Source organism: Mycobacterium sp. SMC-11, assembly GCF_046250095.1.
GTDB lineage: Bacteria > Actinomycetota > Actinomycetes > Mycobacteriales > Mycobacteriaceae > Mycobacterium > Mycobacterium heraklionense_A.
This window is the reverse complement of the sequence record NZ_CP176430.1, coordinates 3,145,280-3,201,475: the sequence shown is the minus strand read 5'-3', so window position 1 is coordinate 3,201,475 and position 56,196 is coordinate 3,145,280. Positions and strand designations below refer to the sequence as shown.

55 protein-coding genes (2 of these 55 only partly in view) are annotated in these 56,196 nt (G+C 68.1%); 37 read left to right on the top strand and 18 right to left on the bottom strand.

All coding sequences use genetic code 11. The annotated features are described in order from the left end of the window. Nucleotides 1-741 carry the 3' portion of an MFS transporter gene (locus ACKY0X_RS15170; protein ID WP_409426709.1) on the top strand. Its footprint begins 492 nt before the window's first position, so the window shows 741 of its 1,233 coding nt (coding positions 493-1,233); the start codon falls outside the window, past its left edge; its stop codon occupies nt 739-741. Next, nucleotides 741-1,154 carry a DoxX family protein gene (locus ACKY0X_RS15165; protein ID WP_409429649.1) on the top strand — a complete coding sequence of 138 codons (414 nt, stop codon included), beginning with the start codon at nt 741-743 and terminating at the stop codon, nt 1,152-1,154. The genes ACKY0X_RS15170 and ACKY0X_RS15165 overlap by 1 nt, the downstream gene beginning before the upstream one ends. Before the next feature lie 5 nt (nt 1,155-1,159). Here the strand turns inward: ACKY0X_RS15165 and ACKY0X_RS15160 are convergent, their stop codons facing one another. Further along, entirely contained in the window at nt 1,160-1,834 is a 675-nt protein-coding gene (locus ACKY0X_RS15160; RefSeq protein WP_409426708.1) for a FadR/GntR family transcriptional regulator, read from the bottom strand. Nucleotides 1,835-1,882: 48 nt separating this feature from the next. Between ACKY0X_RS15160 and ACKY0X_RS15155 the strand changes: the two genes are divergently transcribed. Continuing rightward, nucleotides 1,883-3,136, top strand: a complete 1,254-nt coding sequence (locus ACKY0X_RS15155; protein WP_409426707.1) for a CynX/NimT family MFS transporter — start codon at nt 1,883-1,885, stop codon at nt 3,134-3,136. An 81-nt stretch (nt 3,137-3,217) separates the two neighbouring features. On the opposite strand, the gene ACKY0X_RS15150 is transcribed toward ACKY0X_RS15155, so the two are convergent. Next, entirely contained in the window at nt 3,218-4,270 is a 1,053-nt protein-coding gene (locus ACKY0X_RS15150) for an NAD(P)-dependent alcohol dehydrogenase (RefSeq protein WP_409426706.1), read from the bottom strand. 126 nt (nt 4,271-4,396) lie between these two features. Next, a complete protein-coding gene (locus tag ACKY0X_RS15145; protein WP_409426705.1) occupies nt 4,397-5,482 on the bottom strand; it encodes an iron-siderophore ABC transporter substrate-binding protein in 1,086 nt (361 codons plus the stop codon). Between the two features lie 138 nt (nt 5,483-5,620). On the opposite strand from ACKY0X_RS15145, the gene ctaD reads away from it, so the two are divergent. Further along, nucleotides 5,621-7,345, top strand: a complete 1,725-nt coding sequence (gene ctaD, locus ACKY0X_RS15140; protein WP_409426704.1) for a cytochrome c oxidase subunit I — start codon at nt 5,621-5,623, stop codon at nt 7,343-7,345. 52 nt (nt 7,346-7,397) lie between these two features. After that, nucleotides 7,398-8,630 carry a phosphoserine phosphatase SerB gene (gene serB / locus ACKY0X_RS15135; protein ID WP_409426703.1) on the top strand — a complete coding sequence of 411 codons (1,233 nt, stop codon included), beginning with the start codon at nt 7,398-7,400 and terminating at the stop codon, nt 8,628-8,630. Nucleotides 8,631-8,744: 114 nt separating this feature from the next. Here serB and ACKY0X_RS15130 read toward each other — a convergent pair whose 3' ends face one another. Further along, nucleotides 8,745-10,139: a PE-PPE domain-containing protein gene (locus ACKY0X_RS15130; protein WP_409426702.1), complete on the bottom strand. Its 1,395-nt coding sequence runs from the start codon at nt 10,137-10,139 to the stop codon at nt 8,745-8,747. A 145-nt stretch (nt 10,140-10,284) separates the two neighbouring features. Here ACKY0X_RS15130 and ACKY0X_RS15125 point away from each other — a divergent pair, with 145 nt between their 5' ends. The 8 genes from ACKY0X_RS15125 (at nt 10,285) to ACKY0X_RS15090 (ending at nt 18,560) form a co-directional block, all read left to right on the top strand. Beyond that, nucleotides 10,285-11,157 carry an ABC transporter ATP-binding protein gene (locus ACKY0X_RS15125; protein ID WP_406757625.1) on the top strand — a complete coding sequence of 291 codons (873 nt, stop codon included), beginning with the start codon at nt 10,285-10,287 and terminating at the stop codon, nt 11,155-11,157. After that, nucleotides 11,154-11,969: an NUDIX hydrolase gene (locus ACKY0X_RS15120; RefSeq protein ID WP_409426701.1), complete on the top strand. Its 816-nt coding sequence runs from the start codon at nt 11,154-11,156 to the stop codon at nt 11,967-11,969. The genes ACKY0X_RS15125 and ACKY0X_RS15120 overlap by 4 nt, the downstream gene beginning before the upstream one ends. Further along, nucleotides 11,957-12,712, top strand: a complete 756-nt coding sequence (locus ACKY0X_RS15115; RefSeq protein WP_409426700.1) for an enoyl-CoA hydratase — start codon at nt 11,957-11,959, stop codon at nt 12,710-12,712. The genes ACKY0X_RS15120 and ACKY0X_RS15115 overlap by 13 nt, the downstream gene beginning before the upstream one ends. A 109-nt stretch (nt 12,713-12,821) precedes the next feature. Beyond that, nucleotides 12,822-13,850, top strand: coding sequence for a histidine phosphatase family protein (locus ACKY0X_RS15110; RefSeq protein ID WP_409426699.1), 1,029 nt, complete (start codon nt 12,822-12,824; stop codon nt 13,848-13,850). A gap of 125 nt (nt 13,851-13,975) precedes the next feature. Next, nucleotides 13,976-15,091 (top strand): histidine phosphatase family protein, encoded by a 1,116-nt coding sequence (locus ACKY0X_RS15105; protein ID WP_409426698.1) that lies wholly within the window; start codon nt 13,976-13,978, stop codon nt 15,089-15,091. Between the two features lie 186 nt (nt 15,092-15,277). Then, nucleotides 15,278-16,312 (top strand): histidine phosphatase family protein, encoded by a 1,035-nt coding sequence (locus ACKY0X_RS15100; protein WP_409426697.1) that lies wholly within the window; start codon nt 15,278-15,280, stop codon nt 16,310-16,312. A 65-nt stretch (nt 16,313-16,377) separates the two neighbouring features. Next, the gene (locus tag ACKY0X_RS15095) at nt 16,378-17,352 is read left to right on the top strand and encodes a class I SAM-dependent methyltransferase (RefSeq protein WP_409426696.1); all 975 of its coding nucleotides are present in this window, start codon (nt 16,378-16,380) and stop codon (nt 17,350-17,352) included. Then, entirely contained in the window at nt 17,310-18,560 is a 1,251-nt protein-coding gene (locus ACKY0X_RS15090; RefSeq protein WP_409429648.1) for a THUMP-like domain-containing protein, read from the top strand. Before ACKY0X_RS15095 ends, ACKY0X_RS15090 begins: the two co-directional genes overlap by 43 nt. 7 nt (nt 18,561-18,567) lie before the next feature. Here ACKY0X_RS15090 and ACKY0X_RS15085 read toward each other — a convergent pair whose 3' ends face one another. Genes ACKY0X_RS15085 through ACKY0X_RS15075 form a run of 3 tightly spaced genes read right to left on the bottom strand, consistent with a single transcriptional unit; the run spans nt 18,568 to nt 22,003 of the window. Further along, a complete protein-coding gene (locus ACKY0X_RS15085) occupies nt 18,568-18,765 on the bottom strand; it encodes a ferredoxin (protein WP_409426695.1) in 198 nt (65 codons plus the stop codon). 4 nt (nt 18,766-18,769) lie between these two features. After that, nucleotides 18,770-19,987: a cytochrome P450 gene (locus tag ACKY0X_RS15080; RefSeq protein ID WP_409426694.1), complete on the bottom strand. Its 1,218-nt coding sequence runs from the start codon at nt 19,985-19,987 to the stop codon at nt 18,770-18,772. Nucleotides 19,988-20,026: 39 nt separating this feature from the next. After that, on the bottom strand, nt 20,027-22,003 hold the full coding sequence (locus ACKY0X_RS15075; RefSeq protein WP_409426693.1) for a hypothetical protein: 1,977 nt from the start codon (nt 22,001-22,003) through the stop codon (nt 20,027-20,029). Nucleotides 22,004-22,310: 307 nt separating this feature from the next. Here ACKY0X_RS15075 and ACKY0X_RS15070 point away from each other — a divergent pair, with 307 nt between their 5' ends. After that, the gene (locus ACKY0X_RS15070) at nt 22,311-23,204 is read left to right on the top strand and encodes a helix-turn-helix domain-containing protein (RefSeq protein WP_409426692.1); all 894 of its coding nucleotides are present in this window, start codon (nt 22,311-22,313) and stop codon (nt 23,202-23,204) included. 104 nt (nt 23,205-23,308) lie between these two features. After that, nucleotides 23,309-24,007, top strand: coding sequence for an esterase (locus ACKY0X_RS15065; RefSeq protein ID WP_409426691.1), 699 nt, complete (start codon nt 23,309-23,311; stop codon nt 24,005-24,007). Nucleotides 24,008-24,040: 33 nt separating this feature from the next. Here the strand turns inward: ACKY0X_RS15065 and ACKY0X_RS15060 are convergent, their stop codons facing one another. Beyond that, the gene (locus ACKY0X_RS15060) at nt 24,041-25,303 is read right to left on the bottom strand and encodes a PQQ-binding-like beta-propeller repeat protein (protein WP_409429647.1); all 1,263 of its coding nucleotides are present in this window, start codon (nt 25,301-25,303) and stop codon (nt 24,041-24,043) included. Nucleotides 25,304-25,429: 126 nt separating this feature from the next. On the opposite strand from ACKY0X_RS15060, the gene ACKY0X_RS15055 reads away from it, so the two are divergent. From ACKY0X_RS15055 to ACKY0X_RS15045, 3 genes are read left to right on the top strand one after another with little or no spacing between them, the layout of a single operon-like run. Continuing rightward, nucleotides 25,430-26,170, top strand: a complete 741-nt coding sequence (locus tag ACKY0X_RS15055) for an acyltransferase (RefSeq protein WP_046285259.1) — start codon at nt 25,430-25,432, stop codon at nt 26,168-26,170. A gap of 8 nt (nt 26,171-26,178) precedes the next feature. Next, nucleotides 26,179-27,318: an FAD-dependent oxidoreductase gene (locus ACKY0X_RS15050; protein WP_409426690.1), complete on the top strand. Its 1,140-nt coding sequence runs from the start codon at nt 26,179-26,181 to the stop codon at nt 27,316-27,318. After that, the gene (locus tag ACKY0X_RS15045; RefSeq protein ID WP_409426689.1) at nt 27,318-27,743 is read left to right on the top strand and encodes a PPOX class F420-dependent oxidoreductase; all 426 of its coding nucleotides are present in this window, start codon (nt 27,318-27,320) and stop codon (nt 27,741-27,743) included. Before ACKY0X_RS15050 ends, ACKY0X_RS15045 begins: the two co-directional genes overlap by 1 nt. On the opposite strand, the gene ACKY0X_RS15040 is transcribed toward ACKY0X_RS15045, so the two are convergent. Both ACKY0X_RS15040 and ACKY0X_RS15035 read right to left on the bottom strand, forming a co-directional pair. After that, on the bottom strand, nt 27,719-28,555 hold the full coding sequence (locus ACKY0X_RS15040) for a class I SAM-dependent methyltransferase (RefSeq protein WP_409426688.1): 837 nt from the start codon (nt 28,553-28,555) through the stop codon (nt 27,719-27,721). The genes ACKY0X_RS15045 and ACKY0X_RS15040 overlap by 25 nt on opposite strands. A 45-nt stretch (nt 28,556-28,600) precedes the next feature. Beyond that, nucleotides 28,601-29,578, bottom strand: a complete 978-nt coding sequence (locus tag ACKY0X_RS15035; RefSeq protein ID WP_409426687.1) for an LLM class flavin-dependent oxidoreductase — start codon at nt 29,576-29,578, stop codon at nt 28,601-28,603. Nucleotides 29,579-29,671: 93 nt separating this feature from the next. Here ACKY0X_RS15035 and ACKY0X_RS15030 point away from each other — a divergent pair, with 93 nt between their 5' ends. Continuing rightward, on the top strand, nt 29,672-31,141 hold the full coding sequence (locus ACKY0X_RS15030; RefSeq protein WP_409426686.1) for an aldehyde dehydrogenase: 1,470 nt from the start codon (nt 29,672-29,674) through the stop codon (nt 31,139-31,141). Further along, entirely contained in the window at nt 31,141-32,088 is a 948-nt protein-coding gene (locus tag ACKY0X_RS15025; protein WP_409426685.1) for an alpha/beta hydrolase, read from the top strand. The genes ACKY0X_RS15030 and ACKY0X_RS15025 overlap by 1 nt, the downstream gene beginning before the upstream one ends. Here ACKY0X_RS15025 and ACKY0X_RS15020 read toward each other — a convergent pair. Beyond that, entirely contained in the window at nt 32,051-32,710 is a 660-nt protein-coding gene (locus ACKY0X_RS15020) for a winged helix-turn-helix transcriptional regulator (protein WP_409426684.1), read from the bottom strand. The two genes, ACKY0X_RS15025 and ACKY0X_RS15020, sit on opposite strands and share 38 nt — an antisense overlap. A gap of 60 nt (nt 32,711-32,770) precedes the next feature. Between ACKY0X_RS15020 and ACKY0X_RS15015 the strand changes: the two genes are divergently transcribed. Together ACKY0X_RS15015 and ACKY0X_RS15010 are read left to right on the top strand one after the other, a co-directional pair. Further along, a complete protein-coding gene (locus ACKY0X_RS15015; protein WP_409426683.1) occupies nt 32,771-33,643 on the top strand; it encodes an alpha/beta fold hydrolase in 873 nt (290 codons plus the stop codon). After that, nucleotides 33,643-33,966 carry a TfoX/Sxy family protein gene (locus ACKY0X_RS15010; RefSeq protein ID WP_409426682.1) on the top strand — a complete coding sequence of 108 codons (324 nt, stop codon included), beginning with the start codon at nt 33,643-33,645 and terminating at the stop codon, nt 33,964-33,966. The genes ACKY0X_RS15015 and ACKY0X_RS15010 overlap by 1 nt, the downstream gene beginning before the upstream one ends. Nucleotides 33,967-33,975: 9 nt before the next feature. Here the strand turns inward: ACKY0X_RS15010 and ACKY0X_RS15005 are convergent, their stop codons facing one another. Further along, on the bottom strand, nt 33,976-34,548 hold the full coding sequence (locus ACKY0X_RS15005) for a TetR/AcrR family transcriptional regulator (RefSeq protein ID WP_409426681.1): 573 nt from the start codon (nt 34,546-34,548) through the stop codon (nt 33,976-33,978). 51 nt (nt 34,549-34,599) lie between these two features. Here ACKY0X_RS15005 and ACKY0X_RS15000 point away from each other — a divergent pair, with 51 nt between their 5' ends. After that, nucleotides 34,600-35,208, top strand: coding sequence for a TetR/AcrR family transcriptional regulator (locus ACKY0X_RS15000; protein WP_409426680.1), 609 nt, complete (start codon nt 34,600-34,602; stop codon nt 35,206-35,208). Between the two features lie 73 nt (nt 35,209-35,281). Continuing rightward, nucleotides 35,282-37,048: a flavin-containing monooxygenase gene (locus ACKY0X_RS14995; RefSeq protein WP_409426679.1), complete on the top strand. Its 1,767-nt coding sequence runs from the start codon at nt 35,282-35,284 to the stop codon at nt 37,046-37,048. Between the two features lie 6 nt (nt 37,049-37,054). Here ACKY0X_RS14995 and ACKY0X_RS14990 read toward each other — a convergent pair whose 3' ends face one another. Genes ACKY0X_RS14990 through ACKY0X_RS14975 form a run of 4 tightly spaced genes read right to left on the bottom strand, consistent with a single transcriptional unit; the run spans nt 37,055 to nt 41,828 of the window. Further along, entirely contained in the window at nt 37,055-38,188 is a 1,134-nt protein-coding gene (locus ACKY0X_RS14990; RefSeq protein ID WP_409426678.1) for an NDMA-dependent alcohol dehydrogenase, read from the bottom strand. A gap of 10 nt (nt 38,189-38,198) precedes the next feature. Beyond that, complete coding sequence (locus tag ACKY0X_RS14985; RefSeq protein ID WP_409426677.1) at nt 38,199-39,443, bottom strand: glycosyltransferase family 4 protein; 1,245 nt, start codon at nt 39,441-39,443, stop codon at nt 38,199-38,201. Nucleotides 39,444-39,498: 55 nt separating this feature from the next. Next, complete coding sequence (locus ACKY0X_RS14980) at nt 39,499-41,034, bottom strand: 1,4-alpha-glucan branching protein domain-containing protein (RefSeq protein WP_409426676.1); 1,536 nt, start codon at nt 41,032-41,034, stop codon at nt 39,499-39,501. After that, nucleotides 41,031-41,828, bottom strand: a complete 798-nt coding sequence (locus ACKY0X_RS14975) for a class I SAM-dependent methyltransferase (RefSeq protein ID WP_409426675.1) — start codon at nt 41,826-41,828, stop codon at nt 41,031-41,033. Before ACKY0X_RS14975 ends, ACKY0X_RS14980 begins: the two co-directional genes overlap by 4 nt. 196 nt (nt 41,829-42,024) lie before the next feature. Here ACKY0X_RS14975 and ACKY0X_RS14970 point away from each other — a divergent pair, with 196 nt between their 5' ends. The 9 genes from ACKY0X_RS14970 (at nt 42,025) to mnmA (ending at nt 52,294) form a co-directional block, all read left to right on the top strand. Then, nucleotides 42,025-42,816 carry an electron transfer flavoprotein subunit beta/FixA family protein gene (locus ACKY0X_RS14970; RefSeq protein WP_409426674.1) on the top strand — a complete coding sequence of 264 codons (792 nt, stop codon included), beginning with the start codon at nt 42,025-42,027 and terminating at the stop codon, nt 42,814-42,816. 38 nt (nt 42,817-42,854) lie between these two features. After that, on the top strand, nt 42,855-43,811 hold the full coding sequence (locus ACKY0X_RS14965; protein WP_065038762.1) for an electron transfer flavoprotein subunit alpha/FixB family protein: 957 nt from the start codon (nt 42,855-42,857) through the stop codon (nt 43,809-43,811). A 46-nt stretch (nt 43,812-43,857) separates the two neighbouring features. Further along, nucleotides 43,858-46,605 carry an AAA family ATPase gene (locus ACKY0X_RS14960; RefSeq protein ID WP_409429646.1) on the top strand — a complete coding sequence of 916 codons (2,748 nt, stop codon included), beginning with the start codon at nt 43,858-43,860 and terminating at the stop codon, nt 46,603-46,605. A gap of 122 nt (nt 46,606-46,727) precedes the next feature. Continuing rightward, nucleotides 46,728-47,471 carry an SDR family oxidoreductase gene (locus tag ACKY0X_RS14955; protein WP_409426673.1) on the top strand — a complete coding sequence of 248 codons (744 nt, stop codon included), beginning with the start codon at nt 46,728-46,730 and terminating at the stop codon, nt 47,469-47,471. Then, nucleotides 47,468-48,199: an SDR family NAD(P)-dependent oxidoreductase gene (locus ACKY0X_RS14950; RefSeq protein WP_409426672.1), complete on the top strand. Its 732-nt coding sequence runs from the start codon at nt 47,468-47,470 to the stop codon at nt 48,197-48,199. Before ACKY0X_RS14955 ends, ACKY0X_RS14950 begins: the two co-directional genes overlap by 4 nt. A gap of 101 nt (nt 48,200-48,300) precedes the next feature. Next, nucleotides 48,301-49,158, top strand: coding sequence for a GNAT family N-acetyltransferase (locus tag ACKY0X_RS14945; protein ID WP_409426671.1), 858 nt, complete (start codon nt 48,301-48,303; stop codon nt 49,156-49,158). Beyond that, the gene (locus tag ACKY0X_RS14940) at nt 49,155-49,973 is read left to right on the top strand and encodes a lysophospholipid acyltransferase family protein (RefSeq protein WP_409426670.1); all 819 of its coding nucleotides are present in this window, start codon (nt 49,155-49,157) and stop codon (nt 49,971-49,973) included. The genes ACKY0X_RS14945 and ACKY0X_RS14940 overlap by 4 nt, the downstream gene beginning before the upstream one ends. A gap of 63 nt (nt 49,974-50,036) precedes the next feature. Continuing rightward, a complete protein-coding gene (locus tag ACKY0X_RS14935) occupies nt 50,037-51,221 on the top strand; it encodes a cysteine desulfurase family protein (RefSeq protein WP_409426669.1) in 1,185 nt (394 codons plus the stop codon). Continuing rightward, the gene (gene mnmA, locus ACKY0X_RS14930) at nt 51,218-52,294 is read left to right on the top strand and encodes a tRNA 2-thiouridine(34) synthase MnmA (RefSeq protein ID WP_409426668.1); all 1,077 of its coding nucleotides are present in this window, start codon (nt 51,218-51,220) and stop codon (nt 52,292-52,294) included. Before ACKY0X_RS14935 ends, mnmA begins: the two co-directional genes overlap by 4 nt. A gap of 88 nt (nt 52,295-52,382) precedes the next feature. Here the strand turns inward: mnmA and ACKY0X_RS14925 are convergent, their stop codons facing one another. Further along, nucleotides 52,383-53,015 carry a sensor domain-containing protein gene (locus ACKY0X_RS14925; RefSeq protein WP_409426667.1) on the bottom strand — a complete coding sequence of 211 codons (633 nt, stop codon included), beginning with the start codon at nt 53,013-53,015 and terminating at the stop codon, nt 52,383-52,385. A 52-nt stretch (nt 53,016-53,067) separates the two neighbouring features. On the opposite strand from ACKY0X_RS14925, the gene ACKY0X_RS14920 reads away from it, so the two are divergent. The 3 genes from ACKY0X_RS14920 to ACKY0X_RS14910 all read left to right on the top strand — a co-directional run bounded on the left by ACKY0X_RS14920 (nt 53,068) and on the right by ACKY0X_RS14910 (nt 54,953). Then, entirely contained in the window at nt 53,068-54,081 is a 1,014-nt protein-coding gene (locus ACKY0X_RS14920) for a methionine synthase (RefSeq protein WP_409426666.1), read from the top strand. Nucleotides 54,082-54,147: 66 nt separating this feature from the next. Next, nucleotides 54,148-54,633, top strand: coding sequence for an SRPBCC family protein (locus tag ACKY0X_RS14915; protein WP_409426665.1), 486 nt, complete (start codon nt 54,148-54,150; stop codon nt 54,631-54,633). After that, nucleotides 54,630-54,953, top strand: coding sequence for an ArsR/SmtB family transcription factor (locus tag ACKY0X_RS14910; protein ID WP_409426664.1), 324 nt, complete (start codon nt 54,630-54,632; stop codon nt 54,951-54,953). The genes ACKY0X_RS14915 and ACKY0X_RS14910 overlap by 4 nt, the downstream gene beginning before the upstream one ends. On the opposite strand, the gene ACKY0X_RS14905 is transcribed toward ACKY0X_RS14910, so the two are convergent. After that, nucleotides 54,950-55,345: an MmcQ/YjbR family DNA-binding protein gene (locus tag ACKY0X_RS14905; RefSeq protein ID WP_409426663.1), complete on the bottom strand. Its 396-nt coding sequence runs from the start codon at nt 55,343-55,345 to the stop codon at nt 54,950-54,952. The two genes, ACKY0X_RS14910 and ACKY0X_RS14905, sit on opposite strands and share 4 nt — an antisense overlap. 35 nt (nt 55,346-55,380) lie before the next feature. Here ACKY0X_RS14905 and ligA point away from each other — a divergent pair, with 35 nt between their 5' ends. Then, nucleotides 55,381-56,196 carry the start of an NAD-dependent DNA ligase LigA gene (ligA, locus tag ACKY0X_RS14900; RefSeq protein WP_409426662.1) on the top strand. 1,293 nt of this gene lie beyond the right edge of the window, so 816 of the gene's 2,109 nt are visible here — the first part of the coding sequence; it begins with the start codon at nt 55,381-55,383; the stop codon falls past the right edge of the window.

Below are 56,196 nucleotides of genomic sequence, written 5' to 3'. Positions count from 1 at the left end.
TGGTTTGGGCTGTTCTCCACCCATCTCATAGTCGCGGTGGCCCTGGGGATTTCGGCGCTGCTGTGTGTGGTGTTGATGCACAACGGCCCCCGCTTCGTGCCCAACACCACCCCGGTGCTGCCCAAGCTCAAGGCGGCGGCACGGTTGCGGGTGACGTGGGAGATGTCGCTGCTGTATGGACTGGTCTTCGGCGGCTTCGTGGCCTTCTGCAGTTACCTGCCGATCTATATCAAGACGGTCTACGACTTTTCCGCGGTCGGAGCGGGGGAGCGCACCGCGGCGTTCGCCCTGGCGGCCGTGCTGGCCCGGCTACTCGGCGGAACGCTGGCCGACCACATCGCGCCCAAGTACGTGGTCTTGGCTTCGCTGGCCGGCATCGCGGTGCAGACGTTGATCTCGGTGTTCAAACCGCCGGCTGACATCTGGTCGGGCCTGACCTTTCTGCCCCTTGCCGTCGCGCTCGGCATCGGCACCGGCGGGGTGTTCGCCTGGGTATCGCATCGTGCCCCGGCCGGTTCGGTCGGCTCGGTCACCGGGATCGTGGCGGCGGTCGGCGGGCTGGGCGGCTACTTCCCACCGCTGGTGATGGGCGCTACCTACGATCCAGTGCGCAACAGCTACGCGGTGGGATTGCTGCTGCTGGTGGCCACCGCGGTGATCCTGTTCGGCTACACCACGATATTTCTGCGCGCGCACGAGCCTCTCGTTTCGCAATCACCGTCGAGTTCAGGGAGTAGATGATGACGACAGATGCCGACCACACCGCCCCGCGCCGTTCCCGGGCGTGGATCACCGGAGCCGTGATCACCGCCGTGCTGGGGGTGTTCTTCGCGTTCGATGCCATCCCGAAGATCCTCGGTATGCCGTTTGCCCGCGAAGCCACCGAAGGGCTCGGCTTTTCTCCCGACAAGACCGCGGTGATCGGCTGGGTGCTGCTGGTATGCCTCGTCGTCTTCCTGATTCCGCGCACCGCCGTGCTGGGTGCGCTGGGTCTGACCGCTTACCTGGGTGGGGCGGTGACGATCAACATGCACGCGGACAAGCCACTGGCGGGCTTTGTGCTCTCCGGTGTCTACGTCGGCCTGCTGGTGTGGATCGGCCTCATCTTGCGGCGACCGGAGCTGCTGCGGGTGTTGGGGCTTCGGCGCGACTGAGCGCCTCAGCGGGGCGGTAGCTGCTCGAGCAGCTCGTCGAGGAATCCGCCCGCCTCACGCCCGGCCGCTTCGACGTCGGCCGCGGCGATCGCCTCCACCAGGCCCCGGTGCCGGATCTGGTCTGCCTGCACCGGTTTTGCGCTTGTCGTGGCGACACTGGCCATGAGCACCTCGGTGAGCCCGCAGTACAACTCGGTCAACACCGGATTGTGCGAGCAGCGGACCACCGCGAGATGAAAATCGGTGTCGGCCCGGACGAACTCGTCGTGCCTGCCCTCCTGCTGGTGGCCGTCGCGGCGATCCAACAGCGTGCGCAGCTCGGCCAGATCCTCCTCCGTGCGGGCGGCGGCGGCCAGCCGTGCCCCTTCCACCTCCAGGCAACGTCGCACCTGTAGTACGTCGCGCAGCTGCGGGCCACACAGCCGGCGCACCGCGCCGGACACTTCGCTGGTGGCGCGCACGTAGGTGCCGTCGCCCTGGCGGACCTCCAGGATGCCGCTGTGGGCAAGCGCCCGGACCGCCTCACGGACGGTATTGCGGCCCACCCCAAGCGCGTCGGCGAGCTCTGGCTCGGTGGGGATTCGCGAATCGACCGGCCATTCCCCGCCAGTCACGGAGGCGCGAAGCTGTTCAATCACCTGATCTACCAAGCCGGTGCGGCGAGTGGTGACCAACGGCACAGCTTCCTCCCTTCATCCAATCATAGGATGTATGCCATCCTACTTTAGGTGACCCGCACCGCCCGCAACGAACGACTCGGCCAGTACGAGCACGATCTTGAACTGGAACTCGAGGGTGCCGCCGAATTCCGGCCGGCGACGATGGCGGCCGGCGGTGCACTCCTGACCGTCGCGGTGGTGTTGACCGCACTGAACCTGCGCCCGGCGATCACCAGCGTGGGGCCACTGCTCCCGGAGATGCGGGGAGCGTTGGGCGCCTCGGACACCTGGGCCGGCATCCTGACCACGTTGCCCGGTCTGTGCTTCGCTGCCGCCGGGCTGGCCGCACCGTGGTTGTCGCGGCGGATCGGGCTGGGGCGCACGGTGTCGGCGGCGCTGCTGATACTCGTTGCGGGACTGCTGATCCGGGTCTGCGACGGGTCCTTCGTGGTGCTCGGCGGAACACTGGTGGCGACCGCGGGAATCGCCTTGATCAACGTGCTGATCCCAGTGATCATCCGAGGATCCTTCCCGGCGCAGGTCGGGCTGATGACCGGCGTCTACACCGCGGCCCTGCAAGGGGGAGGGGCCTTGGGCTCCGCGGTCACCCCGGTGCTCGATGACGCGCTGGGCGGCTGGCGATCGGCACTGGGCGCGTGGAGTGCGCTCGCGCTGCTGGCGTTGGCGGCCTGGGTGGTTGGGGCCCGCGGATTCGACCGGCCCGGCACCGCCGCGCCCGCGGCCACGGTGAAGGGCCGGTCGCTGTTGCGCAGCAAGCTCGCCTGGACCGTCACGCTGTTCTTCGGCACCCAGTCGTTCCTCGCCTACGTGGTGATGGGCTGGCTGCCCGAGGTGCTGATCGAGAACGGCACCAGCGAAACGCGCGCCGGCCTACTGCTCGGCCTGATCTCGCTGATCGCCGTGCCGATCAGTCTGATCGTGTCGCCGTTGGCCGCCCGCCGGGACAGCCAAAGCGGTTGGATCGTCGGACTGGGAGTGCTCGGGATGGCCGGAATGCTCGGTCTGCTGATCGCGCCCGGGGCTGCACCACTGCTGTGGAGCGTGCTGGTGGGCCTGGGGATGAGCGTGTTCTCGTTGGCGCTCACCGTGATTGCGCTGCGAGCCCGCGACGCACAAGACACGGCGAGCCTGTCGGGGATGGCGCAGGGCTTCGGCTACCTGCTCGCCGGCGTCGGCCCGTTCATGTTCGGCCTGCTGCACCACGTGAGTGGCGGATGGACCGTGCCGTGGCTGATGATGCTCGCCGTCTACCTGGTGCAGACAGCGGCGGGTGCATTGGCCGGGCGCAACCGCTACGTCTAAGTGGCCCTCGCCGAACGTGCACTGAGACCGGGGATTTCGCGAATCTTTCGGTCTGAGTACACGCTCGGCGATCGCTGGATGCTAGGCGGTCCGCAGCGACTCGGTGTCGATGACGAAGCGGTAGCGCACGTCTGAGGCCAGCACGCGCTCGTAGGCGGTGTTGATGTAATCCGGTTCGATGACCTCGATCTCGGGACGCACGCCGTGCTCGGCGCAGAAGTTCAGCATCTCCTGGGTCTCGGCGATCCCACCGATCAACGAGCCCGTCACACTGCGCCGCATCCGGACCAGCGGGCTCGGCGGCACCGACAGGGCGTGTTCGGGCATGCCCAACTCGACCAGCGTGCCGTCCAGGGTGAGCAGGTTCAGATACGCGCCCAGGTCCAGGCTCGCCGAGACGGTGTTCAAGATGACGTCGAACTTGTTGCGCAGATCCTTGAATGTCTGGCGGTCGCTGGTGGCGTGGTAGTGCTCGGCCCCCAACCGCAGGCCGTCCTCCATCTTCTTCAGCGACTGCGACAGCACTGTCACCTCGGCGCCCATCGCCACCCCCAGCTTGACGGCCATGTGTCCCAGGCCGCCGAGGCCAATGACCGCGATCCGCTTGCCGGGGCCGACATTCCAGTGCCGCAGCGGCGAATAGGTGGTTACGCCGGCGCAGAGCAGAGGAGCGGCGGCGTCCAGGGGAATCTCGTCGGGGATGCTCAAGACGTAGTTCTCGTCGACGACGATCGCGCCGCTGTAGCCGCCCTGGGTGGGCTGACCGTCGCGGCCGACGCCGGCGTAGGTACCGACCATGCCGCCGCCGGTGCAGTACTGCTCAAGGCCGGCCTGGCAGTTGGGGCATTCGCGGCAGGAGTCGACGAAGCAACCCACGCCGACACGGTCGCCCACCTTGAACTTCGTCACCGCGGACCCGACGGCGGTGACCACACCGGCGATCTCGTGGCCGGGAACCAGCGGGTACTGCGGAGCGCCCCACTCGGCTTTTACGGTGTGGATGTCGGAATGGCAGATGCCGGCGAAATGAATGTCGAACGCCACGTCGTGCGCGCCGGGGTCCCGGCGGGTGATCGTGGTCTTGCTCAGCGGGTCGGTTGCCGACGTGGCGGCATAGGCGGAAACGGTGCTCATAGTGGAGATTCCTCTTCAGACATGCATCGACACGTAAAAACATAGCTTAGCAAAGTTATTTGCTGCGAAGCTTGGCCCGAGGGCGTGAGATCGGTCACCGCCGGTGTGGGGAGCGGGGGCGCTCGATCAGTTGATGGGGGCGTTCACCCAGTGCAGGTCTTCGGCCACGCCGCGCGCGGCGACCGGTCCCTGCCCGGTCTGCCACACCTCGTTGTTGACGACGAAAACCCGGCTGTCACGGTTGGCCGCAAGCCGTCGCCAGGCGACGCTGTCGAACACCGTGGCGGCCCGCGCCTTCACTGCCGGCGAGGCGAAGGACACGTAGACGATGTCGCCGTCGGCCGCCGAGAAATCCGCCCGGCCGGCCAGATCGGCATCGTTAGCTGGGATCTCGATGTAGGGCCGATCAGTGAACCGCTGCAACGGTGGGCGGTCCACTCCGACGGCCTTGAGCACGCTGGCGGCGAAGCCGGAGGCCCCGTACACCCGCACGCTGTTGTCGGTGAACTCCACCACCGACACCTGGAAGTGGGTGGCGTCGCTGACCTCGCGGGTCTCAGCGGCGTACGCGCTGAACCTCTCGAGCACCTCGTCGGCGGCGCCGGTGCGTGCCGTCGCGGCGCCCACACCTCGCACGTTGTCCTCCCACGCCGAACCCGGCGCCCCGGTGAACACCGTGGGGGCGATCGCGGCCAGCTCCGCATATCCGGGCGTCAGGCCCTGTGCGCCCAGGATCAGGTCGGGATGCAGCTCGGCGATGGCGCCGGTATCGGGGTTGCTGCGCGAGCCCACTGCCGCGACACCGTGCACGACCGAGCCCAGGTACGACGGTTGCTTGTCCACCCCATCCGGAAGTGCGGCGCCGACCACGCGGGACTGCAGGCCCAGGGCGCACAGCGTGTCGAGCTGATCGCCGGAGAGCACCACGATGCGCTCGGCCTGCTCGGGGACCTCGACGCTGGCCGGCTCCACCTCGGCCGCGTTGTGGGCCCAGCGCATGGCCGGCCCGGGGTCGGGGTGCGCAGGCTCGGCCGCACACGACTCGTCGGGGCGACGATCATTGCCGAGCACACCGGCCCCGGCGACCATCGTCGTCGTGGTGGAGATCGAGGTCGGAGCCGTTTCGGCGGCATCGCCCGCGCATCCGGCCGTCGTGAGCAAGGTCACGGCAAGCAAAACTGCGGACGCCGCCCGCCTGTCCACCCTGGTCACGCCGTGACGTTAACACCCACGGTGGGGCAGCCCTTGACGAGACGAATACGACAGTTTGTAGGAGGCCTATACCGACCGGGCGACGCTCGGGGTTAGGATTCGACCAAGTTTCCCGGGATGCCCATGTTTGGAGGAATCTTGACCGCCGAAGCACCCCCACGCGCAGAGCTCGAGGCCAGTCGGCCCTTCCCTGCGGTGACGGGCCCCAAGGGCAGCCTGCTGTACAAGATGATCACCACCACCGATCACAAGTTGATCGGCATCATGTACTGCGTCGCCTGCATGGCCTTCTTCTTCATCGGCGGCCTGCTCGCGCTGCTCATGCGTACCGAGCTGGCGGTGCCGGGCCTGCAGTTCCTGTCCAACGAGCAGTTCAACCAGCTGTTCACCATGCACGGCACGGTGATGCTGCTCTTCTACGCCACCCCGATCGTGTTCGGGTTCTCCAACCTGGTGCTGCCGCTGCAGATCGGCGCCCCGGACGTGGCGTTCCCGCGCCTGAACGCGTTCTCGTTCTGGCTGTTCCTGTTCGGCGCGACCATCGCCCTGGCCGGCTTCATCACCCCCGGTGGTGCCGCCGACTTCGGCTGGACCGCCTACACCCCGCTGAGCGACGCGGTGCACTCCCCGGGGGCCGGCGGCGACCTGTGGATCATGGGCCTGGCCGTCGGTGGTCTGGGCACCATCCTCGGCGCGGTAAACATGATCACCACGGTGGCCTGCATGCGTGCCCCCGGTATGACCATGTTCCGGCTGCCGATCTTCACCTGGAACATCCTGGTCACGTCGATCCTGGTGCTGATCGTCTTCCCGTTGCTGACTGCGGCATTGTTCGGTTTGGCCGTCGACCGGCACCTGGGCGGGCACGTCTACGACTCGGCCAACGGTGGGGTGTTGTTGTGGCAGCACCTGTTCTGGTTCTTCGGCCACCCCGAGGTGTACATCATCGCGCTGCCGTTCTTCGGCATCGTCAGCGAAGTGTTCCCCGTGTTCGCCCGCAAGCCGATCTTCGGCTACGTCACCCTGGTGTACGCGACGCTGAGCATCGCCGCGTTGTCTGTCGCAGTGTGGGCACACCACATGTTCGCCACCGGTGCGGTGCTGCTGCCGTTCTTCTCGTTGATGACCCTGATGATCGCCATCCCGACCGGTCTGAAGTTCTTCAACTGGATCGGCACCCTGTGGCGGGGCCAGCTGACCTTCGAGACCCCGATGCTGTTCGCGATCGGCTTCATCGTCACGTTCCTGGCCGGTGGCCTGACCGGCGTGATGCTGGCCAGCCCGCCGCTGGACTTCCACGTCAGCGACAGCTACTTCCTGATCGCGCACTTCCACTACGTGCTGTTCGGCACCATCGTGTTCGCGACGTTCTCCGGGATCTACTTCTGGTTCCCGAAGATGACCGGCCGGCTGCTCGACGAGCGGCTCGGGAAGTTGCACTTCTGGTTGACCTTCATCGGGTTCCACACCACGTTCCTGATCCAGCACTGGCTGGGCAACATGGGCATGCCGCGTCGTTACGCCGACTACCTGCCCACTGACGGCTTCACCGCGTTCAACATCGTGTCGACCGTCGGGGCCTTCATCCTGGGCTCGTCGATGATCGCCTTCACCTGGAACGTCTTCAAGAGCTGGCGTTACGGCGAGGTTGTCACGGTCGACGACCCGTGGGGTTACGGCAACTCTCTGGAGTGGGCGACCAGCTGCCCGCCGCCGCGGCACAACTTCACCGAGCTGCCCCGGATCCGTTCGGAGCGGCCGGCATTCGAGCTGCACTACCCGCACATGATCGATCGGCTGCGGGCTGAAGCGCACGTCGGCCGTCACCCCGGTGACGAGTTGTACGAACCCGCAAACGCTTGATGAGCCCGCTGGGGGAGAGGCGGCGCCCGGTCAAGCCGGGCGCCCGCCAGGGGTGAGCACGCCCAAGGTGCCGGTGCTGATCACCGTCACCGGTGTCGATCAGCCCGGCGTGACGTCGGCCCTCTTCGAGGTGCTGTCGCGATACCAGGTGGCGTTGCTCAACGTCGAACAGGTCGTGGTCCGCGGCCGCCTCACGCTGGGCGTGCTGGTGTCCGTGGAGCCGGAGGTGGCTGACGGGTCGGCGTTCGCCGACGAAGTGACCACCGCGATCCGCGGTGTGGGGCTTGACGTCACGATCGAACGCAGCGATGACGCGCCGATCATCGCGGCACCGTCCACGCATCGGATCGTGGTCTTGGGACGGCCGGTGGCCGCCACGGCCCTGGGGGCACTGGCTCACGAGATCGCGGAGATCGACGCCAACATCGACATGATCCGCGGTGTGTCCGACTACCCGGTGACGGGGCTGGAACTGCGGGTCTCGGTGCCGGTCGGTGCCGCGGGCCAGTTGCAGTCCGCGCTGAGCAAAGTCGCCGCCGAGCAGCAGGTCGACGTGGCGTTCCAAGATGCCAGCCTGTCGCGCCGGACCAAACGACTGATCGTGTTCGATGTCGACTCCACCCTGATCCAGGGCGAGGTCATCGAGATGCTCGCCGACCGGGCCGGTGCCGGGGACGCGGTCGCCGCGATCACCGAGGCCGCGATGCGTGGCGAACTCGACTTCGCCGAATCGCTGCACCACCGGGTGTCCACCCTGGCCGGTCTGCCCGCCAGTGTCGTCGACGAGGTCGCCGAACAGATCGAGCTGACTCCCGGGGCCCGTACCACGGTGCGCACGCTGCGCCGCCTCGGTTTCAAATGCGGCGTGGTGTCCGGCGGCTTCCGGCAGGTGATCGAGCCGCTGGCGGCCGAGCTGCAGCTGGACTTCGTGGCAGCCAACGAGCTGGAGATCGTCGACGGCAAACTTACCGGCCGGGTGATCGGTCCGGTGGTGGACCGGGCCGGCAAGGCCGACTCGTTGCGCGAGTTCGCCGCCCAGGCGGGAGTGCCGCTGGAGCAGACGGTGGCTGTTGGCGATGGCGCCAATGACATCGACATGCTGTCCACGGCCGGCCTGGGTGTGGCGTTCAACGCCAAGCCGGCGTTGCGCGAGGTGGCCGATGCCTCGCTGAGCTACCCGTATCTGGACACGGTGCTGTTCTTGCTCGGGGTCACTCGCGCCGAGATCGAGGCCGCCGACGCGCACGATGGCGTGCTGCGCCGGGTCGAGATCCCGCCGGCCTAGCGGCGATCGCAAGCGCGGCGGAGCCGGGCGCTGCGGGTCGCCGCCATCGGCTTAGCGGCGATCGCAAGCGCGGCGGAGCCGGGCGTTGCGGGTCGCCGCCATCGGCCTAGCGCGTTACAGCAACGCCCCGATCAACGCCAATGGCAGGAGTCCGGCGGTGGCGGCGAGCGGTATCCCGATGGCGTCGAGGAGATCGCCCTCAGCGATCTCGGACATGAAGACGTTGTAGCTGTACTCGGGCAGCGTGAACAGCAAGGCGCTGAGCATGTCGATCGGCGGGTAACCCGTATGCGGCGGGAACGATCCGAAGAGGTCGTCCCACGTGGTGGGCACCGTGACTCCGACAGAGGTCTCTCCACCGTCCATGATGCCGGCCATGCCCGCCAACTGTTCGGCCCACTCCGGCAGCGTGTAGACGTAGTTGGCCGGATCCATCAAGGTGTTGAAGGCGTCGGTGATGCCCTTCTGCACGCCGTCGAACAGTGCTTGCGGAACCTGCTGCAGGACACTGAAATCGGGCAGGACTCCGATGCCGGTGGGGGTGTCCGCGAAGTCCGGGCTCCAGCCGTGCTCGATGTTGCCGTATCCCAGATTCACCAGCACCCGCAGTGCCGGATCAAGCAGATCGACCAGCGGGTTGCCGATGTAGGGCAGCAGTTGCAGCGGAGCCAGCAGCGGCAACGTGCTGGAGGGGATCATGTAATAGTCGGTCAAGAGGTCGGGGCTTGACGTTGGAAGGGCCACCGCGTTTGCGATGTCCTCGGGACTGAGCCCCAGGTAGGTCGTGTGCGCGAAGATGATGCCCATCACGGCGTTGATCGTGGACAAGAAGTTGAGCGAATACTGCGGAAAATTGGCGAAACCGTCGTACTCGGTGGTGTAGACGGTGGTGGGGAAAAGGTTGGCGGGCGCTGCGCCGCTGAATGTCATTCCGACGCTGGGCAGTTCCGGATACGTACCTGTCGGAAGGTCGAAGCGGGCCAGCATGCCGCCGTTGGGAAGGCTCTCGTTGCCGATCAGCACGAAGTGCACGTAGTCGCTGGGCACGCCCTGGTCGGCGAGTTGTTGCATCAGTAGCGACGAGATCACCGCGCTTTGCGACCACCCGAACACCACGACGGGGTTCTCGGCGTCGACCTGACCGCCGGCGATCTGCTCGAGGATCGCGGCCTCCAGGATCTGGCTGCCTTCATCCACCGAACTGTCGAAAGTCCCGGTGAACGCGCCCAGGAACGGGTACAGCGTTTCGGGGGTGCTCAGGATCTGGGTGGTGCCGGTGAAGCCGAGGGGCGCCAGGTAGAGCTCGTTGACCAGGTCCGCGTAGCCGGGTCCGGGCGTCGGCATGCCGCTGCCACCCATGATCAGCGCGGTTCCGCCGCCCAGCGGCAGTCCGGCGCCGGCGAGCTGGACCGCTTGGACCGCCGGCGCCGCGGCACCCGCAGGGGAGGGGCAGACGATGAGACCGGCACTGACAAGCCCGACCGCGACAGCACTGGAAATACGGACCATCGAAGCTCCCTGAAATAAACCCTAAGTATTGATGAGCGCGAACCGTGCAACACATTACAACAGGGCCACCTGGAGTTACTGGCAAGAACATCGATCGAAAATGCGTCCCGGCTCTCGTACCCCGGTCGGTCGTCGCGCAGCCGGGATACGGCACGATAGGGCCGTGCCCGATACCGGACGTTCCGCTCCCGCAACCGGGGCCGATCAGGATCTGTTGATCCACTTCGAGGGCATTTCGCTGTGCCGTGACGGGCGCTCTCTGGTGGGGCCGCTGGACTGGTCGGTCGAACTCGACGAACGTTGGGTGATCATCGGTCCCAACGGGGCGGGCAAGACGTCGCTGTTGCGGATCGCCGCCGCCACCGAACACCCGTCCTCGGGTGTGGCCTACGTGTTGGGTGAACAGCTGGGCCGGGTCGACACCACCGAGCTGCGGGCCCGCGTCGGACTGAGTTCCTCCTCACTGGCGCAGCGGATCCCAGGCGGAGAAACGGTCAGCGACCTGGTCATCTCGGCGGGCTACGCGGTGCTGGGACGGTGGCGGGAACGCTACGACGCCGTCGACCACGAGCGGGCGGTCGACCTGTTGGAGAGCCTGGGCGCCGAGCACCTGGCCGATCGCACCTACGGCACTTTGAGCGAAGGTGAGCGCAAGCGGGTGCTGATCGCCCGCGCCCTGATGACCGACCCAGAACTGCTGCTGCTCGACGAGCCGGCGGCCGGCTTGGACCTGGGCGGGCGCGAGGAACTGGTGGCGCGGCTGGGGGATCTGGCCGCCGACCCGGACGCCCCGGCGATTGTGCTGGTCACCCACCATGTCGAGGAGATCCCGATCGGATTCAGTCACTGCCTGCTGCTGGCCGAGGGCCGCGCGGTGGCTGCCGGGCTGCTCGAGGACGTGCTCACGGCCGAGAACCTGTCGGCCACGTTTGGCCAGTCGATCTCCCTGGATGTTATCGACGGGCGCTACTTCGCGCGCCGGACCCGTAGTCGAGCAGCCCACCGGAGGCGCGCATGAACGAACCCCAGGCACCCTTGCCCACGCGGCCTGCCGCGACGGTGATGCTGGTACGCGAGGACGCCGCCGGAGGGCAGGGTCTCGACGTGTTCTTGATGCGCCGCCACGCCGCGATGGAGTTCGCAGCCGGGGTGATGGTGTTTCCCGGCGGTGGCGTGGACGACCGTGACCGCAGCACCGAGATCGCCTGGCACGGTCCGGAGCCGACGTGGTGGGCGCAGCGTTTCGGCGTCGACGTCGACCTGGCCGCGGCCCTGGTGTGCGCGGCCGCACGTGAGACGTTCGAGGAATCCGGGGTGCTGTTCGCCGGCCCCGCCGATGACCCGGACCGGTTGGTCTCCGACGCCTCGGTATATGCCGAGTCTCGGCGAGCGCTGAACGCCGGCGAGCTGTCGTTCGCCGACTTTCTGCGCACCGAGCATCTGGTGCTGCATGCCGAGCTGCTGCGGCCCTGGGCGAACTGGGTGACTCCGGAAGCCGAGCGCACCCGCCGCTACGACACCTACTTCTTTGTGGGCGCACTGCCGGTCGGGCAGCGCGCGGACGGCGAGAACACCGAATCCGACCGCGCCGGTTGGCTCACGCCCGAAGCCGCGATCGAAGACTTCGCGGCCGGGAACAGCTTCTTGCTGCCGCCGACCTGGACGCAGCTGGATTCGCTTATCGGCCGCAGCATCGAGGCCGTGATGGCGGTGGAACGGCAGATCGTGGTGGTGCAGCCGGACCTGGCGCGCCGGGGTGACAACTGGGAGATCGAGTTCTTCAACTCCGACCGTTACAACGCAGCGCGCGGGAAGCGATGGCCCGGATGAGCGAATTCGTATCGGTGCACACCTCAGCCGAGGAGCCCGGGGTGGCCACCCTGGTGATCTCCCGGGCGCCGACCAATGCCATGACCCGGCAGGTCTACCGCGAGATCGTCGCGGCTGCGGCCGAGGCGTCGGCACGCGACGACGTCGCCGCTGTGGTGTTGTACGGGGGCCACGAGATCTTTTGCGCCGGTGACGACGTGCCCGAACTGCGCACGCTGATCGCGGCCGAGGCGCAGGTCTTCGCCCGCGTGCGCCACGATGCCGTGCAGGCGGTCGCGGCGATCGGAAAGCCGACGGTGGCGGCGATCACCGGGTACGCACTAGGCAGTGGCCTGGCGCTGGCGCTGGCCGCGGACTGGCGAATCAGCGGCGACAACGTCAAGTTCGGCGCGACCGAGATTCTGGCCGGCCTGGCTCCCGATGGTGGCGGATTGGCTCGTCTGGCTCGAACCATCGGAGCCAGCCGCGCCAAGGAATTGGCCTACAGCGGACGGTTCTTCGATGCCGAAGAGGCGCTGGCCCTGGGGTTGGTCGACGACATGGTCGCACCCGACGGCGTCTACGAGGCCGCGCTCGGCTGGGCCCGCCGATTCGTCGACACCCCGGCGCAGGCACTGGCTGCGGCCAAGGCCTCCATCGACTCCATCGAGACCGAGCCTGCGGCAGACCGGGCCGCCGCCGACCAGCGTCGCTACGGTGAGCTGTTCGCCGCCGGCATCGGCCCCGCAGGGGAAGGCTCTTAGGCGCCACGCCAGAACGACTTGGGGCAGTGACGGTTTCTTTTCAAGTTTTTATCAGCTAACGTCCAGTCAGCGGCGAGGGCCGCCACGATCCCGGCGTTAGGAACCCACCATGCAGTCAGCCGCCATCCGTCCCTGGACCACCGCAGCCGTCGCGCTGCTGGGCGCGGGCGCCGTCGCGGCCGGCCCGGTCGTGATGCCGCAGGCCGGAGCGGTCGCGGTTGACATTCTGTTGGCCGCCCAGGACATCACGATCGACCTGGTGCGCCATGGCCAGTCGGTGGACAACGCCACCGACATCTTGGGCACCCTTCCGCCGGGTGCTGCGCTCACCACACTCGGGGAACAGCAGGCCGCCTACCTAGCCGACCCCACCAACCCGCTGCGCCTTGCCGACCCCGACTACTACAGCGGCATTTACGCTTCCGAGTTCCTCCGCTCGCAGGAAACGGCCGGCGGGTGGCTGAGCGCCGCAGGCGCGCCGGACACACCGCTGGCGATCCTGGCCGGGCTCAACGAGATCAATGCCGGCTGGTTCGAAGGCCAAGACCTCAACATCCTCACCGAGATCGCCTACGCCCTGCCGACGTTCATGTGGGCCTTGGGCCAGTACTGGGTGCCGATGCTGGGATCTGAGATCGACCCCAACGGGGTGGCGTTCAATGATCGCGTCACCGACGCGATCGCGGCCATCTACAGCAACACCGTCTCCGACCCGGAAAGCTCGCTCAACGACGTGGCGTTCGCGCACGCCGGAACGATCGCGATCTGGACGTTGATGAACGTCAAGAACCCCGACTTCGGGCTGGTCCTCTCCGAACTACTCGACACCCACACCCCACTGGGCAACACCGGCCAGGTCGTCATCGAGGGCAACCCCACCGACGGCTGGACGCTGGTGAGCTGGGCCGGTCACGAGGTGTCAGCGACGCCGGACCTGTTGACCGGGCTGTTCGTCGACTGGCGGGACCTGAACGTCGCGCCGCAGATCGCGACCTGGCACATCCTGGAGGCGTTGCAGGGCGGGGACCAGGCCGAGATCGCCGCCGCCGTGCAGACCGGGTTCGACCAGGTCCTCGGGGCTATCACCGCGTTCCCGCAGGCCGTGTTCGACACCATCACCGGAGCGCTGGGCGGCTAGCGCTCAGCGCAGAAATCTAGCAAGTTCAGCATTGACATAGGTAAATCATCGGGATACTTTCAGCGAAGTATTGCGCTACGCGTCGGAGCGTAACGGAAGCTACGGACTCGCTGAAGGAGAAGGCCATGTACCAAACCCGCCCGTGGATCACCGCCGGAGTCGCGCTCGTCGGCGCCGGCCTCGTGGCTGTCGGCCCGATGGCTCCGATAGCCGGGTCGCTGCCCGTCGTCGATGTGCCCAACATCCAACTGGCCGCCGCGGACATCGTGCTGGATCTGGTCCGGCACGGGCAGTCGACAGAAAACGTGTCGGACTACGTCGGGACGACGCCCCCGGGTGCACCGCTCACCGACCTGGGGCAGCAACAGGCCATTGCCGTCGGGAACGGCCTCTACAACGGGGGCGACAACAACATTGGCGGGGTGTACGCCTCGGAGTTCCTGCGCGCCCAGCAGACGGCGTGGCCGCTGATCCAGTTGCTGACCGGACAGCCTGTCGATCCGGCCAACTTCCCGGACGGGCCGACACCGCTGCTTGCGCCCGATCAGATCCTGTCCGGGCTCGGCGAGATCAACGCCGGGTGGCTGGAAGGACAGAGCGGCACGCTGCCCGGACTCCTCTACCTCCTGCCCACCATCGCGTGGATGACCGGGAACTACTGGGTGCCGATGCTCGGCTCGGACATCAACCCCAACGGAATGGCATTCCAGGACAACTACGGTGGTGCCATCCAAGCGATCTACGACGCCAGCACGGCAGACGGCGACAGCACCGGGACCGATGTGGCGTTCTCGCACGGCGCGGCGATCATGGCGTGGACGATGATGAACGTCGACAACCCCGACTGGGGGCTGTTCTTGGAGACGCTGTCCGGCGACCGCGGGCTACCGAACACCGGCCAGGTCGTGGTCGAGGGCAACCCGACCGACGGCTGGACCCTGGTCAGCTGGAACGGTCAGGCCGTTGATGCGCAGCCGGATCTGCTCACCGGGCTGTTCGTCGACTGGCGTGACCTGATTGTCGCCCCGCAGATGGCCGGCTGGCACGTCTGGGAGGCCATCCTGGGCGGCGACCCCTCCGACATCTTGGCTGCGCTGCAGACCGGCTTCAGCGACGTGTTCTCGGCGCTGGTGGAGTTCCCGCAGGCAGTGATCGACACCATCACCGGTGCGTTCGGCGATGCCGCAGGCAGCGGCTCGGCCGACGCGTGGGGCGATCTGCTGGGGGCCCTGGCGATCTAGTCGCAGTGGTACTCAAGCCCGGGTGCGGCGGTAACTTGCCGCACCCGGGCTTCGCCGTGCCTGAACGCGAACCTGCGATCTCCTGAAGGCCGGGTATTGCCCAGCTCTCCCTCGCATAGATAGCATGTGATATCGGTCACACGGCGTCTGTCTGGGGGGATGGACATGCAGCGAGTCGTCAATCGTATGTGGGTAGCCGCCGGCATCACGCTGGTCGGACTTGGGGCCGCCGCCGTCACTCCGGTGGCGCCCGTGCCGTCCGCAGTGTCTGTCGTCGACATCGCGCTCACCGCGGATGCCGAGCAGATCACGTTGGACCTGGTGCGGCACGGGCAATCGACCGACGACCTGAACAACATCCTCGGCACGCTCCCACCCGGTGCTCCGCTCACCGAGGCGGGCGTCCAGCAGGCGAATGCCGTCGCCCAGGCCATTCAGGCGGCTTTCCCGAACGGCATCTCCGGAATCTATGCCTCGGAACTCATTCGGACCCAGGAGACCGCCGACCCGCTGGCTCAAGCCTTGACGATGGACGTGCAGATCCTTGCTGGGCTCAACGAGGTGGGCGCCGGCATGTTCGAAGGCCAGCCGCGTGACCTGGCCACCGAGATCGGCTACTTCGCGCCGATGGCGGCGTGGGTGCTCGGCTTCGTGCTAGTGCCCGAGATCGGCGGCATCAACGGGGTGCAGTTCGACGATCAGGTCGGCGGCGCCATCGACACCATCTACAACAACACCATCGCCGGCGACGGCCCACTCGCCGACGTGGCGTACACCAGCGGCGGAGTGATCGCCATCTGGACGTTGATGAACGTCAACAACCCGCCCATCTTGCTGTTGCTGCAGCAGTTACTCGAGACACTGGGGCCACCCCCGAATGCGGGCCAAGCCATCCTGCAGGGCAGCCCCACCGACGGCTGGACGATGGTCAGCTGGGACGGCACGCCGGTCCCGGCGACGCCGGATCTGTTCACCGGTTTGTTCGTCGACGTCCGAGACCTGATCGTCGCGCCGCAGGTGGCTGCCTGGCACGTCTGGGAGGCCATCCAGGGTGGCGATTCCGCCGACATCACCGGTGCGCTGCAGACCGGCTTCAACGACGTGGTCGCGGCGTTCACCGCGTTCCCGCAGGCGGTAATCGACACCATCACCGGCGCTCTGGGCGACAGCACCGGCTCGGTAGCTGCCTCGGTGGCAGACGGCTTGGCGGGAGCGATCTGAGCCTGTATGGACCTGGCGGCGCCCGACTTCGTCGTTCTTGCAGTCACCGCTTAGGCTGACTCACTATGACGAGCACGGACCCGACGCCGAACCCGCACGCCACCGCCGAGCAGGTGGAGGCGGCCCGGCATGACAGCAAGCTCGCTCAGGTGCTCTATCACGACTGGGAGGCCGAGCAGTACGACGAGAAGTGGTCGATCTCCTACGACGAGCGCTGTATCGACTACGCCCGGGGCCGCTTCGACGCGATCGTGCCGGCCGCGGAACGGGCCGGGGAAGCGCCGCTGTATGACCGGGCGCTAGAACTGGGCTGCGGTACGGGATTCTTCCTGCTCAACCTGATGCAGTCCGGCGTGGCGCGGCGCGGCTCGGTCACCGACTTGTCGCCCGGCATGGTCAAGGTCGCCACCCGCAACGGTCAGGCCCTCGGCCTGGACGTCGACGGTCGGGTCGCCGACGCCGAGGGCATCCCGTACGAGGACAACACCTTCGACCTGGTGGTCGGCCACGCGGTGCTGCACCACATTCCCGACGTCGAACTGTCGCTGCGCGAGGTAGTCCGGGTGCTCAAGCCCGGTGGGCGGTTCATCTTCGCCGGCGAGCCCACCACCGTGGGCAATTTCTATGCGCGGCGGCTGGCCGACCTGACCTGGAAGACCACGGTCGCGGCGATGAAGCTGCCCGGAATGGGCTCCTGGCGCCGGCCGCAGGAAGAGCTCGACGAGAACTCCCGCGCCGCTGCCCTCGAGTGGATCGTGGACCTGCACACCTTCGAGCCGCGCGACCTGGAGCGGATGGCGACCAACGCCGGCGCGGCCGAGGTGCAGACCGCCAGCGAAGAGTTCACCGCCGCCATGCTGGGTTGGCCGGTCCGCACCTTCGAGTCGACAGTCCCGCCGGGCAAGCTCGGCTGGGGCTGGGCGCGATTCGCTTTCGGCAGCTGGACGGCCCTGAGCTGGGTGGACGCCAATATCTGGCGCCGGGTGGTGCCCAAGGGCTGGTTCTACAACCTGATGATCACCGGGGTCAAACCGTCCTGACTGCGGGCTTCAGATTTGAAGTCGACGACGTCGGCTATCTGAGCTCGCCGGTCGGGGAAGCCGACCTGGCCGAGGTCACCGGCTTTGCGCTCACCGACGCCACCCGGATCGCCGACATCGCCGCCCTGCGCGGCCGTTTCGGAGCCCGGACGCCCGCGCTGGTCGAGACCGTTCTGCTGCGCCGGCGTGCCGCGGCCAAACTGGCTGAGCTGCCTGGGACGTCGCGGTGGCTGTTCACCGACGAGGCGCTGCAGCAGGCCAGCGCCGCGCCGGTGGCACGGCACCGGGCGCAACGCATCGCAGCCGCGGCACCGGGTGCCGTCGTGCACGACGTGACCTGCTCGGTCGGCACCGAGCTGGCAGCGCTGTCCGAGCTGATCGATCGGGTGCTGGGTAGCGACCTCGACCCGGTACGGCTGGCGATGGCGCGCCACAACCTGGGCAATGGCGTCGACGGCGTGGTACGGGCCGATGCTTTGGCGCCGGTCAGCCGCGACACGGTGGTGCTGGCCGACCCCGGCCGGCGCGGCGGCGGCCGGCGGCGTTTCGACCCGGCCGACTACCAGCCCGCTCTGGACCGGCTGATGGAGGTCTACCGCGACCGCGACTTGGTGGTAAAGGCCGCTCCCGGAATCGATTTCGAGAAGATCCGGCAACTGGGATTTGCCGGCGAGATCGAAGTCACCTCCTGGCGTGCCTCGGTGCGCGAAGCCTGCCTGTGGTCGCCCGGCCTGTCCGGACCTGGGGTACGCCGCCGCGCGGTGATCCTCGACCGCGGCGAGCAGATCACCGACGCCGAGCCCGACGACTGCGACGTGCGGCCGGCGGGGCGCTGGCTCGTCGACCCCGACGGCGCGGTGGTGCGGGCCGGCCTGGTCCGCCAGTACGGCGCCCGGCACGGGCTCTGGCAGCTCGATCCCGACATCGCCTACCTCTCCGGTGACGAACTACCGGATGGCGTACGCGGATTCGAGGTGCTCGAAACGCTGGCCTACAGCGAAAAGCGCCTTCGCCAGGTGTTGACGGCACGCGACTGCGGTGCGCTGGAAATCCTGGTGCGGGGCGTGCGCGACGTGCAGGCCGATCCCGATGGTCTGCGCCGCCGATTGCGGTTGCGCGGGACGCAGGCCCTGTCGGTGGTGGTCACCCGCATCGGGACGGGGGCGGCGGCGCGGGCGATTGCGTTCGTCTGCCGTCCGTCGCGCTGAGCGCGCCTCAGTCGTCCTCGACAAGCCGCAGCGCAAAGGCCGGGCAGACGGCGACCGCCTGTTGCAGCAGCTTGCGGTCGTCGGCGTGAACGTTTTCATGGTGCACGACAACGACACCGTCATCTGCGACTTCGAAGACGTCCGGATGGACCGCCTCGCACAAGCCGTTTCCCATGCACTTGTCACGGTCAGCAATGACTTTCATCGCGTTATGCCTCGGGAACGAACGTCAGGCGATCGGGACGCCGAACATACATGCCCTCGGCGTATTCGATGGCGTCGCAATCGACTCCGAAGTCCGGGCAGCGGGCCAGCAGCTCCTCCAACACCACCCGCGACTGCATCCGTGCCGCGGTGTTGCCGATGCAATGGTGGTTGCCCTGACTAAAGCTCAGGATTCCCTGCGGCTTGCGATGCACGTCCAGTTGGTCGGCGTCCGGTCCGTATTGGCGCGGGTCGCGATTCGCCGATGCGTACAACAGCAAGGTCTTGCGGCCGGCCGGGATGGTCACACCATCGATCTGGACGTCGCGGGTAGTCAGCCGGGACAGCCCCTGTACCGGCGAGGTCAGGCGGAGGAACTCCTCAACCGCCGTGGTGATGCTGCTGGGGTCGGCGATCAACTGTGACCGCTGATCGCGGTGCTCGGTAAGCAATTGGGCGCTGCCGCCGAGCATTCCAATGATTGTGTCGTTGCCGCCGGCGATCATGGTGAAGGCCCATCCCAAGACCCTTCCGAGGCTGTCGGCGTCGCTGCCGAAGCCGAGAGCGATCAGGTGCGAGACGGTATCGTCGCCCGGATCCTGCTTGCGTCGTTCGACCAGCTCGGTGAAGTAGCCGAAGAGTTCGACAATCGCATCAACGGCGCCGGCCTGCGTCCCGGTCGCATTGGCTTCGACGATGTTATCGGCCCAGTCGTTGAACCGGCTTCGATCGGCCTCCGGCACACCCAGATAGTGGGCGACCACCATGTTGGCCAACGGCTTGAACAGTTCGGCAACGATGTCGCCGCCGCCTTGCGCGCGTAACCGTTCGATGCGCTCCGCCGCGAATTCGCGCACTGCCGGCTCGATCGTCACGATCTGTCTCGGGGTGAAGCCCTTGTGGACCACCCGGCGGAACTCACTGTGCGCCGGGGGATCGAGCATCACCAGCGGAGCCTTCTGCTCGGCGATACCCAAGCGCTCCATCTCGCCGTAGTCGATGGTCAAGCCCTGCGCGGAGGAGAACGTCTCCCAGTCACGTGCCGCGGCGCTGACGTCGGCATACCGTGACAGCACCCAGTAATCGTTGTGTGGCGCATGCTCCGGTACCACTTGGTGGACCGGGTCGTATTCGCGCAGCGCGGCATACATCGGCCAGGGATCGCGCCAGGACTCGCCGCCGCGCGGTATGAAGGTCGCCTGGCCAGGCGCTGTCGTGATCATTGCACTCCCGTCTCGAAGTCTCATCGGTGCCGACCGTGGTCAGCCGAACAGCATTGCCACGTAGGCGCTCGGGTCCAGCGCCGCGCCCAGGTCCAGACCAGCCCAGCTGGACGGATCCGGGAGCGCGCCGAGATCAAAACCCGAACGCGAAAGCTCCGGCAGGAAGGCCCATTCGAGAGCCGCCAACGGGTTCGCCACGTCGGGCATACCGCCGGTCGCGGTGAAGACCGAGGTGGCCAGGTCGTCGCGGGCGTTGAGAATGCCGGAGATGATGCTGGTGTTCGGATCGAACAGCGAGTCGCTGAGGATCGTGCCGAATTGCTGGCCGCCGGCGAACAGCGCCGTCAGCACCTGCCCCAGATCTCCCGACGACAGCGCGCCCTGAACAGCGTCGGTCGTTTGGTCGAAGTTCTTCTCCAGCAAGGCCTGCGTCAGCTGGATCGGCAACAAGATGTCTTTCATCGCCAGATCCCAGTTGTCCTGTATCGCGGTCATGCTGGCCGAAGGATCGGTCAAGAAGGACTTGGTCAGGGCGAGCATGTCGGGGCCAAGCGCCGGAGTGAACCGCAGCCACATCGGCGTCTCGGGCTGCTCACCGAAGACCGCGGTGTAATTGTCGGTGCCCATGGCGTTCTCGATGTCGTGCAGCCACAACTGTTGCGTCACCCAGCCGGGCTGTCCGTCCACTCGGGCGCTGTCCAACGCGTAGTTGTAGGACAGCACCCGCGCGGTCATATCGGCGGCGTACTGCGCAGGGCTGACGGCCGGCGTATCGGCCGGCAGGTACTTGACCACCTCGTCGACCGGCACCACCTGGGTCTCCACCGGCAGCGGAACCGGAGGCCGGTCGGCGAGCGGAATGTTCTGGTAGCGCATGTAGATCTCACCGCTGGTGACTCCGCCGCTGTCCAGCCAGTTCGCCACCCCGGGGTTCGTGGCGCTGACGACGTAGTAGGTGTAGCCGTCGTCGGAAAGGAACGATTGGGTGCCGTTGAGGCTGGTCTGCGCCAACGTGGCGGGCAGATTTGTGGCGTAGGCGTTCATCAGCTCGATTCCGTTCATTCCGGCGGAATCGATCTGGGGAATCTTGACGATTAGCGCTTCGCCGGGCTGCAGGTCGAAATGGCCCGACGAGACGGCGGCACTGGGCAGGGCGACGCCGTAACCGCTTTGCGATTCCAGGTCGCTCATCGTGTTAGGCGGCTGCAAGATTCCGGCGGCACCGGCGAGCTGCATATTCAACTGATTGAACGGGATCACGCCCGGAGCCACCCTGTTCAGGAGCTGACTGATGATGTCACGGGACAGGCCGGTGTCGGTGATACCGGCCGGGATCGGCGCGCAGTCGCTCACGCAGTCGATGCGAAAGCTGCTGCCGCCCAATGCCCACTGGCTCAGCATGTCTCGGATCAGCAGTGAGTTGATGTCGCTGCTGTCGATGAAGTTGACTGCGCCGTCCGGCCTTTCGGGGCCGATGACAACGGTGAACGTCCCGTCGGGATTGACCGTCAAACCGCTGCCGAGCTCCAGGGCGCCGCCGCCTTCGGCCGAGGATCCCCCGACTGTGATCGGCATGAGCGCCATGCCGCCGGTGCCCTTGCCGACGGTGCCGGTGAGTTCGTAGGTCGCGTTCGGGTCGAAGCCCTGGGCGGTGCGGTAGTAGATGTCGGGCGTATAGAACTGGAAGTACGGGCGGTAGGCAGCCGAATCCCCGGCGGTCACCTCGGGGACCTGAACGAAGACTTGGCCGTGGGTGAGCTGCGACAGGCCCGAGGACATGAGCAGTTGGAAGTTGGTGGCCTGCAGACTCGCCAGCAGCATGGCGTTGCTGTCCGGGGTGGCGAAGGGCAACGCTTCGAATCCCTGCTGGGCCAGCTGCATGTTGGCCAGGATCTGGTCGATCACCGGCTGCAACGAACTGTCCGCCGAAACCAGCGAGACGGGCAGCGCCGCCGCCGGGGCGGCCTGCTGCGCGGTGACTCCCAGCACCAGGGCCCCGGTCAGTGCCGTCGTCACCAGCTGTGCCGCCCGGACAACGCGGGCCGACGCGGCACCTCTGGCGCCCCGTCGTTGCGCGCTGCCGGGTAGTGGCCTTCCGATTGCCGGCGTAAACCCAACCGGTCGACCAGCCGTCGTCGTTGTGCTCATGGGGCTCCCTTACCTCCGCAGAGTGACAAATAGTTGTCGCTAGAGTGACAAAATATTGATTCGGGACTGTACGCGGGGATGCGCGCGGAAGGCAAGGGTTTGCGGTGTGCCGTCCACCTCGGGCGTTCTGTCCTCGTAGGATTCGGTCCGATGTTCTCGGCGGATAAGGAGCGCGATGGCCCAGCCCGATGACGGGCGAGACGAAGTCGAGCGAGTGGGTTCGCCACCGACCGACCGCGTTGTCGCCATCGTGGGATTACTCGCCGACCAGCAACAACCGAGCTCGGTCGCATCGATAGCGTCGCGGCTGGAATTGAACCGTGCGACGGTGACCTCAATCCTGGTGGCGCTGGAGCGGGCGGGATGGGTGCTCCGCCAGCCCGACCGGCGCTACCTGCTGGGGCCCGGGCTGATGGGCGTCGCAGACGCGGTTCGCGCGCAGTGGCCGGTGTCCCCGGAACGCACCCGCCTGATGGAGCAACTAGCGGAGCGGGCCGGTTGTGGAACGGCGCTTGCGCTGGTGGGCGCCACGGAGATGAGTTTCTTGACAGTGGTTGGGGGACAGGGCCAGATTCCGGCCGCGGTCGGCGTCGGGGTCCGCCTGCCCCTCGTCGCGCCGGTAGCCGCCGCCGTGATCGCGCACCGCGATGCGCATACTCGGCGGACGTGGCTTGCCACCGCGCAAATGCCCGCGCGCCAACGCTTCAGCGAACTGTTCGAACAGGCGCGGCGCAGCGGGGTAGTGGTATTCGGGATGGGGCAGACCGACCCGGCGGCTCTCGATGTGCTGGCCGAGGTGGCCGGGATGCTCGCCGAACATCCCCGGCGGGCTGCGCTCCGGCAGCGGGTGTTCCAGTTGTTGACCGGGTTGGGCGGAACCCCCTATACCGCAGCGGAACTCGCCAGCCCCGATGCCTTATCGGTGAGCTATCTGGCGGCACCGGTCTTCGACAAGGGCGAAGCGGTCTACGAGTTGCAGTTGGGGCCGCTGCAAGCTCAGGTGAGCGCATCCGAGCGCGACCGCTTCATCAGTGAAATCCGCGCGACGGCAGAACAGCTCAGTTCGTAGCAGGACCGTTTGCCGGTCGTCGAGTTCGGCGGCCCGGTAAGCTGTCGGCTTCGAGCCATTCCTGCTTGCTGCGGCAAGGCGAGACAAAGCGAGACAAACCGACAATGCGCATTCTGGTGGCCACCCTGTTGGTGGGCGGTGCAGTGGGCAGTTGGCTGGGCGTGACGGGTATGCCCTCGGCGGGCGCGGTTTCGCCCTGTGCCGAACTGGGCGGCACGCTCGAGTCCGGGCAATGCCACGTCCACTCGTCCAACGCCAACTACACCCTGGACATGCGGTTTCCGGTCGACTACCCCGACCAGCAGACCCTGACCGATTACCTGGTGCAGAACCGCGACGGGTTCTTGACCGTGGCCAAATCGCCTGGCTCGCGCGACATGCCCTACGAAATGGACGCCACATCCGAGCAGCACCGTTCGGGTCAGGCCCCCAAAGGCACCCAGAGTGTCGTGCTGAAGATCTTCCAAGACCTCGGCGGCCCGCAGCCGTCTACCTGGTACCAGGCCTTCAACTACGACTTGGCGTCGCGCAAGCCGATCACCTTCGAGACCCTGTTCGCGCAGGGCAGCAAGCCGCTGGAAGCGATCTTCCCGGTGGTCCAGCGTGACCTCGAACGCCAGACCGGCGTACCGGCGATCCTGATCTCGTCGGGTTCGGGGATGGACCCGGCGCACTACCAGAATTTCGCCATCACCAACGACGAGGTGATCTTCTACTTCGCGCCCGGCGAGCTGCTGCCGATGAGCTCCGGTGCCACCTCGGTGAAGGTGCCGCGCACGGCGCTACCCCCACTGGCCGTCTAGGCGATTGCGAGCGCGGCGGGGTAGTAGTCGCGATCAGGCGGGGGCGAAGCTGAACACCTGACCGGCGCTGGTGGCGACCGCCACCCGCCGGTCATTGCCGACCGACACCCCCACGGGAAACCCGCGGGCCTCGGGCAGTGGATAGCTGTTGAGGGTGTGGCCGTCGGCCGGGTCGAACACCAGCAGCGACAAACCCGCCGGACCCAGGCTGGTGCCCGAGACCACGGTGTAGCCGACCTTGCCGGCCAGACTCGACGAGGACAGTGGGACGGTGTCCTCGCGGCGCCACACCTGCTCGGCGTAGTCCCCGCGGTCGGCGTAGGCAACCAGTTCGGTGTCGGGGCCGCCCCCGGAGACGATCAGTCCGCCGGGCGTCACCGCCGGTGGGGTTTGAGCCAAGAACTTCAGCGGCACTGACCATTTCGCCTTGCCGTCGGCGGCGTTGATCGCCCACAGGCGCTGGTCGCGTCCGTTGACATAGACCGTGGACCCGTCAGCGGATAGCACGGGGCTGGCCAATACTCCGGCGGCGACGGCATCGCTACTCCACTCCTGGGTGAGCAGCGGGACGCCGCCCGGGTGGTATTTGAGACCAACCAGGCCGGACTCCTTGGCGCCCGGCTGCCACAGGCTCACCACCGCGATGTTGCTCTCCGGTGAGAAGGCAGGTGCCGCGGCGACCGGGCAGTCCGGTCGGGCGCCGGCGCAGTCGGACAGGCCGCGCCGGAAGTCGGTCGGGTCGACACCGTCCACCAGGTCCAGCGGTGTGCCGACGACCGCGCCGCGGTGCGTGTCGAAGATCAGCACCTGCCCCAGATGGGTCACGACCAGCAACAGGCCGTCGCCGAGGATCCGAGGCGTGGAGGGCATGCCGATCACCGGTGCACGCCAGCGGATCCACTGGGTGGGCGGAAACGACAGCATGGCGCCCGGCTGCCCGACATAGACGTTGTCGAAGCCGTCAATGAGCGCACCGAAGAACCCGCCGCCCTGATGCAGCCGAGTGCACCAGCGCTGCCGGCCCCGGTCGGCGTTCTCCCACTGCATCAGCGAGCAACCCGCCTCGGTCTGACCGTTGAGCATCATCCAGCCGTGCACACCCACGGCGGGCTGGGCGCCCAGCTCACCCTTGACCGAGCGGATCCAGTCCAGCTGCAGGTCGGTGGCTCCCGCGGTGGCGGTATGACTGCTGTTGGCGGCATCGGCATACTGGGCGGGCCAGCCCGGCGCGGGCGCGGCATCCACCCAGGAATCGGTGTTGGCACAGCCGCCCAGAAGCGATGCCAGCGCCACCATTGCGATACCGGCCAGGACACCACGTCGCCGCAACACAGTGGCAATCCCCAATCCTCGGCCGGTCAGTGAACGAGTCCAGGTGAGGGTAGCGCGTGGCAGGATCGCGCTCGCGTAGGCTTTCCGGCCATGACGACCATGTGGGGTGCTCCGATCCACAAACGCTGGCGGGGTTCGCGCCTGCGTGACCCGCGCCAGGCCAAGTTCCTCACGCTGGCCTCGCTGCGCTGGGTACTGGCCAATCGGGCCTACACACCGTGGTACCTGGTGCGCTACTGGCGGCTGCTGAAGTTCAAGCTGGCCAACCCGCACATCATCACCCGCGGCATGGTTTTCCTGGGCAAGGGCGTGGAGATCCAGGCCACCCCGGAGATGTCGTACATGGAGATCGGCCGCTGGGTGCACATCGGCGACAAGAACACCATCCGGGCCCACGAGGGATCACTGCGATTCGGCGACAAAGTGGTGCTGGGACGCGACAACGTCATCAACACCTATCTCGACATCGAGCTCGGTGATTCCGTGCTGATGGCCGACTGGTGCTACGTCTGCGACTTCGACCACAAGATGGACGACATCAACGTGCCGATCAAAGACCAGGGCATCATCAAGAGCCCGGTGCGGATCGGCCCGGACACCTGGATCGCCGCGAAGGTCACCATCCTGCGAGACACCAGCGTCGGTCGCGGTTGTGTCCTGGGGGCTCACGCGGTGGTCAAGGGCGTCATTCCCGACTACTCGATCGCGGTCGGGGCGCCGGCCAAGGTGGTCAAGAACCGCAAACTGGCCTGGGAGACCTCGGCCGCCGAGCGTGCCGAGCTGGCCGCCGCCCTGGCCGACATCGAACGCAAGAAGGCTGCCCAGGGCTGAGTCGTGTCGTGACGCGACCGCGGGTAGTCATAGCGGGGCTGGGCGACAGCGGTGTCCTCACCGCGATCCGGCTGGCCAAGCACGCCGACGTAGTCGGTATTTCGGTGAAACCCGCCCTGGTGAGCGGCCAGGAGCTGGGCCTGAGACTGTCCCGCCCGCAGCAGTGGGCGCGCGACTACTGGCTGCCGTTCGACCGGCTCCCACGGCTGGATGGGGTGCGCACCGTGCACGGCGCGGTGACCGGCGTCGACCTGGACGCCAGCACTCTCGCCGTCACGTGTGCCGACGGCGTCAGCCGAGATGAGCCCTATGACGCCCTGATCATCGCGACCGGAGTCAGCAACGGCCTCTGGCGTCGGCCCACGACGCAGTCCGCCGGTGACGTCGCCGCGGAGCTGACCGCCGCACACGCCCGGCTGGCCACCGCAGGGTCGATCATCGTGGTGGGCGGGGGTGCCGCGGCGGTCAGCAGCGCCGCCAATATCGCCCGCACCTGGCCGGCCAAACGGGTCAACCTGTACTTCCCGGGCCAGCGCCCACTGCGTGAGCACCATCCGCGGGTCTGGCGCACCGTCGAGCGCAGATTGGTCGACGCGCGCGTGGGGCTGCATCCCGACCACCGCGCCCTGGTGCCCGAGGGGTTCGGCTGCGACCGCATCACCGATGACCCGGTTCGTTGGAGCACCGGTCAGGACCCGGCCTCGGCCGATGCCGTGCTGTGGGCGATCGGGAAGGTGCGACCCAACACCGACTGGTTGCCGACCGAGCTGCTCGACGATGCCGGCTTCGTCCGAGTCTCGACCGACCTGCGGGTGCCCGGACATCCAACAGTGTTCGCGATCGGCGATGTCGCGGCGACCGACCCGTTGCGCAGCTCGGCCCGCAACCGGGCGGACGGCCTGTTGGCCCACAACGTGCGAGCCGCCCTCAACGGCAAGCCGCTGCGGCACTACCGGCCACCCACCAGGCGATGGGGTTCAGTGCTGGGGCCGGGGCCCGAGGGGCTGGAGGTATTCGCGCCGTCCGGGCGCGCGTTCCGGTTCCCGGCCTGGACGATCGACCGGTTGTTGTTTCCCTGGATCGTCCGGCGGGGTATTTATCGCGGCGTGCGTCCCAACGATCCGCTGAAAACTGCCAGAATCGACTGATGACGACACCGGCATTCTCCGATGTGTATCGGGCGAAGTACCTGCTGCTGACGACGTTCACCAAGGACGGCAAGCCCAAGCCGACCCCGGTGTGGGGTGCGCCCGTCGGGGACCGGCTCTTGGTCATCACCGACGACGGGTCGTGGAAAACCAAGCGGATCAACAACACCCCGCGGGTCACCATCCAAAAGTGCGGGGCCCTGGGCAAACCCAAAGGCGATCCCGTTGAGGCGGTGGCCCGGGTCTTGCCCAAGTCCGAGACTCGGCGGGTCTACGACGCCGTCGTGAAGCGGTACTGGTGGCACGCCTGGTGGTTCGTCCCGCACTCGCTGGTGCGCGGCGGAATCGAGAAGGTGCACGTCGGCCTGGAGATCCGCGCCGCCCGACCCGCCGCGAGTTCTCAAGCGAACTCAAGCAGCGTGTAGGCGCCCCGAAAGTTCTTCATGGGACCCCACTGCCAGAAGGCTGGAAACAGAGAGCCGAAGAACAGGCCACGCCCGTTGGGTATCGGCACATCGTGCACGGCGCTGATGCCCGGCACGGTGTGGGTCAGCCCGGCGAGCTGACGCGCGGACAGGCTGAACGGCATCGGGGGCACGCGGTAGTGCCGGGAGGAACGCATCCCGCGCGGAGCCACTTTCTTGACCAGGGTCGGCGGGACATCGAAGAACATCTGGCCGCCGGGGAAACGTTCGGCGCATGCCGCGATGAGGTCCATCGCCTGGTGCGGCTGCAGGTACATCAGCAGACCCTCGGCGGTGATGAAGACGCCGGCGCTGGAATCAACCTGTGTCATCCAGCTGTAGTCCAACGCCGACTGCGCCAGGTTGGTGATGCGCGGTGACGTCGGCAGCAGTCGTTCGCGAAGCCGCATCACCGGCTCCAAATCCACTGACACCCAAGTGAATTGCGGATCAGGAATAGCGCTGTTGAGGCGCCAGAAGCTGGTTTGGAAGCCTTCGGCAAGCGCGACCACGGTCGCCGCCGGGTGTTGCCGCAGATAGGCCGTCGCGCATCGATCAACGGCCAGCGACCGTAGCGCCATCTCCTGGCCACGACGCCCGAATTTGTCGAAGTCGAACGCGATGGACTCGACGAGTCGAATCGCCTCCGGGTCGTCGATGATGGCCTGAGAGTGTGCGGCCTGATATGCCCGCCCGTTGAGCGTCATCAGGGCGGTTTCCGAAACACCATTCAGCGCACGGGCGTCGACTTTGGATTCGGCTGGATCCTCCATCGCGCCCATGGTATCGAAGAAGACCGTTGAGCCGCGCTGTCCCCGCTAGGGTTTCAATGCCGGCAGTACCCGCTCGACCAGCAATCGCAGGCTCTCCCAGCCCTCGTCGAGCGGCAGCCCGCCGATCAGCGGGTGCAGCGTCACCCCGGTGCGGCCGGCGCGGCACTGCGCGACGAGCTCCTCAGGGGTCAGCACCTCGACCTTGGCCGACGCACGCAGCTCCTCGATCGTGGCGGTCGGACTCTCGTTGGGGCGAGGCACCTGCGCCACCGCCCACGAGCTGTATTCGGTTGCCTCGTACAGGAAATGCTCACCACATCGAGCCCACACCGCCTCGGGGTCGGTGGTGAGGTGAGTTACGGTATTGCCATTCTCGGGACTGAAGACGAAACCCTGCTTTCCGTTGCGTGCCAGTTCGTCTCGATACACCGCTTCGATCTCGGGCATGGGCATTGGCGGCGAGAACGGCAAACCGAACCGGGCCGCTCGGCGAGCGGCTGCGGTGCTCATCCCGCCGATGAAGAACACCGGATGTGGCTTGGTATACGGCTTGGGTGTCACGTCGATCAGCTGCCCGTGGTACTCGAAGGGATCGTCGCCCCAGGATTTGAGCAATACCTCGAGGCATTCGTCCATCAGGCGGCCCCGCCGCCGGAAATCCTTGCCCACGGCGTGGTATTCCTCTGGGCGGTAGCCGATTCCAGCGACGAAGCTGACCCGTCCGGCGGATAGCTGATCGAGTACCGCGATGTCCTCGGCGAGGCGCACCGGGTCGTAGAGCGGTATCAGCAGTGCGTTGATGCTGATGCGGATGTTGGTGGTGCATCCGGCGACGGCGGCGGCCATCAACAGCGGTGCGGGCAGCCAGCCGGTGGCCGCAAGATGGTGCTCTTCGCAACCGATCGCGGTGACGCCGTTGGCGTCGGCAAAGGATGCCATCTCCAATGCGGCCCGGTAGCGCTCGGCATTTCCGGCACCTGGGGCGTTTGTCATGTTCAGGCGCAAGGCGCTTAGTAGTGGCATGGGATTGACCGGTCACCTCCTGGGGCGCCACCGTAACGTACGAAATGATCACTCGATTGATTATGTCGGCGTTCCGCCATTAGCCTAAGGACCGTGACCGGTCCGCAGACCCAGCTCCTGATCGACGGCGCGCTGGTTGCGGGTGGCGCGGGCGCATTTCCCACCATCAACCCGGCCACCGAAGAACCCCTCGGCAAGGCCGCCGACGGCGACGCCGCCGATCTCGACCGCGCCGTCGCCGCCGCGCGCACGGCGTTCGACTCCTCGGACTGGGGTCGCGACACCGCATTGCGGGTGCACTGCCTGCGCCAGCTGCGCGACGCGCTCAACGACGAGATCGAGACCCTGCGTGAGATCACCATCGCCGAGGTCGGGGCACCCCGGACGCTGACCTACCGAGGCCAGCTGCAGACCCCCGTCGATGACCTGGCTTTCCCGGCCGCCACCGCGGAGAGCTACCCGTGGCAGGTGGACCTCGGGGTGGCTGCCCCGATGGGTATCACCACCGCGCGCACCCTCGTGCGGGAGCCGTTCGGCGTGGTCGGAGCGATCACGCCGTGGAACTTCCCGCACCAGGTCACGTTCGCCAAGATCGGGCCGGCGCTGGCGGCGGGCAACACCGTCGTACTCAAGCCGGCACCCGACACCCCCTGGTGCGCAGCCGAAGTCGGCCGGATCATCGCCGAGAAGACCGATTTTCCGCCCGGAGTTGTCAACATCGTCACCGCTTCTGACCATCGCATCGGTGCCCAGCTCGCCGAGGACCCTCGAGTGGACGTGGTCTCCTTCACCGGCTCGACGGCGACCGGTCGCTCGGTGATGGCCGCTGCTGCGCAGACCATCAAGAAGGTTTTTCTGGAACTCGGCGGCAAGTCGGCTTTTGTGGTCCTCGATGACGCCGACCTGTCCGCCGCCTGCAGGGCCGCCGCGTCGACGGTGGCAATGCACGCCGGGCAGGGCTGTGCACTGACCACCCGGCTGCTGGTGCCGCGTCAACGTTACGGCGAGGCGCTCGACATCGTGGCTGCCGCGATGTCCCGGGTAGCGGTGGGTGACCCCAACGATCCGAGAATGCTGTGCGGGCCGCTGATCTCGGCGAAGCAGCGAGACCGGGTGCAGTCCTATCTAGATCTGGCGATCGCCGAAGGCGGGACGTTTCACTGCGGCGGCGGCCGGCCTGCCGGCCTGGATCGGGGCTTTTACATCGAGCCGACGGTGATCGGCGGGCTGACCAACCAGGCCCGGGTGGCCCGCGAAGAGGTCTTCGGGCCGGTGTTGGTGGTGCTGGCCCACGACGGGGATGCCGACGCGCTGCGCATCGCCAATGACTCGCCGTATGGGTTGTCTGCCACGGTTTTCGGGTCTGTCGCGCGCGCCGCCGGAATGGCGTCGCGACTGCGCGCCGGGACCATCAACGTCAACGGCGGCATGTGGTACTCCGCCGACGTACCGTTCGGGGGCTACAAGCAGTCCGGGATCGGCCGGGAGATGGGACTGGCGGGCTTCGAGGAATATCTCGAGACGAAGGTGGTGGCCACCGCGGTGCTTGGAGCGCAACACTGATGGCCGGGCCACCCGACCCGCAGGTACTGGCGGCGTTGCTGGCGATGCGCGACGGTGCCGACAGCGCGCCGCCATCGCAGGTCGGCGATGTCGCCAGCCGTCGGCGCAACGTGGGTCATACCTTCAATCAGGTGCTGGCGTCGCTACCACCGGTCACCGGCGTAGAGACCCAAGAGTTTTCGCTGACCTACGACGGCGGAACCCGGCCATTGCGCTGGTATCGGCGAATCGGCGCCGACCAGCCCGGCAGCGCCGTGCTCTATCTGCACGGCGGCGGAATGATCCTGGACTGGAGCCACCTGGGGCCGCTCTACGACGCTGCGGTGCGCGCCTATGTCGCCGCCTCCGGGGTACCGATGCTGGTTGTGGACTACCGGGTCGCCCCGGAATTCCCGCATCCGACACCGCTTCAGGACTGCTACGCGGCATTGTGCTGGCTCAGCGATCACGCCGGCGAGCTGGGCTTCGACGCGTCCCGGCTGGCCGTGATGGGCGACAGCGCCGGCGGGGGACTGGCCGCGGGCGTAGGTCTGCTGGCCCGCGACCGGGGCGGACCGGCGATCGCAGCTCAGCTGTTGATCTACCCCATGCTCGACGACCGCACCCGCGAGGCAGGCGCCGCGGGCCCCACGCTGCTCACCTGGAGCTACGACGACAACGCCACCGGCTGGTCAGCGCTGCTGGGCGACGGTGGCGCCGACGGCTACGCCGCGCCGGCCCGAGCCGAAGACCTGGCCGGCCTGCCGCCGACGTACATCGATGTCGGCGGGCTGGACATCTTCGCTCCGGAGGATGTCGACTTCGCCCACCGGCTCATCGCCGCGGGCGTCCCCGTTGAGCTGCATGTGTATCCCGGCTGTCCGCACGCGTTCGACCTGTTAGTGCCCGATGCTGCGGTGTCCCAACGGGTTATCGCGCACCGAGGGCGGTATCTGGCGGCGTTGTAGTCGTGCTGAAGAACCTGCGTAGCGCCGCTTCGTCACCGTCGATCTCGGCCAACGCAGCCACGTCGTCGAACGACAACACGCCTGCCGCGAGGCCGAGAACGAGGGGCGCCTCGGTGTGCAGCACGGCGTCAAGCGGGCGCCCGTCGGGTTCGCCGACCTCGATACCGGACTCGGTGGCCTGCAGTTGAACCATGCCGCCGTCCACGGCGATTCCCACCGCCACCGACGGGCCGGCGGGCGCCCGGTCGGCGAACAGGGCGGGAAGTGCCAGCCGCAGCCACTCGGCACGGAATTCGTCGCCCTGGGGGCCGCTGACCATCAACGGTGTCGACCAGCGGACCAGCGCGTAGATGGGCTCGCGCAGCTGCGCGCCCCAGGGGGTCAGGGCGTAGGAGAGCGCCTTGCCGTCGCCGGACACCTGCCGCTCGATGACCCCTGCGGTCTCGAGATCGCGGAGCCGGTCCGTCAGCAGGTTCGTCGCGATCCCGGACAGCCCGTCGCGCAGGTCGCGGTAGCGGGCCGGGCCCATCAGGAGCTGGCGGACGATCAACAGATTCCACCGGTCGCCCACCACATCCAGGGCCCGGGCAAGTCCGCAGTACTGACCGTAGTCTCGACTCATCACCATCTACTTGCTAATTTAAAGTGCACTTGACTATATCAAGTTGACCAGGAGGTGGTCATGGCAGTCGCGGAACGGCCCGCGTGGGTCGACGACACGCTGTTCCCGTTCGAGAGCCGGTTCCTCGACATCGACGGCCATAGCGTCCACTACGTGGACGAGGGGTCAGGGCCGGTGCTGCTGTTCCTGCACGGCAACCCGACCTGGTCGTTCGACTATCGCAAGGTCATCGAAGCGTTGCAGCCGGACTTTCGTTGCATCGCCGTGGATTACCCCGGGTTCGGACTGTCGTCGGCGGGCCCGGGATATCGGTATCTGCCCACCGAACACACCCGCGTAATCGGCGCGTTCGTGGACGCGCTCGCCCTCAGTGGAGTCACCTTGGTGGTACACGACTGGGGCGGACCGATCGGGTTGGCCGTCATGCAACAACGTCCCGAGATCTTCGACCGGTTGGTGCTGTCCAACACGTGGGCATGGCCGGTCGGCGCTCCGCTTATCCAGGTCATGTCGCATGTGATGGGCGGCCCGATCGGACGCCTGCTGATCAGACAGTTCAACCTCTTCGTCAACCTCATGATCCCCATCGGGCATCGCCTCACCAAGCCCACCGGCAAGGAGATGGCCCACTACCAAAAGGCGCTCTACAGCCCCGCGCGGCGAGAGGCGGCCGCAGTCTTTCCCCGCGAGATCACCGCCAGCCGCGCCTTTCTCGCCGACATCGAATCCGGGTTGCCCGCCATCGGGGCGCTCCCAGCGCTGATCATCTGGGGCGACGGCGACTTCGCCTTCGGTGACCGGGAGCTGCGGCAGTGGCAACAGACGCTGACCAATCACCAGACCGTCATCGTCAAAGGTGCCGGTCACTTCGTTCCCTCCGATGCTCCCGAACAATTCGCGGCAGCGATCCGCGACTGGCACCCGGGGTCCTAGTGGCCTACGACGCGCAGCTGGCGGCCCGCGTGCGGGCGATATTCGCCGGCGACGGTCCACCGGTGCTGGAAAAGGCGATGTTCGGCGGGTTGGCGTTCCTGGTCGCCGGCAAGATCGCGGTCGCGGCGATGGCCGGCGGGCTGCTGGTCCGGGTCGGCGCGGCACGCGCCGAGCAGCTGTTGCGGACCACCGCCGCCCAACCCATGGAGATGGGTGGACGGACCATGCGTGGCTGGGTCCATGTCGATGGCGAGCACGTCAGATCTCGGCAACAGCTCGCCGAATGGATCGACATCGGAGTCGCCGCCGCGGCGAGCGCTTAGGCCGGCCGCCTAGAACAGCGTGCCTCGCAGGAGATCTTCGGCGCAGCGCAGGGTGGCACGGTAGGCGTCCGGTGACAGCTGCGCTGCCTGCTCGGTCAACCCCCGCGTCAACGCGTAGACCGCATCCGCGGCGCCATCGCTGTCGATGCCGGTCGCCAGCGAACCACCGCGCCGCGCTTCGTCGACGACCTCACCGATGACGTCGCGTAACGGCGAGGCCTCGCCGGCGGCGCGTTCGAAGGCAGCCAGATAGGGGTGGTCGTGGCTCAACCGATCGGCCTCGGCAAGCACCGCGGCAAGTCGATCCGCCACGGTGCCGCCGCGCTGCGCCGCGCCATGGAGCCGGGGTAGTGCGATCTCGCGGGCGGCGGCTACGGTCGCCGCCATCAGCTCATCCTTGTTCGGAAAGTAGTGGTACAGGCTGGCGCTGGTCATCTCGGCGGCGGAGGCGATGTCGCGGATCGTGGCACCCGCACGGCCGACCTCGGCGACGCGCCGGATCGCTGCGGTGATGATCCGCTGGCGGGTCTCTTCGCTGTTGGTTCCAGCCGGCCGACCCCGCGGCGACGACGTCAGGGACATGATCAGCTCAGATTAGTCCGCCGGCGATCCGGCGGCTGCGAGGATGTGTCTATGTCGACTCCGCAGCTGGGCCGCCCGGTGGGTGCCGACGGCGGCCAAACCCGCCAGCGGATCATCGCCGCCACCATGGCGTGCGTGGCCGAACTGGGTTACGCGCGGACCACGATCCGTCAGATCGCGCGCACGGCAGGTGTCACCAGCGCCAACATCTACAACTACTTTCCCAACAAGGCCGAACTGGTGGCGGCCGCGATCGCCACGCGGGCCGAGATCGCGCTGCCGCGTCTGCGGCGCGCCGCCGAGCGGCCGGGCACGGTCGTCGACCGGATCGAGGCTGTGCTGGACGAGTCCGGCAACCTCATGCGGGAGCATCCCGATCTCGCCACGTTCGAGTGGGCGATTCGCGCTCAGAACGCCGTCACCGTGTATCCGGGGGAGGCCGAGGGTGGGGGGCTGGAGGCGCTGCGCGACATCATCACCGGGATCGTCGATGACGGAGATAGCCGCGTCGCCACCGGGGCGCGGCCGGCGGTCGAGGTGACCTACGCCCTGGTCTATGGGCTGACCGAGTTGGCGGCGACCGGAACACCGGAGGCTTATCACGCGGCGCTGGCCGCCGCGAAGCGCCTGATCAGGGGGACGCTGTTCGCCGCCCATTGATATGATCAACTGATTGATTATATGCTGAGTCGGTTGCTGGGCTGGCTTTGCGGCGTTCCGGAGGTACCTGATAGTGACCGACGTCCAGGGTCTCCAGGCGCAAAACTTTGATCCGAACACCTTGCGCGACAAGTACGCCCGCGAACGCCAGCGGCGCCTGCGAAACGACGGCATCGACCAGTACGTGGAGGTGGCGGGCCGCTTCGCTGCGTTCGCCGAAGATCCATGGGCCGACCCCGGATTCACCCGGGAACCGCTGTCCGATGAGGTCGACGTCGCGATCGTCGGAGCCGGCTTCGGAGGACTGCTGACCGGTGCCCGGCTGCGCGAGCTCGGCGTGGGCAGCATTCGGCTGATCGACAAGGCCGCCGACGTCGGTGGCACCTGGTACTGGAATCGGTATCCCGGGATCGCCTGCGACGTGGAGTCCTACGTCTACATGCCGCTGCTGGAGGAACTCGGCTACGTGCCGACCGAGAAATACGCCAAGGGCCCGGAGATCTTCGCGCACTGCCAGCGCATCGCCCGCCACTACGACTTGTACTCCGATGCCTGCCTGCAGACCGAGGTCACCGAAATACGTTGGGAACAAACGACGTCGCGCTGGGTGATCACGACCAATCGTGGCGACTCATTCCGGGCCCGATTCGTCTCGATGGCCAATGGCTACCTGCAGAAGCCGAAGCTGCCGGGCATTCCCGGCATCGACGAGTTCGCCGGGCGCACCTTTCACACCAGTCGCTGGGACTACGACTACACCGGCGCGGGCCTGGACCGGCTGGCCGACAAGCGAGTGGGGATCATCGGCACCGGTGCCACCGCGATCCAGTGCGTGCCGCGCCTGGCCGAGGCGGCCGGGCACCTCTACGTCTTTCAGCGCACGCCGTCGACAGTGGACGTACGGGGCAACCGGCCTACCGATCCGCAGTGGGCAGCCGAGCTGGAGCCGGGCTGGCAACAGCGCCGGATGGAGAACTTTCAGATCCTGACCGCGGGCGGCCAGGCCGACGAGGACCTGGTCGACGACGCCTGGACCAGCCTCACCAAGCAGATGCCGATCGTCAACGAGGGTGGCCCGAACGCGGCCGAGATGGCCGACTTCGCCAAGATGGAGGAGATCCGCGGGCGCGTCGACGCCCTGGTGGACGATCCAACCACCGCCGAGGCACTGAAGCCGTGGTACGGCTACTACTGCAAGCGGCCGTGCTTCCACGATGAGTACCTGCAGGCGTTCAATCGCGACAACGTCACCCTGGTCGACACGAAAGGCCGCGGCGTCGAGCAGATCACCGCTTCCGGCGCGGTAGTCGATGGCGTCGAATACCCGTTGGACTGCCTGGTTTTCGCGACCGGCTTCGAGGTGGGCACCGACTATTGCCGGCGTACGGGTTTCGAAGTCATCGGCCGCGACGGCGTGACCCTGACCGAGAGATGGGCCGACGGTGTGCGCACCTTCCACGGCCTGCACGTGAGCGGCTTCCCGAACTGCTTCATCGAGAGCATCGCCCAGTCCGGGTTCACGGTGAACTTCCCCTATCTGATCGACACCCAGTCGCGGCACGTGGCGTGGGTGATCGCCCACGCGTTGCAGCAGTCGGTGGCCGCGCTGGAGGCCACCGAGGAAGCCGAACAGGGCTGGGTGGATGCCGTGGTGGCCCGTTCCGACGTCATCGCCGGCCGGCGCGAGACGTGCACCCCGGGCTACTACAACCGTGAGGGCCACGCGAACGCACGGCTGCGCCAGGACAGTTTCTTCTTCGGCAGCCCCACCGAATACGCCGACATCCTGACCGCATGGCGAGAATCGGGCACCCTGGACGGGTTCACCATCAGCCGGTAGTCGGAACTAGAGGCCGAAGTCGATGACGCCCCTGATCAATTCGCCGGCGGCCAGGTCGTCGTACGCCTGGTTGACGTCGTCGAGCTGGTAACGCTTGGTGACCATCTCATCGAGTTGGAGTCGGCCCGCATCGTAGAGCGTGGCCAACAGCGGGATGTCGGTCCGCGGGTTGCAGGACCCGAAGACGGTGCCGCACAGCGTCTTGCTCATCAGCATCATGTCCTGGGGATCGATGCTGGTCCGGGCGCCCTGTACCGCCATCCCGGTCAGCACACAGGTCCCGGCCTTGCGGGTCAGCCGCAGTGCGTCCTCGACGTCGGAATCGGTGACCACAGCGGGGGACACCACCACCGCGTCGGCCATCACCCCGCGGGTCAGGTCGCGAACCAACTCGAAGGCCTCGGTGGCGCTGGAAGCGGTGTGGGTGGCGCCGAACGCAGCCGCTGATTCTCGCTTGAAGGCAATGGGATCCACCGCGACGATCTGGACGGCGCCGTTGATACGGGCTCCCTGGACGGCGGCCGTGCCGATGCCGCCCACCCCGATGACCACGACGGTGTCGCCGCCGCGTACACCGGCGCGATACGCCGCCGAACCGTACCCCGTCGGCACCGCGCACGCCAGCAGGGCCGCGGAAAGCAGCGGAAGGTGCGGATCGATCTTGACCAGCGAGGCTGCCGAGACCACGGTGTGCTCGGCGAACGCGCCGATCTTGGAGACATGAGCCAGATCCCGGCCGTCGCGGCCGTGGTGCCGGAAGGTGCCGTCAGTAGGCATTCCGGGCAGCATGGTTCCCGCTCCGGCATCACAGATGTACTCCATACCCGAAGAACACCAACGGCATTGACCGCAGACCGCGACGAACGACGTCACCACATGATCGCCGGGGGACAGCCCCGTGACACCGTCACCGACCTGCACGACCACCCCGGAACCTTCGTGACCGCCGATCGTCGGCGCGGTCGGAGCGCTCTGCCCCGGCGGGGCCAGGTGGCCCCGACGGATGTGTTCGTCGGAATGGCACAGGCCCGCCGCGGCCATGCGGACCAAGACCTCGCCGGCGCGCGGCGGATCGAGTTCGAACTCCTCGATCGACCAGGGGCCACCGTAGGTTCGCAGGATCGCGGCGCGACTTTTCATCTCGCCGGGTTTACCGGTCCGGTAGCGCGTGCTCGATGATCGGCCGTCGTGGCTGAGGTTCGCGCAGGCGGCGTTTGGCCGCCAGATAGACCTGGGCGGTCTCGTCGGCCACGGTGTGCCAATCGAAGTCGGAGCTGAGCCGCTCGCGGGCGGCCACCGCCCGGCGTTGGGCGGCGGCCTGGTCATCGAGCACGTGGCAGACGGCCGCGGCCAGCGCCGGCACGTCGCGCGGTGGACAGGACATCCCGGTTTCGCCGTTGATCACCGCCTCGCCCAGTCCGCCCACGTTGGCGACCACCAGCGGGGTCCCGGCGGCAGCGGCCTCCAGTGCCGCCAGGCCGAACGGTTCGTAGTGACTCGGCAGTGCGGCGGCGTCGGCCCGGTGTAACAGTGCCAACAGCTCGTCGTGGTCGACGCGGCCGATGAACCGGGTTGCCTTGAGTACCCGGTTCTTTCGGGCGCACTCGACCAGCCAGTCCTGCTGGGTGCCGTCGCCGGCGATGGTCAGCGTGGTTCCCGGGTGAGCGCGCCGAATCCGCGGCAGGGCCGCGATGATGTCGTGCACGCCCTTCTCGTACTCGAGTCGCCCGACGAACAGGATCTCCGGCGGGCCGCTGCGGGACTGCCGGGGGGCGAACGGCCACCGGGCGGCGTCAATGCCGTTGCGGATCACGGTGGTTTCGGCCAGTCCGGGACCGAACAGGTCGGTGATCTCATCGCGCATCGAGGCCGAACAGGTGATCAGCGAATCGGATTCGCGGACCAGCCAGGACTCCACGGCATGCACCTGACGGCTCAAGGGTCCCGACACCCAGCCCGAGTGACGTCCGGCTTCGGTGGCATGGATCGTGGAAACCAAAGGCACATCGTAGTATTCGGCGAGCGCAATGGCCGGGTGTGCCACCAGCCAGTCGTGGGCGTGCACCAGATCGGGACGCCACACGCTTTGGCCGCCGTCGATCTTGAGCGACAGGCCGGCGCGGACCATGGAATGCCCCATCGCCAGCGTCCAGGCCATCATGTCTTCGCCGAAGGAGAACTCGTGCGGGTCTTGGGCCGCGGCGACCACCCGCACGCCTTCGCTGATCTCGTCGGACGACGGGTGAGTGCTGGGGTCGGTGCCATAGGGACGCCGGCACAGGACGACGACGTCGTGCCCGGCAGCGGCCAGCGCGGTCGACAGGTGATGAACATGTCGACCCAGCCCACCGATCACCACCGGCGGGTATTCCCACGAGACCATCAGGATCTTCACGCGGCGGGTCCGTTCTGACGCGCACCGTCGTGGTGCGAGGTCTCCAGGTGGGGGGTCACCGTGGCAGCCTACGGGCATCTAGCGCGCCGAACAGACCGTCGGCTTTATTCCAGCCGTCGGCCAAGCGCTGCGCGGTGTCTCGGTGGCCGCCGGCCAGTGCGTCGGCGATCTCGCGGGTGGCGTGCGCGTGCAGCTGTGCGCGGTAGCGGGCGTAGTCGGCCGCGGAGTCCTTGCTGACCATGAACGGCCAGTCGCTGGAGACCGTCAGCAGCGCCTCGCGCAGGATCTGGTCGGCGACCCGGTCGCGCGGGGTGGGGCCCGACGGCGCCGCGGTCTGGGCGAGGGCCTTGTCGACGGCGCCCAAGGCGGTCTCGACCACCTCGGAGTTCAGCTGGACCAGGTCGGCCACCTGCTCGCCGGACCACACCCGCCAGTCCTTGCCCGAACCCCACGAGCTGGGCGGCAGTTCGACCGCTTCGCCGACGAATCCGGCGTTGATGGCATCGGTGAGCGTGCCGACGCGGACCCCGGCTTCGGGCAGGGCCCGCAGCACCCGGGCCAGCCAGGTCGGTCCCTCGTACCACCAGTGGCCGAACAGCTCGGTGTCGAATGCCGCAACCACGTGGGCCGGGCGGCCGATCCGCTCGGACTCGGACTGCAGGCGGCCCCGGACCACCTCGACGAAATCGGCGACGTGGGCGTCGATCGCGGCATCGGCGCGCTGCGGGTCGTACGGCGCCTTCTGCTCGGGGGAGACGTTGCGGCCGGTGACCCGAGACGGCTTCAACCCGGTGCGATGGTCATAGGTGTGGAAATCGCGGTAGGCGTCGTGGCCGGGATAGCCCGACTTCGGCGACCACACCCGGTAGCTGACTGCAAGGTCACGGCCGAAGGCGATCACGTCGGAGTCACCGACCGGCCGGCCCAGTGTGGTGTCGCCGTGCAGCGACGGGCCGTCGACCATGAAGTGCGAAATCCCGGCGGCCGCGTACTCGGTTTCCAGACCGGGCGTGTATGCGCATTCCGGCGCCCAGATTCCGGTGGGGGTGTGGGCCAGCCGTGCCCGGGCGTCGGCCAATCCTTCGTGCAGGGCGAACTGGCGCAGTCGTGGCGCCAGCAGCGGCTGGAAGGGGTGCGCCAGCGGGCCGCCGAGCAGTTCCACCGTCTGGGCCTGTACCAGCTCGCGCAGCAGCGGGCTGGCGCCGTGGCGCCACAGCAGCGCGAACTCCTCGAGAGCCTGTTCGGCCGCGGCGCACTCGTGCAGCCCGAACGGGCGGATGTCGGGCAGGGTGGTGGCCTGGGCGGCGCGCAGCTGCCAGTTCGCCAGCCAGTGGTGCATCCCGTCGAGGCAGTACGGGTCGTCGAGCTGGGCGGCGACCACCGGTGTCACCCCGAGCGTGAGCAGGTTTCGCCGGCCTTCGGCGGCCAGCGTACGCAGCACCCGCACCAGGGGCAGGTACGCCGCTGACCAGGATTGGTAGAGCCATTCCTCGCCGACGGGCCAGCGGCCGTGGTGCGCCAGCCACGGCAGATGGGTGTGCAGCACCAGGGTGAACAGGCCCGGTACGGAGCCGTTGGATTCCTCGGTCACCGGCGCACCGCGATCGCCACCAGGTCCAGGCTTTCATCGATATCGCGCTGCGCGGCTTCGAGGATGTCGAAATCGTCGCTGGTCACGCCGGCGACATCGGCCAGCAGGTCGGCCGGCCAGGGCGCGTCGGCGACCGCCCGGGCGATCTGGGCGTCGATGATCGAACCGCCGTGCCGGGCGTCCATCTCGGCCAGCACGGGCCCATGAAAAACCCCGTAGACCCCCTCGACCTCGAAGCCGCCCTCGAGCAGCAGCTCGGTGAGTTCGGCGGCATTGAGTTCGCGGGTGTGGAAGGGGTTGATCGGAGTGTCGCGGCCGGGGGAGAAGGTGATCCGGTTGGGTGTGGACACCATCAGCAACCCGCCGGGCCGCAACACGCGGGCGCATTCGGCGATGAACTGTCCCTGATCCCAGAGGTGCTCGATGACTTGGAAGTTGACCACTACGTCTACGGCCGCGTCGGGCAGCGGCAACTCGGCGAGGTTTCCCTGGACGGCTTCTACGCGCGGGTAGCGGGCCCGTACGTGGGCCACCGCCGCGTCGTCGTAATCCACGCCGATCACCCGTTGGGCCACGCCCGCGATCAGGTCAGCGCCGTAGCCCTCGCCGAACCCGGCCTCTAAGACTTCACGACCGCTACAGCGCGGCGCCAGCTGCTGGTAGACCACCTCGTGACGCCGGAACCAGTAGTTCTCGACGTCGAGTCCGGGGATGGTGCGTTCCCCGGTCAGCGTCAGCGTGCTGTCGCTGGGCGGCGTGCCGGTGGGGTCTCCGGCGGCATTCGTAGATTTCATCGCACAGGCAGGCTAACGCGAAGGGCGCACTCTACGAACCGGCTACCCCGCACTGGCATTATCACGACCCGCTACGCTGTACACGCGAACCGCATTAAGTTACCGGTGAGTAACATTCTCGTGCGGCTGCGTGAATCGTTACCAAGTCTTGTGGCCCGCCGCTGCAGGACCCCTTCGAGGAGGACGAACCACACTCATGACGAACATCGTGGTCCTGATCAAACAGGTCCCAGACACCTGGTCGGAGCGCAAGCTCACCGACGGTGACTTCACGCTGGACCGTGAGGCTGCCGACGCCGTGCTCGACGAAATCAACGAGCGGGCCGTCGAAGAGGCTCTGCAGATCCGGGAGGCCGAAGGCGCCGAGGGCACCGTCACCGTGCTGACCGCCGGCCCCGAGCGGGCCACCGAGGCGATCCGCAAGGCGCTGTCGATGGGGGCTGACAAGGCCGTGCACATCCTCGACGACGGCATGAAGGGCTCCGACGTCATCCAGACTGGTTGGGCGCTGGCGCGCGCGCTGGGCGCCATCGAGGGCACCGAGCTGGTCATCGCCGGCAACGAGTCGACCGACGGTGTCGGCGGTGCGGTTCCGGCGATCATCGCCGAGTACCTGGGTCTGCCGCAGCTGACCCACCTGCGCAAGCTGACCGTCGAGGGCGGCAAGGTCACCGGCGAGCGGGAGACCGACGAGGGCGTGTTCACCCTGGAGGCCTCGCTGCCGGCCGTGGTGAGTGTCAACGAGAAGATCAACGAGCCGCGCTTCCCGTCCTTCAAGGGCATCATGGCCGCCAAGAAGAAGGAAGTCACCGTGCTCACCCTGGCCGAGATCGGTGTCGAGGCCGACGAGGTCGGTGTCGCCAACGCCGGTACCAAGGTGACTGCTTCGACTCCGAAGCCGCCGAAGACCGCTGGCGAGAAGGTGACCGACGAGGGCGATGGCGGCACCAAGATCGCCGGCTACCTGGTTGCCCAGAAGCTCATCTAAGCGATCCCCGGACCTAGCGAAGACGGAAGAAAATAGACATGGCTGAAGTACTTGTGCTCGTTGAGCACGCCGATGGAGCGCTGAAGAAGGTCAGCTCCGAACTGATCACCGCCGCGCGTGAGCTCGGCGAGCCGTCCGCGGTCGTCGTCGGTGCCCCCGGCACCGCCGCCCCGCTGGTGGACGGCCTGAAGGAGGCTGGCGCCGCCAAGATCTACGTCGCCGAGTCCGACGTGGTGGACGGCTACCTGGTCACCCCGACTGTCGATGTGCTGGCTGGGCTGGCCGAGACGGCCGCCCCGGCCGCGGTGCTGATCGCCGCCAACGCCGACGGCAAAGAGGTCGCCGGCCGCCTGGCGGCCCGGATCGGTTCCGGTCTGCTGGTCGACGTGGTCGAGGTCAAGGCGGGCGCCAAGGTGGTGCACTCGATCTTTGGTGGTGCGTTCACCGTCGAGGCCGAGCCCACCGGTGAGCTCCCGGTCATCACCGTCCGTGCGGGTGCCGTTGAGCCCGTGCCGGCCGCTGGCGCGGGCGAGCAGGTCACCGTCGAGGTGCCGGCCGCCGCGGAAAACGCCACCAAGATCACTGCGCGTCAGCCGGCCGTGGCCGGTGACCGCCCGGAGCTCACCGAGGCGCCCATCGTGGTGGCCGGTGGTCGCGGTGTCGGCAGCGCCGAGAGCTTCTCGGTGGTCGAGGAGCTGGCCGACTCGCTCGGTGCGGCGGTCGGCGCTTCGCGTGCCGCGGTCGACTCGGGCTACTACCCGGGCCAGTTCCAGATTGGCCAGACCGGCAAGACGGTCTCGCCGCAGCTGTACATCGCGCTGGGCATCTCCGGGGCGATCCAGCACCGGGCCGGCATGCAGACGTCCAAGACCATCGTCGTGGTCAACAAGGACGAGGAAGCGCCGATCTTCGAGATCGCCGACTACGGCATCGTCGGGGACCTGTTCAAGGTTGCCCCGCAGCTGACCGAGGCGATCAAGGCCCGCAAGGGTTAATTTTTTCTGCGTGAGCAGACGCGAAAGCCCCCATTTCGGACTCGAAATGGGGGCCTTTGCGTCTGGTCGGCGGCTGACCGGACGAGAGTCCGAATGCGAGCAGCTACGGGAAACCCTCGCCGCCGCCCGTGGCGGCCGTAGCCAGGTGCTGGTGCTGCGCGGCGAGGCCGGTATCGGCAAGACCGTCCTGCTGGACTACCTGGCCGAATCTGCACCGGAGTTTCAGGTGATTCGGGCGGCCGGGGTGGAGTCCGACATGGAGCTGGCGTTCGCCGGGCTGCAGCAGCTGTGCGCACCTGTGGCCGACGGGATCGACCACCTGCCAGAGCCGCAGCGCGAGGCGCTGGCTATCGCGTTCGGCATGAGCAGCGGGTCGGCACCCGACCGATTTCTGGTCGGGCTGGCGGTGCTGGGCCTGCTTGCCGGGGTCGCCGCCCGCCAGCCGGTGCTGTGCCTGATCGACGATGCCCAGTGGCTCGATCAGGTGTCGGCCCAGACGCTGGGGTTCGTAGCTCGCCGACTGCGGGCCGAACCCGTCGTGCTGGTGTTCGCCCTGCGGGAACCAGTCGACGGACTCACCGGACTGCCGAAACTGATGTTGCGCGGCCTGGCTGACGCCGACGCGCGCGCCGTGCTGGAGTCGGCGCTGCCGGGCCGGATCGATCCCCAGGTCGCCGACCGGATCGTCGCCGAGACTCACGGCAACCCGCTGGCGTTGCTGGAACTGCCGCGGGGGTTGTCCGCGGCCGAGTTGGCCGGCGGCTACTACCGTCCCGACGTGGTGCCGGTGGCGGGGCAGATCGAACGCCATTACCTGGCCCGGGTTCATGCGTTGCCCGGCGACGCCCAACGGCTCTTGCTGCTGGCTGCCGCCGAGCCGGTGGGGGATGCGGCGCTGTTGCTGCGGGCGGCCGGTGAGTCGGGCCTGGCGTCCGCGGCCATCGCTCCGGCCGAGGAGGCCGGCCTGATCGAGGTGGGCGCGCGGGTGCGGTTCCGGCATCCACTGGTGCGTTCGGCGATCTACCGGGCGGCGAGCCTGGAAGACCGCCGGGACGCCCACCGTGCCCTGGCCGAGGCCACCGACCCTGCGCACGACCCCGACCGGCGGGCGTGGCATCGCGCCCATGCGGCACCCGGCCCGGACGAATCGGTCGCCGCGGAGCTGGAACGCTCCGCTGACCGGGCGGCGTTGCGCGGTGGAACCGCTGCGGCGGCAGCATTTTTGGCCCGTGCCACCGAACTGACCCCCGATCCGCTGCGGCGCGGAGTCCGTGCGCTCGATGCCGCCGAAGCCAAGCGGTCGGTAGCTGAAATGGACGCGGCCGCCGCGCTGTTGGGCACCGCCGAGCTGGCGCCGCTTGACGAGCTGCAGCGTGCCCGGTTGGCCCGGATGCGCGCGCAGTTGGCATTCACCCGTGGCCGCGGTAGCGGTCACGCCTCTACCATTCTCGACTCAGTTCACCAATTCTTCAGCGCTGCAAGTCGTTTGGAGTCGATTGATGCGGTGATGGCGCAAGAGACGCTGTTGGAGGCGGTCAGCGCGGCGATGTATGCGGGCCGGGCGTTCGGTGCGCAGGTGCGCCAGCACACCGCGGCGGCGCTGGCCGCGGGCGTGCGGACGAACCGGCCGGCCGACCTGCTGTTGCTTGGGTTGACCACCCGCATCAGTGCCGGCTGTCAAGCCGGCTTGGAGCCGTTGCGTGCCGCGATTGCCGCACTGACCCCGAACACCTGGTCATGGCAGGCGTTTCCGATCGGATACGAAGCCGCAGTGCACGACGTGTGGGATGACCAGGCCTGGTATCGCATCGCCAATGACGCCGTGCGGGTCGCGACCGACACCGGTGCGCTGGCCATGCTGCCGGTCGCGTTGACGACCCGGGCCGGCGTGCACGTGCAGGCCGGTGAGTTCGCGGCGGCGCGCGCGCTGATCGCCGACGCCGACGCCCTGACCGCGGCGTCGGGCCAGACGCCGGTGCGCTATCACGCGCTGGCGTTGGCGGCCTGGACGGGGGAGGAAGCCCCGGCGACCGTGCTGATCGACGCCGCGGCCCGCAGCGGGGCCGCCCGCGGTGAGGGTCGCATCATCGCACTGATCGGCTACGCCTCCGCGGTGCTCTACAACGGCTTGGGCCGCTACCAGTCGGCCTGCGAGGCGCTGCGCCGAGTGCTGGACTACGAGGATCTCGGCCTCTACGGGTGGAACCTGGCCGAACTGGTGGAGGCCGGAGTGCGCGGCGGCGAACTGACCTTGGCCGCCGAGGCACTGGCGCAGTTGGCCGAACGCGCCACCGTCAGCGGGACCGACTGGGGGCTGGGCGTGTTGGCCCGCTCGCGAGCGCTGGTGTGTGACGGCCCCACCGCCGAGGACCACTATGTCGAGGCCGTCGAGCGGCTGGAGCGCACCCGGATCGCCGTGGACCTGGCGCGCGCACACCTGGTGTACGGGGAGTGGCTTCGGCGGGAGAAGCGGCGCGGTGACGCGCGCAGGCAACTGCGCACCGCCCACGAGATGTTCACCGGATTCGGTGCGCGGGCCTTCGCGCAGCGCAGCCGCCGCGAACTGCAGGCGATCGGAGACAAAGTCAGCGGCAAGGCCGCGCCCGGCGGTGACGTGATGACACCGCAGGAGCAGCAGATCGCCGAGCTGGCCGGTGCCGGACTGACCAATGTCGAGATCGGGGCCCGGCTGTTCATCAGCGCCCACACCGTCGAATGGCACCTGCGCAAGGTCTTCGCCAAGCTGGGAATCCGCTCGCGCCGGGAACTGCGCGACATCGCTGTCGGCCGCTGACGGCGGCTCCACACCCCGCCCGCGGAGAAGCGGACTACGGACTTTCCGGGGTTCCCCCACGAACCACACGGTGCCAGGGTCGAGGTACCGAAATCGTGCTGAGGAGAGAGGGTGTGTCGAGAATGAAGATCACTGTGATGGGTGCCAGTGGACAGATCGGTAGCAAGGTCGTCGAGCTGCTGCGCGCCGCCGGCCACGAGACCGTGGCAGCTGCCCGCAATTCAGGTGTCGACGTGCTGACCGGAGATGGCCTGGTCGACGCACTCTCGGGCGCCGACGTGCTCGTCGACGTGGTCAACTCACCCGACTTCGCCGACGGCCCGGTGCTGGACTTCTTCACCAAGTCCACCACCAACCAGGTGGATGCGGCCAAAGCCGCAGACGTCGGCCACTACGTGGTGCTGTCGATCGTGAACTGCGACGGCCTACCTGACAGCGGCTACATGCGCGCCAAGGTCGCCCAGGAGCGCATCATCGCCGAATCCGGGTTGCCCTACACCATCGTGCGTGCCACGCAGTTCCACGAGTTCGCCGACAGCATTACCGCATCGCTGACCGTCGACAGCGAGGTCCGGGTGCCCGAAGGTCTGATCCAGCCGATCGCCGGGGCCGAGGTCGCCGCCGAGGTGGCTCGCGCCGCTCAGGCCGCACCGGTCGACGGGGTCATCGACATCGGTGGCCCGCAGAAGCTGACCTTCGCTGAATTGGCCGCCCTGGTGCTGGCGCACCGCGGCGAGAACCTCCCGATCGTCGTCGACCCGGCTGCCGTCTACTTCGGCACCAAGATCGGCGACACCGGCCTGGTCACCGGCGACGACGCGACCCTGGCGGCCACCCGGCTGGCCGACTGGCAGGCGACACAGTGAACGACCTGGCGGGTCAGACCGCGCTGGTGACCGGCGGGACAGCGGGCATCGGGCTCGAATCCGCGCGGCTGTTGGCGCGCCACGGTGCCGAGGTGATCATTACCGGCCGCTCGGAGCTGCGTGGTGCCGCCGCCGTCGCTGAACTCGGAGGCAGGGTGCGATTCGTGGCCGCGGATCTGTCCGACCTCGACTCGGTGAAATCTCTGGTGCGCCAATGCGGTGACGGCGGCGTGGATATCGTGGTGAACAACGCCGCCAGCTTCCCCGGTGCCCTGACCGTGGAACAGGATGTGGCCTCGTTCGAGTCGACGTTCGACACCAATGTTCGCGGCGCCTATTTCCTGGTCGCCGCCTTGGCGCCGGGGATGCTGCGGCGCGGGCGCGGCAGCATCGTCAACGTCACCAGCATGGTCGCCTTCAAGGGTGTTCCCGGAGCGTCGAGCTACAGCGCCTCTAAAGCCGCATTGGAGTCGCTGACTCGCACGTGGGCCGCGGAATTCGGCCCACACGGGGTACGGGTCAACAGCGTTGCGCCGGGACCGACCGCCACTGAGGGAGTCGTCGCCGAATGGGGTGACGTCAATGACGAACTGGGGCGGGCGCTTCCGCTCGGGCGTACCGCACACGCCACCGAGATCGCCGAGGCTGTGCTGTTTCTGGCCTCGCCGCGGTCCAGCTTCATCACCGGATCGACGCTGCACGCCGACGGCGGGGGCGCCGCGGCCTGAGCCACCGCTGCGCGGGCCACGCATAATTCGTCACCAAGCGTGCACCGACATGTCATGCCGTGCTTGCCTCGTCGCTGCCTGGCTACGCGAGCGTGGCGAGTGTGAGCACTGGTTCTGTTCTCATCGCCCCTGAGCCCGCCACCGATTCTCCCGCTTCCGGGACCGACAACCCCCGTTACTCGCTGCTGTTGTCCACCGATTCCGCCATGATCGAAGCCGCCCAACGGATGCGCTTCGAGGTGTTCAGCACCGAGCCGGGCTTCTGCCTGACCGATTCCGGCGCCGGCCGCCCCGGCCTGGACGCCGATCATTTCGACGAATACTGCGACCACCTGCTGGTGCGCGATGACGACTCCGGTGAGCTGGTCGGCTGCTACCGGATGCTTCCTCCGACCGGGGCCATTGCCGCCGGAGGTCTTTACAGCGCAAGCGAATTCGATGTCACCGCACTGGACCCGCTGCGGCCGTCGCTGGTCGAGATGGGCCGCGCGGTGGTCCGGCCGGGCCACCGCAACGGCGCCGTGGTGCTGTTGATGTGGGCCGGCATCCTGGCCTACTTGGACCGCTACCAGTACGACTACATCACCGGCTGCGTCTCGGTGCCGGTGTGCGGCGAGGGCGCCCCCGGTAGTCAGATCCGCGGTGTGCGCGATTTCGTGCGGCGCCGCCACGCCTCCCCGCACCGGGTGACTCCGTATCGGCCGGTGGTGATCGACGGCAAGGGCCTCGACGAGATCGCGCCGCCGACTCGCCCCACCATGCCGCCGCTGCTGCGCGGCTACTTGCGCCTGGGCGCGCGGGTCTGCGGCGAGCCGGCCCACGACCCCGCTTTCGGGGTGGGGGACTTCCCGGCCCTGCTGCGCCGCAGCGAGGCCGACACCCGCTACCTGCGCCGGCTGCGGTCGGTGTCCGCGGCGTCGGTGGTCGCCGGGGCCCCAGGCAGCGCCGCACCAGCGTGAACCGAACGGTTGTGAACGCTTGGGCGCCCGTGGCCGTCTGCACGCCGCGATGTGTCCGCAGCGGTAGCGAGCGGCCGTTTCCGGCAGTGGTGGCGCTGCGGCTGGCGCTGGTGGTGCTGCTGGCGCCGCTGCTGCCACTGCTGGCGGTGCCGCTTCCGGGCCGCGTCCGGCTGCAGCGCGGCGCGTGCCGGGTGGTGTTGCGCTGTTTCGGGGTGCGGGTGACGACGACCGGCGGGCCGGTACGCAACCTGCGCGGCATGTTGGTGGTCAGCCCGCACGTGTCCTGGCTGGACGTGTTCGTGATCGGTGCGGTGTCGCCGGGCACGTTCGTGGCGCGCGCCGATCTGATCAGCTGGCCCGGCATCGGAGCGCTGGCCCGCATGATGCGGATCATCCCCATCGAGCGAGACAGCCTGCGTGGGTTGCCGGTGGTGGTCGACACGGTGGCGGCCCGATTGCGGGCCGGTCGCACGGTCGTGGCGTTCCCGGAGGGCACCACGTGGTGCGGACGGGCCCACGGCCGGTTCTATCCGGCGATGTTCCAGGCCGCCGTGGATGCGGGTCGCCCGGTGCAGCCCCTGCAGCTCGCCTATCACCATCCGGACGGGGCGCCGTCGACCGTGCCGGCGTTCGTCGGCGACGACAGCCTGCTGGCGTCGATGCGTCGTCTGATCACCGCGCGCCGCACCATCGCGCAGGTGCATGTCGCGGCCTTGCAGTTGCCGGGAACGGATCGGCGTGAGCTCGCCGCACGCTGCCAGGCGGCGGTGGGCTGGCGGGTCCGGCGACGCCGACGAGTCCGCATCGCCTGTTGAGCAGCGCGGCCGCCCCGCCGCAGCGCCGGGGCGGCCGCGGCTGCCCGGTATCCTGGGCAGGTCATGGTCTATCTGGATCACGCAGCCACCACCCCGATGCACCCGCAGGCCATCGAGGCGATGACAGCTGTGCTGGGTACCGTCGGAAACGCCTCCTCGCTGCACGCCGCCGGCCGCGCCGCGCGCCGCCGGATGGAGGAGTCCCGGGAGTCCATCGCGGCACGGCTGGGTGCGCGCCCGTCTGAGGTGGTGTTCACCTCCGGCGGCACCGACGGCGACAACCTGGCCGTCAAGGGCATCTACTGGGCGCGCCGCGACGCCGACGCACAGCGGCGCCGGATCATCACCACCGAGGTCGAGCACCACGCGGTGTTGGATGCGGTGGGCTGGCTCGCCGAACACGAGGGCGCCGAGATCACCTGGCTGCCCACCGACGCCGACGGGTCGGTGTCACCGGAGGCGCTCCACGAGGAGCTGGACGGCGGCCGGGCCGACGACGTCGCCCTGGTGTCGGTGATGTGGGCCAACAATGAAGTCGGAACGGTCCTGCCGGTCGCTGACCTGGCCGTGATCGCCGCGCAGTTCGGGGTGCCGATGCACTCCGACGCGGTGCAGGCCGTCGGGCAGCTGCCGGTCGATTTCAGTGCCAGCGGGCTGTCCGCCCTGAGCCTGACCGCTCACAAGTTCGGCGGGCCGTGCGGCACCGGTGCGCTGCTGATTCGTCGTGACGTGACCTGCGTCCCGCTCACGCATGGCGGGGGACAAGAGCGTGACATCCGTTCGGGCACACCCGATGTCGCCGGCTCCGTCGGAATGGCTGCGGCACTCCAAGTCGCCGTGGACTCGTTGGAGGCCACCGCCGAGCGGGTTGCGGGCCTGCGCGACCGGCTCATCGACGGAGTGCTCACCCGGATCGACAACACCCGGGTCAACGGGTCGCGCACCCAACGCCTGCCCGGCAACGCGCACTTCACCTTCGCCGGCTGCGAAGGCGACTCGCTGCTGATGCTGTTGGACGCCAACGGCATCGAATGCTCCACCGGATCTGCCTGCACCGCCGGTGTGCCGCAGCCCTCGCACGTGCTGACCGCGATGGGCGCCGACCCGGTCGCGGCCCGCGGATCGCTGCGACTGTCGTTGGGGCACACCAGCGTCGACGGTGACGTCGACGCCGTGCTGGCGGTGCTGCCCGGCGCGGTGGAGCGGGCCCGCCAGGCGATGCTGGCGGCCGCGGGAGTGGGGCGATGAAGGTAGTGGCCGCGATGAGCGGCGGAGTGGACTCCTCGGTGGCGGCGGCCCGCATGGTCGACGCCGGGCACGAGGTGGTCGGCGTGCATCTGGCGCTGTCGCGCAACCCGGGCACCCTGCGCACCGGCTCGCGGGGGTGCTGCTCGCGGGAAGACTCCGACGACGCCCGCCGCGTCGCCGACGTGCTGGGCATCCCGTTCTACGTGTGGGACTTCTCCGAGCAGTTCAAGGACGAGGTGATCGACGACTTCGTCGAGTCCTACGCCCGCGGTGAGACGCCCAACCCGTGCATGCGGTGCAACGAGAAGATCAAGTTCTCCGCGGTAGCCGCCCGAGCCCTTGCGCTGGGTTTCGACATGGTGGCCACCGGCCACTATGCCCGGCTCGCCGACGGTCGACTGCGCCGCGCGGTGGACGCCGACAAGGACCAGTCCTATGTGCTGGCGGTGCTCTCCGCCGAGCAGCTCCGGCACGCGGCGTTCCCGATCGGGGATACCCCCAAGCCGCAGATCCGCGCCGAAGCCGCCGAACGCGGCCTGGCGGTGGCGAGCAAGCCCGACAGCCACGACATCTGCTTCATCCCGACCGGCGACACTCGCACCTTCCTCGGCGGTCACATCGGCGTACGGCCAGGGGCCGTGGTGGATAGCGGCGGGTCGGTGCTGGCGCAGCACGACGGGGTGCATGGTTTCACCATCGGCCAGCGCAAGGGCCTGGGCATCGCCGGGCCCGGCTCGGACGGCCAGCCGCGCTACGTGACCGGTATCGACGCCGCGACCGGCACCGTCACCGTCGGGTCGGCCGCCGACTTGAATGTGGTGGAGCTGACCGGCCGGGCGCCGGTGTTCACCTCGGGGCAGCCGTGGCGCGGCCCAGTCGAGTGCGAGGTGCAGGTGCGCGCCCACGGCGAGACGGTCGGCGCGGTAGCCGAACTGGTCGGGGACATGTTGCAGGTGCGGCTGCGCGAGCCGTTGCGCGGCGTGGCCCGCGGCCAGACCCTGGCCTGTTACCGCCCGGACGCGCAAGGCGACGAAGTGATCGCCAGCGCCACCATCGCCGCCACCGGCGCATAGCGTCAGCTCTTAGCGCCGAACGTGTACTGAGTGCGACGATCCGGCGATTTTTTCGCCCTGGATGCACGTTCGGCGCGGGGCAGCGCGCCTAACCGGGCACCGCCGAAGCCATGTTCGTCACCACCAGGTCGGCGTCGGACTCCGAGAAGCCGCAGTAGGTGACCTCCAACAGCACCACCGACTTGACCTGATAGGCCCGGCCACAGGCGCCGGCGTGGGTACGCAGCGACGCGCCATCGGAAGCCCAGTCGCTGACCAGTCCCGGCCCGGCGGAGGTGTCGGCGCACTCGGCGACCGTGGCCACCAACGCGTCGAGAACGCGATGGGCGGCCTCGGTGTCGGGGTAGACGGCCGCGCCCTCGGAGACCAGCGCGGCCTTGGGCGGGTACTGGTAGGTGGTCTTGTGGAAACGCGTCGCGGTGGATCCGAACACCGCGGTCTCGGCGAAGATGAAGCGGCACGGCGGCGGGATGGTGGCGGCGAGGTCGTCGATGTCCGTCGGAGAGCTGGAATCCATGGTGGGGATGACCGTCAGCTGCTCGTCGGCGCCGACGATGGCGCGCATCCGGGGCGTGCCGAGCATGATCCGGCCAAGATCCACGACGCCGGCGGGCGCCGGTAGCGCCACCGGTGGCAGCGCCGTCCCGTCCACCAGGCGGGTGCAGCCCACCACCGCTGCAGCCACCGCCCAGATCGGCACCAGCAGCGACATCCTCACCATCGAAGGCTAGCCCGCCGTGCCCGGGGCCATGTCACTTCAATACGGTTGCCCGGTGAGTGCTTTCGCCACTGGGACCGGACTGGGGTCGTGGCCGGGCACCTCGGCACGCGCAGCGGCCGAGGTGGTGGTCGGTGAGTTGGGCGGCAGCCTGGCCCACCTGGTTGAGCTGCCGGGGCGCGGCGTGGGCGCCGACATGATCGGTCGTACCGGCGCGCTGCTGGTCGACATCGCCATCGACACCGCGCCGCGCGGCTACCGGCTGGCGGCGCGTCCCGGAGCGGTGAACCGGCGCGCGGTGAGCCTGCTCGGTGAGGACGCCGATGCGCTGGAAGAGGCATGGGAACTCGCCGGCCTGCGCGGTAGCGGCCACCCGGTCAAGGTGCAGGCGGCGGGTCCGCTGACCTTGGCCGCGGAGGTGGAGCTGGCCAATGGGCACCGGGCGATCACTGACCCCGGTGCGGTGCGGGACCTGGCCGCGTCGCTGGCCGAGGGCCTCAAGTCGCATCGGGCCGACCTGTCTCGCCGGCTCGACACCCCGGTGATCGTGCAGTTCGACGAGCCGTCCCTGGCCGCCGCGGTCACTGGCCGGCTGGCCGGCGTGACCGCGTTGAGCCCGGTGGCCGCCATCGACGAGGCGGTGGCCACTGCGCTGCTCGACGGCTGTGCCGACACGATCGGGGGCGAGGTGCTGGTGCACAGTTGTGCATCGGGACTTCCGTGGAAAGTGTTGCAGCGCAGCACTATCACTGCGCTGGCGTTGGACTGCACCGCGTTGGAATCCGCCGACTACGACCAGATCGGCGCCTTTGTCGACTCCGGCCGCACCGTGGTGATGGGGCTGGTTCCCGCGCTCGCTCCGTCGCGGACGCCCGACGTTGAAGAGCTGGCGGCCGCGGTCGCGGCGATCACCGACCGGATCGGATTTCCCCGCTCGGTGCTGGCCGAGCGGGTCGGGATCAGTCCGGTCTGCGGGATGGCCGGCGCCGGCGCTGCGTGGGCGCGCACCGCGGTAGGTCTGGTGCGCAAGGTGGGCGAGGCGCTGGCCAGCGACCCCGAGGCGATCTAAGGGCAACTAAAAGGTTGTGTATTGATCGTCGGCCTGCTGTACTGAAAGGCAACCGGGAGGTTGCATATGGGTACCGATCGAATCGAGAAGCAGGTTGTGCTGCGCGCGACGCTGGACCGGGTATGGCGCGCGATCAGTGACTCGGGGGAGTTCGGGCAGTGGTTCGGCGTCCGGTTCGACGGTCCGTTCGTCGCCGGCACCGCCGTGACCGGGACGATCACCCCGACCAGCGTCGACGCCGAGGTCGCACGGCTGCAGGAGCCCCATGCCGGGAACCGGGGGACCTGGCACGTCGTCGCGGTCGAACCGCAACGGCGGTTCGCCTACCGCTGGCACCCGTTCGCCGTCGACGCCGACGTCGAGGACGAACCGATGACGCTGGTGGAGTTCACCTTGGCCGAAACGCCCGACGGGGTATTGCTCACCATTGTCGAGAGCGGTTTCGACGCGCTGCCGCCGTCGCGGCGATCGACCGCGTTCGAGGCCAACGCCGACGGCTGGGCGCATCAGCTCAGATTGGTGCGCAAATATCTGGAGTTGCAGCGGACGTGACGAGCATCGAGGCACCGGTTTTCGATGCGCTCGGCGACCCGAACCGGCTGCGGATCATCGGGCGCCTCTGCGATGGCGGGCCGTGTTCGACCTCGCAGCTCACCCACGCGATTCCGGTGACGCGTCAGGCGGCCACCAAGCATCTGCAGCTGTTGGAGGCGGTGGGCCTGGTCACCAGCAGTCGTCGCGGCCGCGAACGCATCTGGGCGGTACGGCCGCAGCAGCTGGCCGAAGCCAGCGACTATCTCACCGGGCTGTCGCGCCGCTGGGACGCCGCGATTGAGCGGCTGCGGGCATTCGTGGAGAACATCGAGAACTAGCCCTCATCCAGGCACCGGACCAACCGCGCCGACGCGGTCAGCCGAAACGATGCGTCGACCAGCTCGCCGACCTCGTCCCAATCCACCTCGGCTGCATCGAAATCCAGTCCCAGCCAGCCGGAAGGGCCCAGATACATCGGCACGAAGAACCGCGGGTCCTGCTCCAGCGCCCGTCGCTCGGACTCGTCGACCTTGACCAGCAACGCATGGGGATAGGGCACCATCGCGCCGGTGACCTTGCTGCTGCCGCCGTAGATCGCGAACATCTTGGGCGCGCAGAACACCGGGCGGCCATGAGAGATCTTCTCGAAGGCTTCGGGAAAGCCCAGCGCGATGCGTCGCAGCTCCGCCAAACCAGGGTCGTCGTCGCGGTACATGATCGGGTGCGGCATGCCGCCAGGGTAGCCAGAGCAGATAACCTGCGGGGGTGAGTCCAGAGGCCGACAGCGTGCCCCCCGACCTCCGGCGGCAGTGGCACGACTTGGCTGAAGAAGTGCGCGAGCACCAGTTCCGCTACTACGTCAAAGACGCGCCGATCATCACCGACGGCGAGTTCGACGAGCTGTTCAACCAGCTGCTCGCTCTGGAGGAGGCGCACCCGGAGCTGCGTACCGCCGATTCACCGACCCAGTTGGTGGGCGGTGCGGGTTTCACCACCGAGTTCGCGCCAGCCGAGCACCTGGAACGAATGCTGTCGCTGGAAGACGTGTTCTCACCCGACGAACTGACCGCCTGGGCGGGCCGGGTGGCCGGTGAGATCGGCGGCGACACCACCTACCTGTGCGAACTCAAGGTCGACGGTGTGGCGCTCGGGCTGGTGTACCGCGAGGGCCGGTTGAGCAGCGGCGCCACCCGTGGCGACGGCCGGGTCGGTGAGGATGTGACGTTGAACGCGCGCACCATCGCCGACATCCCGGAATTCCTCAACACTGACACCGAATTCCCAGTCCCGGCTGTGCTGGAGGTGCGCGGCGAGGTGTACTTCCGGCTGGAGGACTTCGAAACCCTCAATGCCGGACTGGTCGCCGAGGGCAAGCCGCCGTTCGCCAACCCCCGCAACAGCGCGGCCGGGTCGCTGCGGCAGAAGAACCCGGCGATCACCGCCCGGCGCAACCTGCGCATGGTCTGCCACGGCCTCGGCTTTGCCGACGGGTTCAGCCCCGGGACCCTGCACGACGCCTACCGCGCGATGAAGGCTTGGGGGCTGCCGGTCTCGGCGCACACCGCCCGCGTCGAGGGCATG

Excerpts from the sequence above, each read along its gene's own strand:
- mnmA (WP_409426668.1), top strand. The coding sequence starts at position 51,218 with ATGAAGGTAGTGGCCGCGATGAGCGGCGGAGTGGACTCCTCGGTGGCG.
- ACKY0X_RS14915 (WP_409426665.1), top strand. The coding sequence starts at position 54,148 with ATGGGTACCGATCGAATCGAGAAGCAGGTTGTGCTGCGCGCGACGCTG.
- ACKY0X_RS15080 (WP_409426694.1), bottom strand. The coding sequence starts at position 19,987 with ATGATCACGACAGCGCCTGGCCAGGCGACCTTCATACCGCGCGGCGGC.
- ACKY0X_RS14965 (WP_065038762.1), top strand. The coding sequence starts at position 42,855 with ATGGCTGAAGTACTTGTGCTCGTTGAGCACGCCGATGGAGCGCTGAAG.
- ACKY0X_RS15035 (WP_409426687.1), bottom strand. The coding sequence starts at position 29,578 with ATGCCACTACTAAGCGCCTTGCGCCTGAACATGACAAACGCCCCAGGT.
- ACKY0X_RS15070 (WP_409426692.1), top strand. The coding sequence starts at position 22,311 with ATGGCCCAGCCCGATGACGGGCGAGACGAAGTCGAGCGAGTGGGTTCG.
- ACKY0X_RS14955 (WP_409426673.1), top strand. The coding sequence starts at position 46,728 with ATGAAGATCACTGTGATGGGTGCCAGTGGACAGATCGGTAGCAAGGTC.
- ACKY0X_RS14960 (WP_409429646.1), top strand. The coding sequence starts at position 43,858 with ATGGGGGCCTTTGCGTCTGGTCGGCGGCTGACCGGACGAGAGTCCGAA.
- ACKY0X_RS15115 (WP_409426700.1), top strand. The coding sequence starts at position 11,957 with ATGGCCCGGATGAGCGAATTCGTATCGGTGCACACCTCAGCCGAGGAG.
- ACKY0X_RS15165 (WP_409429649.1), top strand. The coding sequence starts at position 741 with ATGACGACAGATGCCGACCACACCGCCCCGCGCCGTTCCCGGGCGTGG.
- ACKY0X_RS15015 (WP_409426683.1), top strand. The coding sequence starts at position 32,771 with ATGGCAGTCGCGGAACGGCCCGCGTGGGTCGACGACACGCTGTTCCCG.
- ACKY0X_RS15100 (WP_409426697.1), top strand. The coding sequence starts at position 15,278 with ATGTGGGTAGCCGCCGGCATCACGCTGGTCGGACTTGGGGCCGCCGCC.
- ACKY0X_RS15005 (WP_409426681.1), bottom strand. The coding sequence starts at position 34,548 with ATGTCCCTGACGTCGTCGCCGCGGGGTCGGCCGGCTGGAACCAACAGC.
- ACKY0X_RS14970 (WP_409426674.1), top strand. The coding sequence starts at position 42,025 with ATGACGAACATCGTGGTCCTGATCAAACAGGTCCCAGACACCTGGTCG.
- ACKY0X_RS15060 (WP_409429647.1), bottom strand. The coding sequence starts at position 25,303 with ATGGTGGCGCTGGCATCGCTTCTGGGCGGCTGTGCCAACACCGATTCC.
- ACKY0X_RS15150 (WP_409426706.1), bottom strand. The coding sequence starts at position 4,270 with ATGAGCACCGTTTCCGCCTATGCCGCCACGTCGGCAACCGACCCGCTG.
- ACKY0X_RS15120 (WP_409426701.1), top strand. The coding sequence starts at position 11,154 with ATGAACGAACCCCAGGCACCCTTGCCCACGCGGCCTGCCGCGACGGTG.
- ACKY0X_RS14935 (WP_409426669.1), top strand. The coding sequence starts at position 50,037 with ATGGTCTATCTGGATCACGCAGCCACCACCCCGATGCACCCGCAGGCC.
- ACKY0X_RS15055 (WP_046285259.1), top strand. The coding sequence starts at position 25,430 with ATGACGACCATGTGGGGTGCTCCGATCCACAAACGCTGGCGGGGTTCG.
- ACKY0X_RS15045 (WP_409426689.1), top strand. The coding sequence starts at position 27,318 with ATGACGACACCGGCATTCTCCGATGTGTATCGGGCGAAGTACCTGCTG.
- ACKY0X_RS14905 (WP_409426663.1), bottom strand. The coding sequence starts at position 55,345 with ATGCCGCACCCGATCATGTACCGCGACGACGACCCTGGTTTGGCGGAG.
- ACKY0X_RS15130 (WP_409426702.1), bottom strand. The coding sequence starts at position 10,139 with ATGGTCCGTATTTCCAGTGCTGTCGCGGTCGGGCTTGTCAGTGCCGGT.
- ACKY0X_RS15095 (WP_409426696.1), top strand. The coding sequence starts at position 16,378 with ATGACGAGCACGGACCCGACGCCGAACCCGCACGCCACCGCCGAGCAG.
- ACKY0X_RS15020 (WP_409426684.1), bottom strand. The coding sequence starts at position 32,710 with ATGAGTCGAGACTACGGTCAGTACTGCGGACTTGCCCGGGCCCTGGAT.
- ACKY0X_RS15085 (WP_409426695.1), bottom strand. The coding sequence starts at position 18,765 with ATGAAAGTCATTGCTGACCGTGACAAGTGCATGGGAAACGGCTTGTGC.
- ACKY0X_RS15065 (WP_409426691.1), top strand. The coding sequence starts at position 23,309 with ATGCGCATTCTGGTGGCCACCCTGTTGGTGGGCGGTGCAGTGGGCAGT.
- ACKY0X_RS14990 (WP_409426678.1), bottom strand. The coding sequence starts at position 38,188 with ATGAAAAGTCGCGCCGCGATCCTGCGAACCTACGGTGGCCCCTGGTCG.
- ACKY0X_RS15040 (WP_409426688.1), bottom strand. The coding sequence starts at position 28,555 with ATGGAGGATCCAGCCGAATCCAAAGTCGACGCCCGTGCGCTGAATGGT.
- ACKY0X_RS15105 (WP_409426698.1), top strand. The coding sequence starts at position 13,976 with ATGTACCAAACCCGCCCGTGGATCACCGCCGGAGTCGCGCTCGTCGGC.
- ACKY0X_RS15110 (WP_409426699.1), top strand. The coding sequence starts at position 12,822 with ATGCAGTCAGCCGCCATCCGTCCCTGGACCACCGCAGCCGTCGCGCTG.
- ACKY0X_RS15000 (WP_409426680.1), top strand. The coding sequence starts at position 34,600 with ATGTCGACTCCGCAGCTGGGCCGCCCGGTGGGTGCCGACGGCGGCCAA.
- ACKY0X_RS15025 (WP_409426685.1), top strand. The coding sequence starts at position 31,141 with ATGGCCGGGCCACCCGACCCGCAGGTACTGGCGGCGTTGCTGGCGATG.
- ACKY0X_RS14975 (WP_409426675.1), bottom strand. The coding sequence starts at position 41,828 with ATGAAATCTACGAATGCCGCCGGAGACCCCACCGGCACGCCGCCCAGC.
- ACKY0X_RS14925 (WP_409426667.1), bottom strand. The coding sequence starts at position 53,015 with ATGGTGAGGATGTCGCTGCTGGTGCCGATCTGGGCGGTGGCTGCAGCG.